The sequence below is a fragment of the Brachymonas denitrificans genome, assembly GCF_907163135.1.
In the GTDB taxonomy this organism is placed as follows: domain Bacteria; phylum Pseudomonadota; class Gammaproteobacteria; order Burkholderiales; family Burkholderiaceae_C; genus Brachymonas; species Brachymonas denitrificans_A.
In genome coordinates, this window is sequence record NZ_CAJQUA010000001.1 from 2,656,753 (window position 1) to 2,705,000 (window position 48,248).

At 59.8% G+C, this 48,248-nt stretch carries 46 protein-coding genes and 1 tRNA gene (2 of these 47 only partly in view); 25 read left to right on the forward strand and 22 right to left on the reverse strand.

Features of this window, described 5'->3' with window-relative positions:
* Nucleotides 1–155 carry the start of a helix-turn-helix domain-containing protein gene (locus KKQ75_RS12465; RefSeq protein WP_213362535.1) on the reverse strand. 910 nt of this gene lie to the left of the window's left edge, so the window shows 155 of its 1,065 coding nt (coding positions 1–155); the start codon lies at nucleotides 153–155; its stop codon lies off the left edge, out of view.
* A gap of 134 nt (nucleotides 156–289) precedes the next feature.
* Nucleotides 290–1,246 carry a Gfo/Idh/MocA family protein gene (locus tag KKQ75_RS12470; protein ID WP_213362536.1) on the reverse strand — a complete coding sequence of 319 codons (957 nt, stop codon included), beginning with the start codon at nucleotides 1,244–1,246 and terminating at the stop codon, nucleotides 290–292.
* 137 nt (nucleotides 1,247–1,383) lie between these two features.
* On the opposite strand from KKQ75_RS12470, the gene argB reads away from it, so the two are divergent.
* From argB to rfbC, 5 genes are read left to right on the forward strand one after another with little or no spacing between them, the layout of a single operon-like run.
* Nucleotides 1,384–2,274 carry an acetylglutamate kinase gene (argB, locus tag KKQ75_RS12475; RefSeq protein ID WP_213362537.1) on the forward strand — a complete coding sequence of 297 codons (891 nt, stop codon included), beginning with the start codon at nucleotides 1,384–1,386 and terminating at the stop codon, nucleotides 2,272–2,274.
* Nucleotides 2,275–2,319: 45 nt separating this feature from the next.
* On the forward strand, nucleotides 2,320–3,396 hold the full coding sequence (gene rfbB / locus KKQ75_RS12480; protein ID WP_213362538.1) for a dTDP-glucose 4,6-dehydratase: 1,077 nt from the start codon (nucleotides 2,320–2,322) through the stop codon (nucleotides 3,394–3,396).
* Nucleotides 3,393–4,319 (forward strand): dTDP-4-dehydrorhamnose reductase, encoded by a 927-nt coding sequence (rfbD, locus tag KKQ75_RS12485; RefSeq protein ID WP_213362540.1) that lies wholly within the window; start codon nucleotides 3,393–3,395, stop codon nucleotides 4,317–4,319. The genes rfbB and rfbD overlap by 4 nt, the downstream gene beginning before the upstream one ends.
* 11 nt (nucleotides 4,320–4,330) lie before the next feature.
* A complete protein-coding gene (rfbA, locus tag KKQ75_RS12490) occupies nucleotides 4,331–5,218 on the forward strand; it encodes a glucose-1-phosphate thymidylyltransferase RfbA (protein WP_213362542.1) in 888 nt (295 codons plus the stop codon).
* A complete protein-coding gene (gene rfbC, locus KKQ75_RS12495; protein WP_213362544.1) occupies nucleotides 5,215–5,760 on the forward strand; it encodes a dTDP-4-dehydrorhamnose 3,5-epimerase in 546 nt (181 codons plus the stop codon). Before rfbA ends, rfbC begins: the two co-directional genes overlap by 4 nt.
* Here rfbC and KKQ75_RS12500 read toward each other — a convergent pair.
* The gene (locus KKQ75_RS12500) at nucleotides 5,757–7,088 is read right to left on the reverse strand and encodes a nucleotide sugar dehydrogenase (RefSeq protein ID WP_213362545.1); all 1,332 of its coding nucleotides are present in this window, start codon (nucleotides 7,086–7,088) and stop codon (nucleotides 5,757–5,759) included. The genes rfbC and KKQ75_RS12500 overlap by 4 nt on opposite strands.
* Nucleotides 7,089–7,275: 187 nt before the next feature.
* On the opposite strand from KKQ75_RS12500, the gene galU reads away from it, so the two are divergent.
* The 9 genes from galU to KKQ75_RS12545 all read left to right on the forward strand — a co-directional run bounded on the left by galU (nucleotide 7,276) and on the right by KKQ75_RS12545 (nucleotide 17,989).
* Nucleotides 7,276–8,184: a UTP--glucose-1-phosphate uridylyltransferase GalU gene (galU, locus tag KKQ75_RS12505; protein WP_213362546.1), complete on the forward strand. Its 909-nt coding sequence runs from the start codon at nucleotides 7,276–7,278 to the stop codon at nucleotides 8,182–8,184.
* Nucleotides 8,181–9,182 carry a UDP-glucose 4-epimerase GalE gene (gene galE / locus KKQ75_RS12510; RefSeq protein ID WP_213362547.1) on the forward strand — a complete coding sequence of 334 codons (1,002 nt, stop codon included), beginning with the start codon at nucleotides 8,181–8,183 and terminating at the stop codon, nucleotides 9,180–9,182. Before galU ends, galE begins: the two co-directional genes overlap by 4 nt.
* Before the next feature lie 12 nt (nucleotides 9,183–9,194).
* A complete protein-coding gene (locus KKQ75_RS12515) occupies nucleotides 9,195–10,418 on the forward strand; it encodes a sugar transferase (protein WP_213362548.1) in 1,224 nt (407 codons plus the stop codon).
* An 880-nt stretch (nucleotides 10,419–11,298) separates the two neighbouring features.
* Nucleotides 11,299–12,528 (forward strand): oligosaccharide flippase family protein, encoded by a 1,230-nt coding sequence (locus KKQ75_RS12520; protein WP_213362549.1) that lies wholly within the window; start codon nucleotides 11,299–11,301, stop codon nucleotides 12,526–12,528.
* Between the two features lie 148 nt (nucleotides 12,529–12,676).
* Nucleotides 12,677–13,831 (forward strand): glycosyltransferase family 4 protein, encoded by a 1,155-nt coding sequence (locus tag KKQ75_RS12525; protein ID WP_213362550.1) that lies wholly within the window; start codon nucleotides 12,677–12,679, stop codon nucleotides 13,829–13,831.
* A gap of 129 nt (nucleotides 13,832–13,960) precedes the next feature.
* The gene (locus KKQ75_RS12530) at nucleotides 13,961–14,932 is read left to right on the forward strand and encodes an IS5 family transposase (RefSeq protein ID WP_213362552.1); all 972 of its coding nucleotides are present in this window, start codon (nucleotides 13,961–13,963) and stop codon (nucleotides 14,930–14,932) included.
* A gap of 180 nt (nucleotides 14,933–15,112) precedes the next feature.
* Nucleotides 15,113–15,886 carry a glycosyltransferase gene (locus KKQ75_RS12535; protein WP_213362553.1) on the forward strand — a complete coding sequence of 258 codons (774 nt, stop codon included), beginning with the start codon at nucleotides 15,113–15,115 and terminating at the stop codon, nucleotides 15,884–15,886.
* A gap of 3 nt (nucleotides 15,887–15,889) precedes the next feature.
* On the forward strand, nucleotides 15,890–16,927 hold the full coding sequence (locus KKQ75_RS12540) for an EpsG family protein (RefSeq protein ID WP_213362554.1): 1,038 nt from the start codon (nucleotides 15,890–15,892) through the stop codon (nucleotides 16,925–16,927).
* Nucleotides 16,928–17,017: 90 nt separating this feature from the next.
* Nucleotides 17,018–17,989 (forward strand): IS5 family transposase, encoded by a 972-nt coding sequence (locus KKQ75_RS12545; protein WP_213362552.1) that lies wholly within the window; start codon nucleotides 17,018–17,020, stop codon nucleotides 17,987–17,989.
* A gap of 406 nt (nucleotides 17,990–18,395) precedes the next feature.
* Here the strand turns inward: KKQ75_RS12545 and KKQ75_RS12550 are convergent, their stop codons facing one another.
* The 3 genes from KKQ75_RS12550 to KKQ75_RS12560 all read right to left on the reverse strand — a co-directional run bounded on the left by KKQ75_RS12550 (nucleotide 18,396) and on the right by KKQ75_RS12560 (nucleotide 21,262).
* Complete coding sequence (locus tag KKQ75_RS12550; protein WP_213362555.1) at nucleotides 18,396–19,535, reverse strand: O-antigen ligase family protein; 1,140 nt, start codon at nucleotides 19,533–19,535, stop codon at nucleotides 18,396–18,398.
* A gap of 85 nt (nucleotides 19,536–19,620) precedes the next feature.
* Nucleotides 19,621–20,292: a Wzz/FepE/Etk N-terminal domain-containing protein gene (locus KKQ75_RS12555; protein ID WP_213362556.1), complete on the reverse strand. Its 672-nt coding sequence runs from the start codon at nucleotides 20,290–20,292 to the stop codon at nucleotides 19,621–19,623.
* 103 nt (nucleotides 20,293–20,395) lie between these two features.
* Nucleotides 20,396–21,262 carry a Wzz/FepE/Etk N-terminal domain-containing protein gene (locus KKQ75_RS12560; RefSeq protein WP_213362557.1) on the reverse strand — a complete coding sequence of 289 codons (867 nt, stop codon included), beginning with the start codon at nucleotides 21,260–21,262 and terminating at the stop codon, nucleotides 20,396–20,398.
* A 242-nt stretch (nucleotides 21,263–21,504) separates the two neighbouring features.
* Between KKQ75_RS12560 and KKQ75_RS12565 the strand changes: the two genes are divergently transcribed.
* Both KKQ75_RS12565 and KKQ75_RS12570 read left to right on the forward strand, forming a co-directional pair.
* Nucleotides 21,505–22,179 (forward strand): response regulator, encoded by a 675-nt coding sequence (locus KKQ75_RS12565; protein WP_091818361.1) that lies wholly within the window; start codon nucleotides 21,505–21,507, stop codon nucleotides 22,177–22,179.
* Nucleotides 22,180–22,271: 92 nt separating this feature from the next.
* Nucleotides 22,272–23,975, forward strand: coding sequence for a sensor histidine kinase (locus KKQ75_RS12570; protein WP_213362559.1), 1,704 nt, complete (start codon nucleotides 22,272–22,274; stop codon nucleotides 23,973–23,975).
* A 93-nt stretch (nucleotides 23,976–24,068) separates the two neighbouring features.
* Here the strand turns inward: KKQ75_RS12570 and KKQ75_RS12575 are convergent, their stop codons facing one another.
* From KKQ75_RS12575 to KKQ75_RS12610, 8 genes are read right to left on the reverse strand one after another with little or no spacing between them, the layout of a single operon-like run.
* Complete coding sequence (locus KKQ75_RS12575; protein WP_213362560.1) at nucleotides 24,069–24,641, reverse strand: TrbM/KikA/MpfK family conjugal transfer protein; 573 nt, start codon at nucleotides 24,639–24,641, stop codon at nucleotides 24,069–24,071.
* A gap of 59 nt (nucleotides 24,642–24,700) precedes the next feature.
* Nucleotides 24,701–26,407: a type IV secretory system conjugative DNA transfer family protein gene (locus tag KKQ75_RS12580; protein WP_213362561.1), complete on the reverse strand. Its 1,707-nt coding sequence runs from the start codon at nucleotides 26,405–26,407 to the stop codon at nucleotides 24,701–24,703.
* Nucleotides 26,404–26,982: a hypothetical protein gene (locus KKQ75_RS12585; protein WP_213362562.1), complete on the reverse strand. Its 579-nt coding sequence runs from the start codon at nucleotides 26,980–26,982 to the stop codon at nucleotides 26,404–26,406. Before KKQ75_RS12585 ends, KKQ75_RS12580 begins: the two co-directional genes overlap by 4 nt.
* A 17-nt stretch (nucleotides 26,983–26,999) precedes the next feature.
* Nucleotides 27,000–28,067, reverse strand: a complete 1,068-nt coding sequence (gene virB11, locus KKQ75_RS12590) for a P-type DNA transfer ATPase VirB11 (protein ID WP_213362563.1) — start codon at nucleotides 28,065–28,067, stop codon at nucleotides 27,000–27,002.
* Entirely contained in the window at nucleotides 28,064–29,200 is a 1,137-nt protein-coding gene (locus KKQ75_RS12595; protein WP_213362564.1) for a TrbI/VirB10 family protein, read from the reverse strand. Before KKQ75_RS12595 ends, virB11 begins: the two co-directional genes overlap by 4 nt.
* Nucleotides 29,197–29,967 (reverse strand): TrbG/VirB9 family P-type conjugative transfer protein, encoded by a 771-nt coding sequence (locus KKQ75_RS12600; RefSeq protein ID WP_213362566.1) that lies wholly within the window; start codon nucleotides 29,965–29,967, stop codon nucleotides 29,197–29,199. The genes KKQ75_RS12595 and KKQ75_RS12600 overlap by 4 nt, the downstream gene beginning before the upstream one ends.
* A complete protein-coding gene (locus KKQ75_RS12605) occupies nucleotides 29,951–30,829 on the reverse strand; it encodes a virB8 family protein (RefSeq protein WP_213362568.1) in 879 nt (292 codons plus the stop codon). The genes KKQ75_RS12600 and KKQ75_RS12605 overlap by 17 nt, the downstream gene beginning before the upstream one ends.
* A gap of 5 nt (nucleotides 30,830–30,834) precedes the next feature.
* Nucleotides 30,835–31,092 carry a hypothetical protein gene (locus tag KKQ75_RS12610; RefSeq protein ID WP_213362569.1) on the reverse strand — a complete coding sequence of 86 codons (258 nt, stop codon included), beginning with the start codon at nucleotides 31,090–31,092 and terminating at the stop codon, nucleotides 30,835–30,837.
* Between the two features lie 120 nt (nucleotides 31,093–31,212).
* Between KKQ75_RS12610 and KKQ75_RS12615 the strand changes: the two genes are divergently transcribed.
* The 8 genes from KKQ75_RS12615 to KKQ75_RS12650 are packed head-to-tail and all read left to right on the forward strand — an operon-like array spanning nucleotide 31,213 to nucleotide 39,466.
* A complete protein-coding gene (locus KKQ75_RS12615; protein WP_250131092.1) occupies nucleotides 31,213–31,884 on the forward strand; it encodes a lytic transglycosylase domain-containing protein in 672 nt (223 codons plus the stop codon).
* A 32-nt stretch (nucleotides 31,885–31,916) separates the two neighbouring features.
* Nucleotides 31,917–32,264, forward strand: a complete 348-nt coding sequence (locus KKQ75_RS12620; RefSeq protein WP_250131093.1) for a TrbC/VirB2 family protein — start codon at nucleotides 31,917–31,919, stop codon at nucleotides 32,262–32,264.
* A gap of 9 nt (nucleotides 32,265–32,273) precedes the next feature.
* Entirely contained in the window at nucleotides 32,274–32,570 is a 297-nt protein-coding gene (locus KKQ75_RS12625) for a type IV secretion system protein VirB3 (RefSeq protein ID WP_213362571.1), read from the forward strand.
* A gap of 16 nt (nucleotides 32,571–32,586) precedes the next feature.
* On the forward strand, nucleotides 32,587–35,046 hold the full coding sequence (locus KKQ75_RS12630; protein ID WP_213362572.1) for a VirB4 family type IV secretion/conjugal transfer ATPase: 2,460 nt from the start codon (nucleotides 32,587–32,589) through the stop codon (nucleotides 35,044–35,046).
* A 47-nt stretch (nucleotides 35,047–35,093) separates the two neighbouring features.
* Nucleotides 35,094–36,824, forward strand: a complete 1,731-nt coding sequence (locus KKQ75_RS12635; protein WP_213362573.1) for an NlpC/P60 family protein — start codon at nucleotides 35,094–35,096, stop codon at nucleotides 36,822–36,824.
* Nucleotides 36,825–36,844: 20 nt separating this feature from the next.
* Complete coding sequence (locus KKQ75_RS12640) at nucleotides 36,845–37,840, forward strand: hypothetical protein (RefSeq protein ID WP_213362575.1); 996 nt, start codon at nucleotides 36,845–36,847, stop codon at nucleotides 37,838–37,840.
* Between the two features lie 27 nt (nucleotides 37,841–37,867).
* Nucleotides 37,868–38,899 carry a type IV secretion system protein gene (locus KKQ75_RS12645; RefSeq protein ID WP_213362576.1) on the forward strand — a complete coding sequence of 344 codons (1,032 nt, stop codon included), beginning with the start codon at nucleotides 37,868–37,870 and terminating at the stop codon, nucleotides 38,897–38,899.
* 18 nt (nucleotides 38,900–38,917) lie between these two features.
* Nucleotides 38,918–39,466: a DUF4189 domain-containing protein gene (locus tag KKQ75_RS12650; protein WP_213362577.1), complete on the forward strand. Its 549-nt coding sequence runs from the start codon at nucleotides 38,918–38,920 to the stop codon at nucleotides 39,464–39,466.
* A gap of 11 nt (nucleotides 39,467–39,477) precedes the next feature.
* Here KKQ75_RS12650 and KKQ75_RS12655 read toward each other — a convergent pair whose 3' ends face one another.
* The 4 genes from KKQ75_RS12655 to KKQ75_RS12670 are packed head-to-tail and all read right to left on the reverse strand — an operon-like array spanning nucleotide 39,478 to nucleotide 43,322.
* Nucleotides 39,478–39,816: a TfoX/Sxy family protein gene (locus tag KKQ75_RS12655; RefSeq protein ID WP_213362578.1), complete on the reverse strand. Its 339-nt coding sequence runs from the start codon at nucleotides 39,814–39,816 to the stop codon at nucleotides 39,478–39,480.
* A 22-nt stretch (nucleotides 39,817–39,838) separates the two neighbouring features.
* Nucleotides 39,839–40,540 (reverse strand): hypothetical protein, encoded by a 702-nt coding sequence (locus KKQ75_RS12660; protein ID WP_213362579.1) that lies wholly within the window; start codon nucleotides 40,538–40,540, stop codon nucleotides 39,839–39,841.
* A gap of 22 nt (nucleotides 40,541–40,562) precedes the next feature.
* Nucleotides 40,563–41,006 carry a CoA-binding protein gene (locus KKQ75_RS12665; protein ID WP_213362580.1) on the reverse strand — a complete coding sequence of 148 codons (444 nt, stop codon included), beginning with the start codon at nucleotides 41,004–41,006 and terminating at the stop codon, nucleotides 40,563–40,565.
* A 30-nt stretch (nucleotides 41,007–41,036) separates the two neighbouring features.
* Nucleotides 41,037–43,322 carry a protein-disulfide reductase DsbD family protein gene (locus KKQ75_RS12670; protein WP_250131094.1) on the reverse strand — a complete coding sequence of 762 codons (2,286 nt, stop codon included), beginning with the start codon at nucleotides 43,320–43,322 and terminating at the stop codon, nucleotides 41,037–41,039.
* Between the two features lie 118 nt (nucleotides 43,323–43,440).
* On the opposite strand from KKQ75_RS12670, the gene KKQ75_RS12675 reads away from it, so the two are divergent.
* Nucleotides 43,441–44,274: a creatininase family protein gene (locus tag KKQ75_RS12675; protein WP_213362581.1), complete on the forward strand. Its 834-nt coding sequence runs from the start codon at nucleotides 43,441–43,443 to the stop codon at nucleotides 44,272–44,274.
* A 23-nt stretch (nucleotides 44,275–44,297) separates the two neighbouring features.
* Here the strand turns inward: KKQ75_RS12675 and KKQ75_RS12680 are convergent, their stop codons facing one another.
* The 4 genes from KKQ75_RS12680 to KKQ75_RS12695 form a co-directional block, all read right to left on the reverse strand.
* On the reverse strand, nucleotides 44,298–45,476 hold the full coding sequence (locus tag KKQ75_RS12680) for a PLP-dependent aminotransferase family protein (protein WP_213362583.1): 1,179 nt from the start codon (nucleotides 45,474–45,476) through the stop codon (nucleotides 44,298–44,300).
* A 230-nt stretch (nucleotides 45,477–45,706) separates the two neighbouring features.
* Nucleotides 45,707–45,782, reverse strand: a tRNA-Thr gene (locus tag KKQ75_RS12685).
* Between the two features lie 87 nt (nucleotides 45,783–45,869).
* Nucleotides 45,870–47,471: a phospholipase D family protein gene (locus KKQ75_RS12690; RefSeq protein ID WP_250131095.1), complete on the reverse strand. Its 1,602-nt coding sequence runs from the start codon at nucleotides 47,469–47,471 to the stop codon at nucleotides 45,870–45,872.
* Nucleotides 47,472–47,764: 293 nt separating this feature from the next.
* A protein-coding gene (locus KKQ75_RS12695; RefSeq protein ID WP_213362586.1) for an ABC-F family ATP-binding cassette domain-containing protein crosses the window boundary here: on the reverse strand, nucleotides 47,765–48,248 show its final stretch. Its footprint extends 1,523 nt past the window's final position; 484 of the gene's 2,007 nt are visible here — the last part of the coding sequence; its start codon lies beyond the right edge, outside the window — the gene reads right to left on this strand; it ends in the stop codon at nucleotides 47,765–47,767.

A 48,248-nucleotide genomic window follows, 5' to 3' on the forward strand; every position in this document is an offset into this window, starting at 1 on the left:
GCGCGAGCCAGACGCAGCAGCGTTGCCGAATCCGGCACATTGTTGCCATCCTCGTATTTCTGGATGGCAGTGTGCGACAAGCCGATGCGCTCGCCCAAAGCGCGCAAGGAAAGTCCGGCGGCCTTGCGTGCGCGCTGGAGTCGTGTACCAAGCATGCCAAGCCTCCCGAAGTTTACAAAAAATCAATATAGTCCAAAGATTGTAAACGCTTGAGCAGTGGAGTGCAACGCTGGAGGGTAATGGGCGGCGGCGTTACCAACACCGTGGGCATCTGCCGCGCGGGCCCGTCTTACTTGTGCGACAGCCGCCCCAGCACCGGATGCCCCTGCCCATCCCTCGGCGCCACCACCCGCGCCGAGCGGATCACATTCACCGTCTCGATGCAGTGCCGCGCATCGTCCAGCCCGTAGCCACGTCCGGCCAGAATCTCTTCGTAGCTCACCTTGTGCAGCTCGGTAAACCCTTCGGAAAACTCCAGCTCCTCGCCGCTGATGTCGATGCTGCGATACGTCGTCTTCTTGCCCTTGACCTCATCCGGCAGATCGTTGGCGTCAATCGACAGAAACCAGCGCACGCGCGCACGCTCGTATTCCAGATAGCCGGCCGCCTTCTGCTCGCCGCTGTAGTGCACCACGTTGTCCTGCAGCTTGCCGAACACGAAGTGCAGCATGTCGTAAAAGTGCACGCCGATATTCGTCGCCACGCCAAAGGACTTGCGCGGATCGCCTTTCCAGCTCTCCATGTACCACTTGCCGCGGCTGGTGATGTAGGTCAGCTCCACATCGAACTTGGTATCCCGCGGGGCAGCGGCGACCTTCTCGCGCAGCGCCAGAATGGCATCGTGATGCCGCAGCTGCAGGATGTTGAACACGCGCTTGCCGGTTTCGCGCTCCACCAGCGCCAGATCGTCCAGCAGTTCGGGCGTGGGCACCAGCGGCTTTTCGCAGATCACGTCGCAGCCCAGGCGCAGGCCTGCGGTGATCTGCGGATGGTGCAGGTAGTTGGGCGTGCAGATGCTCACATAGTCCAGCGCGGTGGCCGGATCACGCTTGAGGCGGTGCGCGTAATCGTAGAAGCGCTCGAACTCGGTAAAGAACTCGCTCTGCGGCGAGATGCTGTCGATGATGCCGACCGAGTCGTTGATGTCATAGCCCACGGCCAGGTTGTGGCCGAGGTCCTTGATGGCGCGCATGTGGCGCGGGGCGATGTAGCCGGCGGCGCCGATGAGGGCGAAGTTCTTCGTCATGGTGTGAATCGGGATGATGGCAAAACGTGCAAACCGCTATTGTGCGCCTTCCCGGCCCGCGCCGTCGCGGTATAGTTGACGATGACTTCCGCCGCTGCCTTTGCGGTAGCGCTCACTACCTTCTTTCATCCGTCGCCATGACAGACCTCACCCAGCTCGACCCCCGCGCCAAGGCCGAAATCCTCTCCCAGGCCATGCCCTACATCCGCCAGTTCCACGGCAAGACCATGGTCATCAAGTACGGCGGCAATGCCATGACCGACCCGGCGCTGCAAAAGGCCTTTGCCGAAGACATCGTGCTGCTCAAGCTGGTCGGCATCAACCCGGTGGTGGTGCACGGCGGCGGCCCGCAGATCGAGTCGGCGCTCAAGCGCCTGGGCAAGCAGGGCCACTTCATCCAGGGCATGCGCGTGACCGACGACGAAACCATGGAAGTGGTGGAATGGGTGCTGGCCGGCGAAGTGCAGCAGGACATCGTCGGCCTGATCAACCAGGCCGGCGGCAAGGCCGTGGGCCTCACCGGCCGCGACGGCGCCATGATCCGCGCACACAAGCTGCGCCTGAAAGACCAGGACGACCCGAGCAAGGAACACGACGTCGGCCAGGTGGGCGACATCGAGGTGATCGACCCCAGCGTGGTCAAGGCCCTGCAGGATGACCAGTTCATCCCCGTGGTCAGCCCGATCGGCTTTGGCGCGCAGAACGAGAGCTACAACATCAACGCCGACGTGGTCGCTGCCGCGCTGGCCACCAACCTGCAGGCTGAAAAACTGCTGATGCTGACCAACATCGCCGGCGTGCTGGACAAGCAGGGCCAGTTGCTGACCGAGCTGTCTGCCGCGCAGATCGACGCGCTATGCGCCGACGGCACCATCTCCGGCGGCATGATTCCCAAGATCGCCGGCGCGCTGGATGCAGCCAAGCGCGGCGTGAAGGCTGTGCACATCATCGACGGGCGTGTGCCGCACAGCATGCTGCTGGAAGTGCTGACGGATCAGGCGTTCGGGACGATGATTCGGGCGGAGTGAGCTATTGGCCGGTTGCGGATGCCGTTCCGCAACCAGAATTGACGCATGATCCTCATCACAGGCGGAGCCGGCTTCATCGGCGGCAATTTCGTTCTCGACTGGCTGGCGCAGTGCGACGAGCCGGTCATCAACCTCGACAAGCTTACCTACGCCGGCAATCTCGAAACGCTTGCGCCCCTGCAGGGCGATCCACGCCACACCTTCGTCCAGGGCGACATCGGTGACCGCGCCCTGGTCGAACAGCTGCTGCACACCTGCCGCCCCCGTGCCGTGCTGCACTTCGCCGCAGAAAGCCATGTAGACCAGTCCATCCAGGGCCCGGATGCATTCGTCCAGACCAATATAGTCGGCACCTTCCACCTGCTCGAAGCCGCTCGCAGCTATTGCAACAGCCTGCCCCAGGCAGAGCGCGCCGCCTTCCGCTTCCTGCACATCTCCACCGACGAGGTCTACGGCAGCCTCCCACCCGACGCACCGGCCTTCGCCGAAACGCACAGCTACGCCCCCAATAGCCCCTACAGCGCCAGCAAGGCAGCCAGTGATCATCTGGCGCGTGCGTGGCATCGCACCTACGGCTTGCCGGTAATCACCACCCACTGCAGCAACAACTACGGCCCCTGGCAGTTTCCCGAAAAACTCATCCCGCTGATGATCGTCAACGCGCTGGTCGGCAAGCCGCTGCCGATCTATGGCGACGGCATGCACATCCGCGACTGGCTGTATGTGCAGGACCACTGCCGCGCCCTGCGCCGCGTGCTGGAGGCCGGCCAGCCGGGCGAAAGCTACAACATCGGCGGCTGGAACGAAAAGCCCAACCTCGAAATCGTGCAAACCCTGTGCCACCAGCTCGATAGGCTGCACCCCCGCGCAGATGGCAAGAGCTACGACACGCAGATCACCTTCGTGCCGGACCGCCCCGGCCACGACCGCCGCTATGCCATCGATGCCCGCAAGATCGAGCGCGAACTCGGCTGGCAGCCGGCCGAAACCTTCGCAACCGGCATCGCCAGGACCGTGCAATGGTATCTGCAGCATCCTGACTGGGTGGCCAATATCCAGAGCGGGGCGTACCGAGCGCAGGCGGGCGCAACCGCCAACACCGCTGCGAAGGCAGTGCCATGAAAATCCTGCTCTTTGGCAAGAATGGCCAGCTCGGCTGGGAACTGCAGCGCAGCCTTGCCCCGCTAGGCGAGCTGGTGGCCCTGGGCCGGCAGCCAGAAAGCAATCCGATCTGTGAGGGTGCGCCCCTGCAAGGCAACTTCCTGCACCCCGCCGCTTTGGCAGAAACCATCCGGCAGCTGCGCCCGGATGTGATCGTCAATGCCGCAGCCTTTACCGCAGTCGACCAGGCGGAAAGCGACACTGCCGCAGCCCGCACCGTTAACGCCACGGCCGTGGCAGTCCTGGCACAGGAAGCCGCGCGCCTTGGCGCCGCGCTGGTGCATTACTCCACCGATTACGTCTTCGACGGCAGCGGCAAGCGCCCCTGGCGCGAAACCGACGCCCCAGCGCCACTCAACGTCTATGGCCAGACCAAGCTGGAAGGCGAGCAGGCAATCCGGCAACATGGCCCCAGGCATCTGATTTTCCGCACCAGCTGGGTCTACGGCGCGCGCGGCAGCAACTTTGCCAAAACCATGCTGCAACTCGGCAAGGAGCGCTCGGAACTGAACGTCATCGACGACCAGCACGGCGCCCCCACAGGTGCCGATCTGATTGCCGACGTCACGGCGCACGCCATCCGCCAACTGCTGCGCGATCCGGCCTGTGCAGGCCTTTACCATCTGGCCGCAGCGGGCGAAACCACTTGGCACGGCTACGCCTGCCATGTACTCGATGCGGCCCGCGCAGCAGGCGCTGCCATCAAAGTGGCGCCACAATCCGTGCACCCCGTCCCGGCTTCAGCGTACCCCTCCAAAGCAGCACGCCCCGCCAATTCGCGCCTGGACACCACCCGGCTGCAGCACACCTTCGGCATCCACCTGCCCGACTGGCGCATCGGACTGGAGCGCATGCTGTCGGAAGTCCTCACCAGCCAGGCCTGACAATACAGCCCATGACCACCCAACGCAAAGGCATCATCCTGGCCGGCGGCGCCGGCACGCGCCTGCATCCGGCCACACTGGCCATCAGCAAGCAACTGCTGCCCGTGTACGACAAGCCGATGATCTACTACCCGCTCACCACGCTGATGCTGGCGGGCCTGCGGGACATTCTTGTCATCACCACGACGGAAGACGCGCCGCGCTTTCGGCAACTGCTGGGCGATGGCGCGCAGTGGGGCATCCGCCTGCACTATGCCGAACAGGCGCAGCCCGAAGGCATTGCCCAGGCCTTGCTGATTGCCGAGCCCTTTCTGGACGGAGCACCGTGTGCCCTGATCCTTGGCGACAACCTCTTCTATGGCCATGATCTGGCCCCCATGCTGCAAGACGCCGGCAAACAGGAGCAGGGCGCCACCGTCTTCGCCTACCACGTCAGCGATCCGGAGCGTTACGGCGTCATCAGCTTCAACCCCCAGGGCCAGGCCGTGCGCATCGAAGAAAAGCCGACGCAGCCTGCTTCAAGCTACGCCATCACCGGCCTCTACTTTTACGACTCCAGCGCCAGCGCCATTGCCAAGAGCCTGCGGCCCAGCGCACGCGGCGAACTGGAGATCAGCGACGTCAACCGGCACTATCTGGAGCAAGGCGCGCTCACTGTGCGCATCATGCAACGCGGCTACGCCTGGCTGGACACGGGCACGCACGAAAGCCTGCTCGATGCCAGCGGCTTTATCGCCACGCTGGAGCAGCGCCAGGGCCTGAAGATTGCCTGCCCCGAAGAAGTAGCCTGGCGCAACGGCTGGATCGACGCCGCGCAACTGCAAGCGCTGGCCGAGCCCCTCTGCAAGAGCGGCTACGGCCGCTATCTCATGCGCCTGCTTCAGGAAGGGCGCATATGAAAGCCGTGCATCTGCCTATCCCCGGCCTCATGCTGCTGGAGCCGACGGTGCATCATGACGAGCGTGGTTTTCTTTACGAAAGCTTCAACCAGCGCACCTTCAACGAGGCCACCGGCACCCACTACCAGTTTGTGCAGGACAACCATACGCACTCGGCCAAGGGCGTGCTGCGCGGCATGCACTACCAGACGCAACAACCCCAGGGCAAGCTGGTGCGTGTCGTGCGGGGGGCTGTGTATGACGTGGTGGTCGACATCCGGCGCGATTCACCGGCTTTCGGGCAGTGGTACGGCCTGACGCTGAGCGAATCAAGTTGCACCCAGCTCTGGATCCCGCCGGGGCTGGCGCATGGTTTCCTGACGCTGAGTGATGGCGCGGAGCTCTTGTACAAGATGACCGACTACTATGCCCCCCAGCACGAAGCCTGCCTCGCCTGGAACGACCCCGCTGTAGGCATTGTGTGGCCGCTGCAGCAGCATGGCATTGCTCAGCCCATGCTGTCGGCCAAGGACCAGGTGGGCAAGGCCTTGCACGAGGTTTAAAGCCGAAAAACCGCAAACCCCTGTGCCGCCGCATCATGGCGGTCATACAGGCTTTTCACATCAGCCAGAATGGGCTTGTCTCCCCGGCACAGGGGGCGCAATTCGGCAGGCGTCATGGCGCGGTAGGCGCTGTGCCCCACAGCCACCACCAGCACATCCACCGGGTGCGCTGCATCGATGGTCTGCAGTTCGATGCCATACTCGTGCAGCACTTCATCCGCATCCGCCACCGGATCGCTCACCACCACCTGCATGCCCCAGCCCTGGAACTCGCGCACCATGTCCACCACCTTGCTGTTGCGGATGTCGGGGCAGTTTTCCTTGAAGGTGATGCCGAGAATGCCGACCTTGCAGCGCGGCGCATCCATGCCCTGCTGCAGCATCAGCTTGATGGTGTTGCGCGCCACATAGCGCGCCATGTTGTCGTTGATGCGGCGGCCGGCCAGAATGACCTGCGGGTTGTAGCCCACGGCCTGGGCCTTGTGGGTGAGATAGTACGGATCCACGCCGATGCAGTGTCCGCCTACCAGGCCGGGGCGGAAGGGCAGGAAGTTCCACTTGCTGCCGGCCGCTTCCAGCACTTCGACGGTGTCGATGCCGAGGCGGGCGAACAGCACGGAGAGTTCGTTGACGAAGGCAATGTTCAGATCGCGCTGGGTATTTTCGATCACCTTGGCGGCCTCGGCCACCTTGATGCTGCTGGCTGGGTAGGTGCCGGCGGTGATGATGCTGGCGTAGAGTTCATCCACTACCTTGGCGATGGCGGGCGTGCTGCCGCTGGTGATCTTCTTGATCTTGGTGAGGGTGTTGACCTTGTCGCCGGGGTTGATGCGCTCGGGGCTGTAGCCGCAGTAAAAGCCCTGTTCGGGTGGTGCCTCGCCTTCGTTGCCGCTGTGGATATAGCGCAGCCCGGAAGCGCGCTCCAGTTCTGGCACGCAGACCTCTTCGGTAGCGCCGGGATACACGGTGGATTCGTAGATCACCAGATCACCCGGCTTGAGCACGCGACCGATGCTGGCGCTGGCCTTGATCAGCGGCGTCAGGTCGGGCTGCATGGCATCGTCCACCGGAGTGGGAACGGTCACGATAAAGATGCGGCAGGCAGCCAGATCGGCCGCATCGCTGCTGTAGCGCAACTGGCCGGCTGCAGCCAGTTGCTCGGCTGTGGTCTCGAGTGTGCTATCGTGCCCGCCTTGCAGTTCGACGATGCGATGGGCGTTGATGTCAAAACCGAGCACCGGACGGTGGCGGCCAAATTCCACGGCCAGGGGCAGGCCGACGTAGCCCAGGCCGACAACGGCCAGGGGCAGGGTGCTAGAAGTTTCCATAGGGAAAAGATAAGTTGATCTGCCGCAACGACATGCGCATCTCGCAACGCGGAGTCACGACATTGTCACGTTTTAGTAATAAAACCGAGACACTGGGGCGCCACAGATAGAGTGGTCCAATTATAAAGAGCGTGTGGCGGCCGGCTCATGCCCCTGCAGCACGCATACGCAAGGAACAAGAAAACCCATGGTTCAGAGCATTCGCAAAGCCGTTTTCCCGATCGCCGGCCTCGGCACCCGCTTTCTGCCGGCCACCAAGGCCAGCCCCAAGGAGATGCTGACGGTGGTAGACAAGCCGCTGATTCAGTATGCGGTAGAAGAGGCCTACGCGGCAGGCATCCGTCAGATGATCTTCGTGACGGGCCGCACCAAGCGTTCGATTGAAGACCATTTCGACACGGCTTACGAGCTGGAGTCGGAGCTGGAGGCCGCGGGCAAGCATGAACTGCTGCAGGTGGTGCGCAGCATCAAACCGGATGACATGCAGGTGGTGTATGTGCGCCAGCACCGGGCTTTGGGGCTGGGCCACGCGGTGCTGTGCGCACGTGAACTGGTGGGCAACGAAGCATTTGCGGTGCTGCTGGCAGACGATTTGATGGTGGGCGAGCCATCCATCACCTCGCAAATGGTGCGCCAGTACGAAGAGTGGCGGGCAAGTATCTTGGCTGTGCAGGATGTGCCGCGGGAGGAAACTCGCCGCTACGGCATTGTGTCTGGCACTGCCCTGAACGACAGGCTGGTGGACGTGAGCGGCATTGTGGAAAAGCCCAGCCCCGAAGATGCCCCCAGCACGCTGGCTGTGGCAGGGCGCTATATCCTTACCCCTGGCATTTTTGATGAGCTGGCCAACCAGCAGCAGGGCGTGGGAGGGGAAATCCAGCTGACCGACGCCATAGCCTCCATGCTGCGCCGAGAAAAGATTTTTGCGTTTCGATATGAAGGAAAGCGCTACGACTGTGGTAGCAAGCTGGGCTTCCTGCAGGCAACTGTCGATCTGGCCAAGACACATTCGGGTGTGGGTCAGGATTTCACGCAGTGGCTGGCCATGCGCGAAGAAGCAACTCCTGCGTTTGATGCTCAGGGAGTGGAAAATTGAACGTACTGCTGACAGGAGGCGCAGGTTTTATCGGCAGTCACGCGGCTGCGATGTTGGCTGAGGCTGGCCACTATGTGGTCATCGTCGACAATTTGTCGAACAGCGATGCTTCGGTGCTACGGCGGCTGGAGCGTGTGTGCGGCCACCCGCTTCCCTTCGTGGAAGGCGATATTCGCGACTCCGCGCTGATGCGCAGCACCATGAAGCAGCACGGCGTGCAAAGCGTGATGCACTTTGCCGGCCTGAAAGCCGTGGGCGAGTCCAATGAAAAGCCTCTCGATTACTACTCCAACAACGTGCAAGGCACTATCAGCCTGTTGCAGGCCATGGACCAGTGCGACGTGCGCCAATTGGTTTTCAGCAGCAGTGCGACCGTTTATGGGCAGCCGCAGTACCTGCCGCTGGATGAAGCTCATCCGACGTCGGCTACCAACCCCTATGGACGGACCAAGTTACACATAGAGGAAATGCTGCGCGATGTGGCAGCCTCCTCTGCTCAATGGCGTTTCGTGTGCCTGCGCTACTTCAACCCCGTGGGTGCGCACTCATCGGGCCTGTTGGGTGAAGCGCCGCGCGGGACTCCCAACAATCTGATGCCGTATGTGGCGCAGGTAGCAGTCGGAACTCGTGCGCACCTGAACGTGTGGGGCGACGATTATGACACGCCGGACGGAACCGGTGTGCGCGACTACATCCACGTAATGGACTTGGTGGAGGGCCATCTCGCAGCCTTGAACTTTCTGCAGGACAACGCGGGCTGGAGTGCCATCAATCTGGGTACTGGGACGGGGTACAGTGTGCTGGATATGGTCAAGGCCTTTGAGCAGGCCAGCCAGCGCGCAGTGCCGTACAGTATCAAGCCAAGACGGCAGGGGGACGTGGCTAGTTGCTACGCGAATCCGCAACTGGCCTTAAACAAGCTGGGCTGGCGCGCCACACGCAGCCTGCAGGACATGTGCGACAGCGCCTGGGCCTGGCAATCGAACGTTGGCAAATAGAATACAACAATCATGACACAGGTTCTTCGACTAGCCCTGCTGGTGCTGGTGTCCACCGTGGTGCTGGCTTTTTGCTTCCAGTTCGGGACGAGTATTATCGATGACATCCCGCTGCGCAACAGCATAGTGATTGCATTCCTTGTCGCGTTTAGCGCGTACATCTCGGTGCGCAACCTGGCTCGTTTTCCAGGCGAGCGCAGTTGGTTTTCGCTGCAGCCCGTGGTGGTGTTGTGGTTCGGCCTCGCGGTGCTGGTGGTGATGCTGTTCCGCATCCCGCACTCAGTAGCCTATCTGTTGGCCAGCTTCATGCTGACTGCGCTGTATATTCAGTTCGATGACTGGTATTTTGACAAGCGCAAGAAGCTGGTATTGGCTTATGCGCCGTTCGGCCGCGCGCAGGGAGCGCATCGCATTCCGCATGCGGAGTGGATTCGCATGGACACGCTGTGTTTGCCTGCGGAAAGCATTGACGGGGTAGTGACAGATTTGCACGCAAGGGACATGACCACGGAATGGCAAAAGTTTCTCGCTGAATGCACGCTCCAGCACATTCCAGTATACAACATTCGGCAAGTCGAAGAATCCCTTACGGGGCGCGTGCGTATCATGCACATGCACGAGAACGAACTTGGCTCGCTACTGCCTTCAGAAACGTACTCCTTTATCAAGCGCATTTTGGAATCAGCACTGGTTTTGGCAGTGATGCCTGTCGTCCTGCCGATCATGGCCATTACTACGATTGCGATCATGCTGGAAAGCCCAGGTGGTGCCATGTTTCTGCAACGCCGCGTGGGGCAATTCGGCAAGGAATTTACCATCTATAAATTTCGCAGCATGTGCAAGGATTCGGAAAAGGACGGCGCCAAATTTGCTTCGGCTGGTGATATGCGCGTGACACGTATCGGAAAATTCATTCGGAAGACCCGCATTGACGAGCTACCCCAGTTTTTCAATGTTCTGAAGGGCGATATGGCCCTGATCGGCCCGAGGCCGGAGCAGAAGGCGTTCGTTGACAAATTTGAAGATGTTATCCCCTTCTACAGCTATCGGCATGTGGTCAAGCCTGGCATCACAGGGTGGGCGCAGGTGATACACGGATATGCTGCAGATGTTGACGAGACGCAGGTTAAGATTGAGCACGACTTCTATTACATTAAGAACTTTTCGTTTGGACTGGATGTGCTGATTGTTATGAAAACTATTTATACGATGGTTACAGGTTTTGGGGCGCGCTAGCTGAATGCTGGCATGGATTTGAGTCGGATAATATAGATTTTATGAATAGAGCTTATGAGGAATGCATGGCCTTTGTGTGCTTTCGTTGTGCGGTTCACAATTCGCGAGAGCCTTGATTCTCGTGAGATTTTAAATGCAAGACGTATAGAAGCCTCATGATCAGATGCCAGGTGAGCTGAGGAATAAATTTGTATTGACCCGAATGAATCTGCGGAAGTCGAGCTGAAAAATTAAGTGACAGTATTTGCGCATGAATTTATTTTTAAATTTTGTTTTCATTTCTGGCGTGGGATGGCTGCTCGATATGGCGGCTTACGCCGTACTGACCCAAGTATCCGCATTTCGGTTCCGGGCCTAAGGTTGGCCTCGATCGTCGTACTTGTACGAGTTCCAGTAGTATTTCTGGCTGCGCCAGCTTCTCAGTTTAAGTATTACCTATCTTTAGAGGTGAGCGGCGCGTTCTTTTTAATGCTGTTGATTGCAGCCGGCAATCGGCGGTTTTCGAAAAAGAATTCTCGCCGTACTGTAGAGTCGAGTAGAACAGCTTAGCTATTCGAAAGGCTCGCAGCACGAGTTCAACACGCCTTATAGCCCGGCGTAAAATAACATCCTCGAACGCGTGATCCGCACGCTGAACGATTGATGCGTGCACCGCCTCCGGTTCTAGGCGCTTCAGCACGCCAGTCGTCCTATGGCAGACTGGAACGGCTCTTACAACCACCGGCGCCCCAAACAGGCGCTTACAAAGAAGGCCTAGCTTAGTCTTATGCTTAATCGCTTTAACTTGTGTAGATTGGGTTGGCCAAAACATCTCACCAATCGACATGGCGTCGGAATACTGCGACATGGGAGATGTGTGAAGCTCCGAAACTTTGACGAAATGAACGAAAAGAAAAGAATTGCAGATAATTTCCTCTGGCTACTGACCGAATATGCATCCAGATTAATTGGAGGTATAGTCATCAGTGCTCTTGTGGCACGACAATTAGGCGTAGAGAAATATGGAGTATTTCAATACGCCATCAGCTTAGCGCTCATCTTTACCGCATTTAGTTTTATCTTCAGCGCCGAGATTTTGGTGCCCCGTTTGATGCATGCTGATGCAAAGGAGAGAAAACGATTGATGGGAAATGCATTTGCTCTTCGTCTAATATTCTCTATATTCGCCTATATAGCGTTAGTGCTATTTGCCAGCTTGACAGAAAATAGAGCAAATTCAATCCTAATAGCAATATTTGGAATCTCAATATTATTGACGGAAGGGTTTTCCGTTGTAACAGCTTGGCTGCAATCTCAAGCAAACAATAGGCCGAAAAGCATATTGATAAACATCGTCACAGCAGTAAAAATCGTATTAGTATATTGTTTATTTAAGCTTGGGGTTAGAGATTCCGAGTCGTATGCGGCCCTTTGGGTTGGGGAGTCCGTACTCATCGCAATTGGCTTGTCATACATATATTTTAAATACAATAGGGAATTTTTTGTAAATCACAGTAAAGCCGAAATACTCATTCTGTTAAAAGAGGGGTTGCCATTTTTTGCAGGGTTGCTTGCTGCCTATATATTTGTAAGGATGGATGTATTTTTCATGAGACATATTGGTACGCAGCATGAGCTCGGATTATACACATCGGCACTTCAATTGGCCCAAGCAATGTCCGCTTTCTCTGGAATATTGGTTATGGCAATGGCGCCAATAATGGTTTACAAGCATACTGAAATAAAAATCATCAAAAGAAATGTATTGGTGCTATGCGGAGTAATGCTAGTATTTTCCATCTCATCTGCAGCAATCGCATCTTATAGTGCGCCATGGCTTATACCACTGCTTTTTGGTGAAAAATACGCTGAAGCCATCCCTATCCTTGAGCGACTTTTGTGGGGCTCAATCTTTCTTTTTTTGGATGCCGCATTAAATGTATATTTAATTAAAATGCGACGCGGTAAATGGATAGCATTCAAATGGATTTTTGTCATTGTGATTTCAGCTCTAGCTTATTGGAGACTGATTTCAGAATACTCGGCGTTTGGAGCAGTCGCGGGATATACTATCGGCTATGGCGCCGCAACAATCTTGGGACTCTGCCTCCTTGTGTGTGACAAGAAATAAATCAGCAGTAGTTTTTATTTGCGCATCGGAATATATATTGAAAGCCTAGCAAGATAACGTTTTCACCATAATAAATGATATTAAAATTTACAATATTGGATATTGGTCGAATATCGCATAATCCTCTAGTTTAACACTTTCGTCCACAATGAATGCAAATATAGTGAAGACCATATGTCTGGTGGGAAACTTTTCTTCGACAATGATAAATTTTCGCAAAGAATTGATAATTGAACTGGTTGCAAATGGCCACAGGGTCTACTGTTTGGTCGCAGATTTTGACCAGCAAGGTATAGCTAAAATTGAGAGTTGGGGCGCTAAGCCAATCCGTCACGCACTAGACGCTAAGGGCCTAAATCCGATTAAAGACTTGAAAGCCACCTTTGATTTGGCGAAAATCTTTCGTCAAATCAACCCAGATGTAGTCATGTCATTTTTTGTTAAGCCTGTTATTTTTGGCTCGGTTGCGGCAAAACTAGCTGGGATTTCAAGAATAGTTGGAATGATTGAGGGTTTGGGTAATTCGTTCGCAAATTTGCCTAATGGGATTTCGCGAAAAGCCATCGTAATTCAGAAAATTCAAATTTGGCTATATCGACTTTCTTTGCCTCTGCTCGATGCCATCGTTTTTCTCAATCCAGACGACAAAAGAGAGTTGCTTGAAAAACAGAAAATTAAAGTAAAATTTTCTTGTGTAATTGGTGGCATTGGTGTTGATCTCAATACGTTTAAGCACACGCCTGTAACCAATAGCGATAAACAAGTTTTCTTGTTTGTTGGGCGACTACTTAGAGAAAAAGGGATATTTGAATTTTTAGAGGCTGCAAAAATTGTTAAACAGAGTCATGCGAATGCGGAGTTTATTGTTGTAGGTGGATTCGATGATAAAAATCCTTTTGCGCCTAAGAGTGATGATCTGAAAGAATATTTTAAAAGCGATATAGTAAGATACGTAGGAGAAGTGATAAATATTACTGATTGGTTGAAAGGCTGCTCAGTTTTTGTCCTGCCCTCATATCGTGAGGGTGTGCCGCGGAGCACTCAAGAGGCAATGGCAATAGGGCGAGCCGTTATTACAACAGACGTACCGGGATGTCGTGAGACTGTTCAAGATGGCGTCAACGGATTTTTGGTGCCGCCCTTTTCTGCCGAAGCATTGGCTGAGAAGATGATTTTCCTTATTAAAAATCCAAATCTAGTACGGTCAATGGGTGAGATTAGTCGGCGAATGGCAGAGCAAAAATTTGATATAGACATAGTTAATGAAAAACTGTGTACGTTGATGTTCAATGAAGAAAAGTAGCGGCATGAAATAATTGTCAATATTCAACTTTATTGCAGTTCAATAATGTTTAATATACTCAATTAAGGAAGGTCTGCAAAACCTCGACGTCACCCCGATAAGCGAGTTCTTATGAGCGATCATAGCGGTATGAACCAAACGACTCTGGGCTTTGAGCCACTGCACAAGAAGACGCGCAAGGAAGTGTTTCTCCAAGAGATGGAACGCGTCGTTCCCTGGGCAGAACTGGTTGCGCTGATTCAGCCGCATGCCCGCGGCGCACACCAGGCTCTGGGAGGTCGCCCGCCATTTGCCGTGCAGACCATGCTGCGCATCCATTGCCTGCAACTGTGGTGGAACCTGAGCGATCCGGCGATGGAAGAAGAACTGCACGAGCGCCCGCTGTACCGCCGCTTCGTCGGACTGGAAGGGGCAGCCCGCATGCCCGATGAGAGCACCATCCTGCGCTTTCGCCACCTGCTGGAGAAGCATCAACTGGCCCAGCGTATCTTCGAAGTGGTCAATGCCGAACTGGCGCGTCAGGGCCTGATGCTCAGGACCGGCACGATCGTGGACGCCAGCATCATTGCGGCGCCGAGCTCGACCAAGAACAGCAAGGGCGAACGAGATCCGGAGATGCATCAGACCAAGAAGGGCAATCAGTGGCACTTCGGGATGAAGGCGCACATTGGCGTGGATGCGGACTCGGGCCTGGTGCATACGGTCATTGGCACAGCGGCAAACGTCAGCGATGTGACACAGGCCTGTGGCCTGCTGCACGGTCAGGAACAGCATGCATGGGGTGACGCGGGCTACCAGGGCGTGGACAAGCGCGAAGAACATCTAGGCCGGCAAGTGCGCTGGAGCGTAGCGATGCGGCCGGGCAAGCGCAGGCTGCTTGACAGGAGTGATCCAGTGCAGCAGCTGCAGGAGCAGGTGCAAAGGCTCAATGCCGGCATCCGTGCGAAGGTCGAGCACCCGTTCCGGATCATCAAGCAGCAGTTTGGTTATGCCAAGGTGCGATACAGGGGCCTGACCAAGAACACAGCGCGGTTGACGATGCTGTTTGCGCTTGGAAACCTGTGGATGGCAAGGAGGGAGTTGCAGCAGGCACGAGGATGAGTGCGCCTGCGTGTGGCAAATCTTCCGCGCCGAAGGGCAAATGCCCGTTGAAAGGGCTTTGATTCGGGCAAACTGCCGTCCAAAAGCAGCACGACATGCTGCGAGACCAGTCAACCGCCGCTACGGGCACGCAAGAGTTGGGTTTTGCAGACCTTCCTTAACTTATCGGGTTTCACATTTATGACGACTGATATTAATAATGATCTGGTTTCCATAATTTGCGCCACAAATAGATTGGATGATTATGCATGCATTGCCATTGACAGCCTGCTTGGCCAAACATACCGTGATATCGAAATCATTTTGATTGCCAACGGTGAAAATTGTTTGGAGATTGCGTCCGGTCTTAAAGAAAAATATGGTAATGATTCGCGGGTTAGGGTTATATGCACAAATATACCTCAACTCGCTTTTGCCTTGAATTTAGGGGTTTCTCTTTCAGGTGGCGCTTATATTGCTCGAATGGATGCGGACGATGTTTGTGATCCTTTGAGGATCGAGAGGCAAATCGCTTATATGAGATCTAATGAGTTGGATATGGTGGGCTGCTCGGTGCGGCTAATTGATGAATGCGGCAACACCATCGGCTCTAGAAATGTCCCGCAAGGTGGGGAAATAGATACGTCGTTATTGTTTGGCAATCCTTTCGTGCATCCTACCGTGATATATAAAAGAGATCTTTTTTTTAAATGTCGGGGATATAATGCTGGATTTAACTCAGAGGATTATGATCTATGGCTAAGAATGCGGAGACTAAACGTCAAGTGGGATAATATGTCGGAGTTTTTGCTGAATTATCGCATGCACGGTGCGTCAACTCAGAGAAGAATTCTTGGCTACGCAGAGGTGGCTGGCCTTGCTTTGAGAGAGTTCATCTTGGATAAGACTTTCGCAAATTTTCTTGCAGTAATTGCTGCAGTCGGAAAAGCGTTGATGCGTCCGTTGCGGAGCTAGCAAATGTTGTTTTATACAGTTCTTTGCTTCTTTCTGCTTCTTCCTTTTTTTCTGGGTTTTTCTAAAGCAAAGGTTAGTTTTGAATTATTGGCATTCGGGGTATCATTCATTTTCCCTGCCTTACTCTTTAAAGGCGTAGTGGGCACGGATACTTTTGCTTATCTAGAAATTATCCAAAGAATCCGAGAAGCCGAAACGGTTGCTAGTTCACTTGGGGTGTCACCCGTTGAGCCGGGGTTCACGCTTCTAGTCAAAGTCATGACCATCGTAGTCGAAGACAATTTATTGATATTAAATGCTTTGGCCAGCATAGTTGTCTTGATTTTTTTTATTGGCGTAATGAGATTTCACGGGCGGGCAAGATATCTTCTTGCTGCAGTATTATTTTCACATTATTTTGTGCCGTACTCCTTCAACGTAGTTCGCGTAGGATTGGCGCTTGGTGTTGCTTTCCTTGGAGTAACTTACTATTTGCAGTCAAAACGCATTGCTGCTGTTCTCTTGTTCGTCTTGGCGGTTAGTGTGCATGTTTCAGTTGCACTTTTTCCGGTGATTTTATATTTATTCATGAATAGGTTAAGTTTCAAGAAGTTTGCCTTTGCTTTGTTGGTTTTCATCTCTATTATTTTTATTTTCTACGGTCATATTTCAGAAAAGGTCTATCTTTACCTTAACTCTGGTGATTTTGCGGATGCCTCGGGTGCATCTTTGATAATATTGCATTTTTGTATATTGGCTTATTGCATTTTTTTGCGACAAGACATTTGGAAAAATGGGCAGGCTTTTCTGTTTGTCACTTCAATTTTCCTATTTTTTGGTGTTCAATATTTTTACGCCCTCATTCGGTTCATTGATATTATCTTGCTGTCATCGACGCTTATCGCTGTGATTGATGTTAAAACCAAAAGAGATGGTCAGCTGCTTGTGGCGGATCTAATGATTTTGATTTTTGTTGTTGTCTCGACTTTCTTTGTGTTAAGAAGCATTTACTATGAGGCTGGTTTATCCGGAAGTAGCTATATTCCATACACTTCCTTTTGATGGCTAGGTGAATTTATGGGAGTTTAGGGAAGGTCTGCAAAACCTCGACGTCACCCCGATAAGCGAGTTCTTATGAGCGATCATAGCGGTATGAACCAAACGACTCTGGGCTTTGAGCCACTGCACAAGAAGACGCGCAAGGAAGTGTTTCTCCAAGAGATGGAACGCGTCGTTCCCTGGGCAGAACTGGTTGCGCTGATTCAGCCGCATGCCCGCGGCGCACACCAGGCTCTGGGAGGTCGCCCGCCATTTGCCGTGCAGACCATGCTGCGCATCCATTGCCTGCAACTGTGGTGGAACCTGAGCGATCCGGCGATGGAAGAAGAACTGCACGAGCGCCCGCTGTACCGCCGCTTCGTCGGACTGGAAGGGGCAGCCCGCATGCCCGATGAGAGCACCATCCTGCGCTTTCGCCACCTGCTGGAGAAGCATCAACTGGCCCAGCGTATCTTCGAAGTGGTCAATGCCGAACTGGCGCGTCAGGGCCTGATGCTCAGGACCGGCACGATCGTGGACGCCAGCATCATTGCGGCGCCGAGCTCGACCAAGAACAGCAAGGGCGAACGAGATCCGGAGATGCATCAGACCAAGAAGGGCAATCAGTGGCACTTCGGGATGAAGGCGCACATTGGCGTGGATGCGGACTCGGGCCTGGTGCATACGGTCATTGGCACAGCGGCAAACGTCAGCGATGTGACACAGGCCTGTGGCCTGCTGCACGGTCAGGAACAGCATGCATGGGGTGACGCGGGCTACCAGGGCGTGGACAAGCGCGAAGAACATCTAGGCCGGCAAGTGCGCTGGAGCGTAGCGATGCGGCCGGGCAAGCGCAGGCTGCTTGACAGGAGTGATCCAGTGCAGCAGCTGCAGGAGCAGGTGCAAAGGCTCAATGCCGGCATCCGTGCGAAGGTCGAGCACCCGTTCCGGATCATCAAGCAGCAGTTTGGTTATGCCAAGGTGCGATACAGGGGCCTGACCAAGAACACAGCGCGGTTGACGATGCTGTTTGCGCTTGGAAACCTGTGGATGGCAAGGAGGGAGTTGCAGCAGGCACGAGGATGAGTGCGCCTGCGTGTGGCAAATCTTCCGCGCCGAAGGGCAAATGCCCGTTGAAAGGGCTTTGATTCGGGCAAACTGCCGTCCAAAAGCAGCACGACATGCTGCGAGACCAGTCAACCGCCGCTACGGGCACGCAAGAGTTGGGTTTTGCAGACCTTCCTTAGGGAGATTTGTCGCCGTTGAGTGCAACGCCTAATGGTCATTAGAGTGTCTTGAGAATCTTCCCGCCTATGGGCGTGTCTACCGTTTTTTCCGGCTTATGGGTATAGAATTTATTGTAAAATACGCTTCGTAGATTTTATTTCTTGCTTATTTCTGCATTGATGTAGTGAATTGCTGGCCCTGCTGCGTCATTCAAACAGGGGCGAGAACCTCCTTGCTGCATGAAAAGCGAATTGTTCAGGGCGGACTACGTATCTTGGCTCTTCAAATTTGATGCGCTCCACAGGAAAACAAGTGCGTAAACGTACATTGTTGTTCCGCTATTGTGGGGAAGAAATGATTGGGTTAAGCCAAACGCTGCATACGCTATGGGTATCGACATGCCTGCAACACAGATCGCTCGTACTCTCATATCTGTACTGCTATTGAATCTGTATGCGAATGCAATAAAAGGTGCCGCATAAGCCAGCAACAAGATGGCTAGGCCAACTGTGCCCCGCTTTGATGCAGCATCTAGAAGTTCATTATGCGGATGGTTGAACTCTGCCTGCATCGGATCAAGGCGTTTAGCGTCAATTTCCTTTTTTTTCTCCATCATGTATCCCAGTTGCGTCCATCCAAATAGCGGTTTTTCGCGATACAGGTTCCAACCAAATTGCCACATCTGAAAGCGTGCCCCTACTGAGGTGTTTGCAATGTTCGCGCTCGAGTAGCCTGCCACCTCTTGCTTGGCAAGCAATACTCGTTCTTTGATATGCAATTGAGGAATTTGAAGCACTGCAACGCTGCCTGCGATACTTACAATGGCAACAACCAGTACACTGCGCCAATAGCCTGCAAACGCAAGGTAGGCCAGAAACAGGCCTGCTAACAGGATGAGCGCCAGCCACCCACCACGGGAGCCTGACAAAAAGCTCGCAAATAGCCCACTGAGGAACCCAACAAGCAGCCATCCACGCCATAGAGTTTTTTGACGGGAAGGCACCAGCCATCCGCATAACGCCATCATCCCCAGCAGAAGCGCCAGGTTTCCAAACTGGATGGCGTTAGTGAAGCCCTGGGCCCGAAACCAGCCGGCCCGAAAAGCCTCGAGGGAGTTGAATGCCTGATAGACAGCTACCGATGCCGCTCCGATGGCGCCCACAACCAGCCCATGCCAGAGCCAGCGCGCTTGCGGCGGTCGTTTGGCCAAATAGAACAGACAGGGAAGCGTCAGCAGAATCTTGAGCGGTTTTTCGAGTGCCGATCCCCGCTCCCCACTCAGCCAGCCATCAACAAGCCAGCTAAGGGCCAGCAGCGCAAAGCTGCCATACATCCACCAGACTTCCTTGGGCAGCGATACCTTGCCCCACCACAAGCGGATGTTGACCAAGCTGACAATGATCAAGAGCGCTGGCGCATAGCTATACCCGCTCGGAAGCACCAAGGATAATGCCGGCAGCAGAAAAAGAGCCGCGCTGCTCCAGAAATGGTCAGGCAACCGTGCCGGCATTATTCACCTTTAGAGCTGTCCTATCTCTGTACGTCCGCCAAGCAGGTAGCACAAAGCCAAGCAACGCACCCAGCGTAGCTCCCAGTGCGATCCCGCCAGTCAAGAGAAGCGGTTTGTTGGGCGATACCGGACCACCAAGGGCCGCGGGCTCGATAAGGCCCGTGGCGTTCTGGCTCACAGCCTGCCTGTGCCCCTCTTTCGTTACACGTTCCACGGCTTTCTCGATCAGGGGCTTGTGGCGCTCGGATAACAGATCGGCCGTCGTGTTCACTGTGTCGAAAACGCCGGGGTGAGTTTTCTGCAGTTGCCTGGCTACGTCCTGTTGGAAACCCTTGCTCTGCATGCGCGCGATAGCTTCGGGGACTGTTTCGGCCAATATCGTCACGCCGACAGGGGTGCCCGGCATTGCGGAAGTCGTGCCCGGCTTGAGGCCCACGGTAACATCAACAGGCGCAAGTCGCATAATGCCGCTTGCCTCATACTGGGGAGTAATCAGTTGGCACAACGCCAGTCCTATACCACCTCCCAATACAGCGCCTACAGTCCACCAGCGCCAGCGGCGCAGGAATTGGTCCAGCAAGTGCATTAGATCGATCTCGTCGCTGAAGCCAGGAGCTTGTGGGGGCTGGAAGTTGTTGGGCACTTGTGTCATGGAAAATTTGGCTATCGATGTAGCCCGGTATTTTGCCACTGTATTCGGCCGGGCAATACCGCGTTCAAGAGCGTCACAAGTGCAGGCCTTTTCCGTAGGCAAGTCAGTCTGCGGTTGCTGCCATTTCCTTGCGCTCATGCAGAAAACTCCGCCATGCCGGCAGTCCGAACCCAAGCAAGGTGCCGATGGCGCCACCCAGTACCAAGCCCGCCAACACCAGCAACTGCTTCTTGGGAGAGACAGGGCGTTCCGAAACTCCCACAGGCTCCACCAGTTTGGTGCTCCGCGTGGTGGGAGAGAGTCTGGAGTTTTCCAAATCCAGCAGTTTCTGGCGCAAGTCTGCAAGCGTTCCTGCTTCGCTCATGCGCGCAAGTTCCAGATAGGCTCCGTCTTTGGAGGATTGCGGCTTCAGGCTGTTTTGTACCGAGCCCTGTTGGGCTTCCAGGGCCGCCAGGTTCTTTCGGGCAAGGTCAATTCTGCGAGAGACTTGGGCCAGGCGCTCCTGCATGAGGGGTTGCTGCCGCTCCTTCAGCACTTCGAGCACGGTGGTAATCACGGCGTGGCCCAGCGCAGGGCTGCCGGCCTGAATGGAGATGGCAAGATAGTTGCCAGCATCCTTCAGTGGTTTCAAAACGGATTTGGCGGCCAACGCCTTGACCCAGGTCTCTTTCTGTGTTGGCGCCAGTTGACCCCGCTGGACAAGACGGTTTGCCACTTCTTCGCGGAACGCCAGGGTTTGCATGCGCACAATGGTTTCGGGTACCGTTTCAACCGGGCTGGTTACCTGAGCTACTTGTACAACCCCATTGGCTTCGAATTTTGGCGGAATGACAAATGCTGCCGCGGTGCCCAGAACGCCCCCCGCCAATGCGCCGCCCAGCCACCAACGCCACTGCAGCAAGAATTGGTGGATCAGTTCAAGGAGATTGATTTCATCGTCTGGTGATGGAGTGGACGGGCGCTGGTTCATGGGTGTCAATGTGTGCATCACCGCGCAGTATGACCCCGAAATCTGGGGGGAGTGTGACGCCCATGCAAGTTTTTGATACCCTCTGTGAACCTTGCCTCATTTTGTAAAAATACATGAAAATCAAAGGTTTGGAAGAAAGTTTGGTCGGTGCTCGTTTCCGCGTATAAAGGTGTTATGGCGCTGCGTTGATCCATCGGCTGCTTCATAATGGCATGCATGATTGAATTGCAAGGAGGGCACCTATGCGACTGTTGCTGGTAGAAGATGACCAGATGCTGGCCGATGGCATCAAGCAGGGCCTGTCGTCCGCCGGCGGCTATGTGGTGGATGCCGTGGGCAGTGCCGAGTCGGCGCTCGATGCCATGACGTCCGACACCTTCGACGCAGCCATCATCGACGTGGGCCTGCCCGGCATGAACGGCATGGAGCTGACCGAGCGCATGCGCGAACGCGGCCAGACCATGCCGGTGCTGATGCTCACCGCGCGCGATGCCCTGCAGGACCGCGTGCAGGGCCTGGATGCCGGCGCCGATGACTACATGGTCAAGCCCTTCGAGCTGCCCGAGTTGCTGGCGCGCCTGCGCGCTCTGCTGCGCCGTTCGCAGGCCGCCACCACCTCGGTGCTCACGCTCGGCCCGATCGCGCTCGATACCGCCGCCCACCAGGTCACCGCCGATGGCCAGCCGCTCGACGTGGGCCCGCGCGAATGGACGGTGCTGCAATACCTGATGCTGCATGCGCCCAAGCCCGTCAGCAAGGAAAAGCTGCTGCAGGCCCTCACCGGCTGGGACAAGGAAATTACCCTCAACGCGGTCGAGGTCTACATCTCGCGCCTGCGCGCCAAGCTCGAGCCGCACGGCATTGCATTGCGCTCGATTCGTGGGTTTGGTTACCGGATTGAACAGAAGGCGGTTTGATGCGTCAGGACGGGGATGCAAGCGCGCATGCGGCGCCGGCCGCAGGGCAGGGTGCGTTCCCGGCGCAGGGGGAGAAAGAGCCTGCCGTTTCCATGAGCGGTGCGTCCGGCTCGGCCTCTACCCTGGTCGACCGCGTCAACCCCGTCCGCATCCAGCGCCGCCTGCTGCTGATGCTGATCGTGCCGCTGGTGTTGCTGGCCCTGCTCAACGGCTATATGGACTACCGTTCCGCCGACAATTCGGCCAGCGAGCAGGACCAGCAGCTGCTGCGCCTGGTGCCGCTGCTGGCCGATTCCATCATCGCGGTGGGCGCACATTCCGGCGATCCGCCGGTGTTGCTGCTGGCGCCGCCGGTGGAAGAATTCCTCAAGGAGCGCGAAGGACTGGTGTCGTACAAGGTGTATACGCCCAAGCGCAAGCTGCTGCATGGCGATGACAAGCTGCCCTCGGTGGTGCCGCTCACGCAGGAGCCGGAATTTTTCAGCCAGGAGGTCAGGGGCGTCAACTACCGCATGGTGGTGCAGCGCGTGCCCAGCGTGGCGGGCGACGTGATCGTGGAGGTGGCCGATGCCTCCGATCCGCGCAAGCGCTGGCTGCAGCAGGTGCTGGTGAAGGTGCTGCTGCCCAACCTGTTCCTGATTGCCGTGGTGGCATTGGGCATCAGCTGGGCCGTGCAGCGCGCCATGCGGCCCTTGCGCGACCTGATCCTGGCGGTGGAGCGGCGCTCTCCGCGCGATTTGAACAGCATCGACGAGCGCAGTTCGCCCGAGGAAATCCGCCCGCTGGTGACGTCGCTGAACCGGCTGTTCGGCATGGTGAACGCGCAGGCCGAGAGCCAGCGCCGCTTTGTGGCCGATGCTGCGCACCAGTTGCGCACGCCGCTGGCGGGCCTGCAGGCGCAGATCGAGGCCTGGAGCGAGTCGGTGAAGCGGCAGCAGGAGCTTGCGCGGGCGGAGCGGCCGGGCGTTGGGTCCCGCAGTGAGCAGGCAGCCGCCGCACCAGGAGCAGGGCAGGCCACGGCGCCATCGGCCGCTTCGGGTGTGGGCGCTGCGCTGGGCAACGATGCGCGTCTGGTGTGGAGCGAGGCCTTGCAGAAGGACGTGGTGCAGGTGCCGCTGGAAGAGCTCAACCGCCTGCGCGCCGCCACGCGACGCACGTCGCAGCTGGTGCACCAGCTGCTGTCGCTGTCGCGGGCCGATGCCGATGTACTGGAAGTGCAGCACATGCAGGCGGTCGACCTGAAAGACCTGTGCGAAACCCTGCTGGAGCAGCATCTGGATGCGGCTGCGCTCAAGAACATCGATCTGGGCCTGGACGTGACGTCGGTCCGCGTGATGGCGCATGCGCTGTGGCTGCGCGAGCTGCTGAGCAACCTGATCGTCAATGCGCTGCATTACACGCCCGAAGGGGGCGTGGTGACGCTGCGCTGCGGCGTGCAGTCCACGGTGGCGCGTCAGCAGCGCTGGAGCATGACGCCCGACAGGCCGCAGCGCCGCCCCTTTGTCGAGGTGGAGGACAACGGCCCGGGCATTCCGCGCGAGGAGCGCGAGCATGTGTTCGAGCGTTTCTACCGCATGCCGGGCACCAAGGGCGAGGGCACCGGCCTCGGCCTGGCCATTGCGCGCGAAATCGCGCACCGGCACCAGAGCGATCTGGTGCTGAGCGATGGCATGCCGCATGAAGGCGGTGGCGGGCACGGCCTGCGCGTGACGCTGCTGTTCAATGCCTCGCTGTTGCGTGAGGGCAAGGCAGAGGGCGGCGGCGTGACGGGAAAGCAGGAACTGACGAGCCTGTGACGGCGTGAGTTCCGCTTCTGCGGCAATGGGGTTTGCCGCAATGGGTGTGGCGCGAGCCGCATGCTGCCATGGCCAGCTGGCGCGTCTGCAGGCTTAATCCATCCAGCGGCCGCCTTTTTCTGGCACGCCCACGTAACGGGGCGGCCGCAGATCGCCCGGTTCGATATAAGCATGCCGGAAGTAGGCTTTGCAGTATTGCGGCAGGGTGTTGCGGATTACCGAGATGGTCTGTGTGGTGCAGCTGAGCTCCTGATCGTCCCGGCGCAGGGAACCCGGCAGGCGGGTGTTGGTCTGCGGTTCGCATACGGTGACTTCCTTCCTTTCGCGCAGACGGGCATTGAGCGGTCCTGCCTGGCAGGACTCTGCGGCATTGGCCATGGCAGCGACCAGAGAGCGCATGCGTTCGTCCTGGTTGGCGGAGGGACACAGGCGCAGAAAATCATGCCGCGCCTGGATGGTCTCCCAAGGCTTCTTGTGGCGGATGCTGAAAAAGCGCTGCAGCGAAGGCGTGCATTCGCTCGGGCGCGATCCGCTGGACAGGCACAGGATGGCCTCGCAGGCCAGCTTGGTGTCGCCTTCGAACAGGGTGGAGGCAGGGGCAGGCTGGGAGAACACCAGCGTGGCACTTGCGACAGCGAGGGTGTGGCGGAGAAGGGGTGGCGGCATGGAAACTCCAGGGTGAGGGACAGGAAAAATCGGACGGGGCAGGGCAGGGAAGCTGGCGCTTATGCCGGGCCGGGCGACCGCGGGTGCGCACTGGATGCGCAGGGTGGCTGCACAGGCGGCAACAGGCGCCGCCTGAATCTGCGTTCGCGGTAGTAGCGGATCTTGCGCGCCAGCACCGGTTGCTCCATGCCTTCGATCAGCAGGATCTGGCGCTCCGGACCCAGGGCCTTGATCTCCTGGGGCAGCAGCAGGGCGCGGCGCTCTTCCACTTCGGTAAAGCTGGTTTCACGCCCGCTGCTGCGCTGGCGGCGACGCAGCGTGGTGGTGCCGAGCATGTCGGCGTAGTCGTTGGCATCCTGCTGCTCGCGCGGGGCGAACAGGATTTGCGTGGCGTGGTTGGTGGCCAGCGTGCGCGCCTGCTCGCGCCCATAGGTCGCGTCGAGCTGGGCCATGCTCTGCACGATGGTGAGCAGGCGCAGGTTGTAGCCGGCCATGTAGCCTACGGCGCGGGCGATGATGTCAATCTTGCCGATGCTGGTGAATTCGTCCAGCATCAGCAGGCACTGGTGCCTTAGCGTGGGGTCCTGCTGTGGCAGCGTGCGCGTGTTCAGGCTGATCAGCTGGGAGAAGAAAAGGTTGAAAATCAGGCCGGCCTGGGCCAGCCGGTCGGGTGACACGCACAGGTAGATGGACATGCGCTTGCGGCGCACGTCGGTGAGCAGGAAATCGTCGGCACTGGTGGCCGCATCGAGCAGCGGATCGGACCAGGGCAGCAGCGGGGCGTGGAAGGTGCCCAGGATGCTCGACAGCGTTTCTTCCGCCTGGCCGGCAAAGCCGGAAAAGGCGTGGTGGCTGGCATCTGACAGGAAGTCCTCCTCGGCCATCGACCGGAAATGTTCCCGGGGCGAGATGCCCGGTGAGCCGGATGCAAGGCGATGCAATCCGCCGAGCGTGGGGTAGGGCGTGGCCAAACCCAGCCGCATGGCGCGGTCGTGCTGTTCGAACAGGTACAGCGCCAGTGCCAGAAACACGTTGCGCGCATGGTCGATGAAAAACTGCTGGTTGCCGCTGCCGTCGCCATCCGGATAGAGCATATGTGCGATCTGGCGCAATTCGCCCACGCGCAGGGAAGGCTCGGCCGGGATGTAGCGCAGCGGATTCCAGCGATGCGTGCGGCCGTCCGTGGCAAAGGGGTTGAAGACGAAGACTTCCTGGCCGATCTGCCGGCGGTAGCCGCTGGTGAGCGCGTGGTTTTCGTGCTTGATGTCGAGCACCACCACGCTGCCGGGGTAATCGAGCAGCACTGGAACCACAATGCCCACGCCCTTGCCCGAGCGAGTTGGTGCAGCCAGCAGGATGGCGCGTTGTCCGTGGTCGCGCAGGTAGCGTCGGCCATGACGTCCGATCAGCACGCCGGTGTCGGAGCGACGGAAGACGCCGGCGCGTGCCAGATGCGAGCCACTGGCAAAACGGGCATCGCCGTGGGTGCTGCGGGCAGGTGTGCGCCACAATGCGGCAAGCAGGCCCAGCCAGAGCAGGGAGGCCAGGCCCAGCCCGCTGGCGCCGGACAGTCGGATGGCCTTGGCATGGGGCTGGTAGCTGGGGTGTTCCAGCAGCCAGGCATAGGCCCACCAGGTGCCCCAGCCTGCCTGCCGGTGCTGGAAGTCGAACCACCAGTACAGCATCTGGCCCGCCGCCCAGCTGCCTGCGGCAAACAGCAGGGGCAGGCTGAGCAGTGCGAGGGAGAGGCGGGCGGCCGGCTTCATGTGCGTGCGGGTGAGGGTGAGGCAATGCGCCGACAGGCGACGCGGACCGTGGAGCGGCGTTTTTGCAGCAGCGGCTCGAGCAGGTAGGCATCCGGTCCCTGCACGTGCAGGCGGTAACGTCGTTGCGGCAACTCCTTCTGCACCAGCAGCAGCCAGGCATTGAAGTTGCGTTGCATCTGGCGGGCAAAGGCGGTGCCCTGGTCAAACGGGGGCAGCAGTGCAAATGACTGCACCTGTTCCGTCATCTGGCCTTTCCGAATAGAGTGCCGACCGCTGGCGTGCGTGCGCAGGCGGTAACTGCCTGCGCCTCGCGCGTAGGACTGTGCCTGGAAGACGAGCGAGGCATTGCTGGTCCAACGGCCCTGGTCGTCGGCGCTATAGGCAATGCGCTGGGTAAGCGTGCCATCCGGCAGGCCGGGCAGGTTGCGCAGCGGCACCGGGCTGCTGGCGCACATCCAGTGGCCGGCCAGCGGGGCTTGCGCCGACCTGTGTGCGGACTGGGGCGCGGCCGCTGATGCTTCGGCAAGGGGGATGATCAGGCAGGCCAGACAGAGCGCTTGGGCTCTTCCGAGCATCGTGTGTCGAATCATGCTCATGGCGCCGGCTCCCCCGCTTTTGCACTGCCTTCAGGCTCGAAGCTGATCCCCGTAATGCGCCGCTGTCCCGCATGGGCCTGCATATGCACCACGATGTCGATGGTTTGGCGCAGCAGCCGCTGGATGACGTCAAACTCCAGCCCGGCACCTTCGGGCGAGGCCTTGACCATCAGCGCCAGCTGGTCCCAGGTCTGGGCCACGCTGCCGGCATGGCAGCTGGTGATGGAGCCGGGGTGGCCGGACGCGCAGTTGCGGATGAAGTAGAAGGACTCATCCCCACGCAGCTCGGCCAGCAGGATGCGGTCCGGTTTCATGCGCAGGCAGGCTTCCAGGCACATCTTTGCGGTGAGATTGCCAATGCCCTGGCCGCCCTTGGAGTAGAGCAGGTGCACCACGTTGGGCTGCCGGATGAAGAGTTCACGCGCATCCTCGATGGTGATCAGCCGCTCTTCGGGCGGAATGTGATGCACCAGTGATTTCATGAAGGTCGTCTTGCCACTGCCGGTGGCGCCGGACACCACGATGTTCTTGCGGTACAACACGGCCTGGCGAAAAAAGGAGGCGTAATCGCCGGAGTCGCGCAGTTGCAGCAGCTCTGCATCGTGTGCGCTCAGGGCGTGCTGGCCGGCGGCAATGCCGCCGAAGAAGCCCTCGCACGCATATTGCTCAAGACTGCGCGTGTCGCGCGATGGCAGGCGGATGGTGATGGACACCGTGCCGGCCTCGACCGCGGGCGGCACCACGAACTGCGCGCGTTGCCCGGATGGAAAGGTCAGCGATACCATCGGCTCGGCCGCCGTGATGCGCTGCCCGGTATTGCTTTCGTTCACTACCGTGGTGCAGAAGTGCCGTGCACGCTCGTAGCTCAGGCCGTCCACGGGCAGCCACTGCCAGCCGCCGCGTGTTTCCAGATACACCCCGCCGGGGCGGTTGATGCAGATTTCCGTCACGTCAGGCCGGGACAGCAGCTCGGCAATCCCCAGCACCTGATACTGGTGCTGCAGAAAACTGTCCGAAAGTCCGTCTGGGCCTATCCCCGGTGCGCCGTCGAAAGGCGGGCTCATGGCTGCAGGACTCCGGCAAAGTCGATGTCGCGCGAGGCGTAGATCGTGACCAGTTCGCCCTGGTTGATGGTGACCGTGGCGGGACGGTTGGCTGCGCCCTGCAGAGCATGGCGCGCCGCGCTCTGCAGGGTGTCGGCCGTGCGCGACTGGTACGGGTTGATCTGGCGTGTGATGACACCGGTTTCGGGTGACAGGGCGGTCGTGCTGTTGCTTGCCGCTGCAGGCGCATGCACGGCGCTGGCAATCTGCACGGCATCGCCGAGCAGGCTCACCAGCAGGGCAGAACCGATCCGGCTGCCCCAGTGGCGGTCGATATGGCCGGGATGTCCGGCAGCGCCCAGTCCGTCCACGCCCGGGCTGCTCAATTGCACGTCCATGCCGTCGGGCGTGAGCACGCGTTCCCACAGAACGGCAATGCGGGCGACATCATTGCTTTCGTACTTGTACTGCCCGGTGATCTTGGCGCCACGGTCGATCAGCAAGGTGCGTCCATTGAGCGAATAGACCGGCTCGGTCACCACGCAGGAGGTGAAGCCGGGCAGGTCGCTGATGATGCGTGTTTCGAGCACGCAGCGGATATAGGTGCCCCGCGGCATCAGCGTGTCGGGCGATGCGTTGCGGCTCACACTGCCTTGCGCGACGACGCTGGCGGGTGCGGGGTCTCCGCCCCCCTGCAGCACCGGACCGCCATTGCTGCGCTGGTCGGTCAGGCTCTCGCGGGGAGAGGGGGAGGCCGTGGATGCGGATGTGGCACGGGAAAACTCGGCAGGAGTCGGTGTACTCAGCGGCACAGGCATGGCTGTGGGGGCTGGCGGCAGCGGCGGCAGTTCGGGGAGCGGTTGCGGTGCGGCGGCAACCGGCATCAGCGTGTTGGCGCTGGCCATCAGGGTGTCTGCCGGCAATTCCACTACCTCCGAGCGGGGGCGCGCTGGCTTGCCCGGCCCGAACAGCGAGAGGCTGTTCATGCCCCAGGCCAGCGTCACGGCGCCGACACCGCCAATGGCCGCAAGAAACAGCAAGCCCTTGCGGTTGAGCTTGCGCCGGGGGGCGCTGTGCAGCACGGGGTCGTCCTGCAGTGCGGGGTCCTCTGGCAGGGACGCAGGAGCATGGGTCATGGGAAAAGTCGGATTCATGGCTCGCTCCTGCGCAGGGCCAGTACGCTGTCGCCGTGGCGCAGGACCAGATAGCGGTACACACCATGCACGGTGATCTGTTGTTTGCGGTAGCTGCTGTTGACGATGAAATCCTCGCCATCGGCCGTCTTGCGCCCGAATACGGCGGGAACGCCGCCGTGGATCTGCAGGCCTGGCGGCAACTGGATATAGGTCAGGCGGCCATCGTCATGCACCCGTGCGGGGCGTAGCCATTCGGAACCGGCGCTGGCTGCATAGTCGTAGCGGGATGACGGTTCCGGTGCTTGTGTTGCTCCCGCATCGGCATGCGCGTTATCGGCCGACACGTTTGCAGCCGTGCTTGCGCCGGGGTAGCTGAAACGTACGCGGTAATGCACGCCCGCAGCGCGCGCTTCCTGCAACGTGCGCCAGCGCTTGCCGATCACTTTCAGATCGAACAGGTAGGAGCGCTGGCTGGTGCGGATGTACATATTCGTGTCCGCCTGCGGGCTCTTGGGCTTGATGTAGAAAACGTTGTCGCGCCGCACCAGATCCCAGTTGGAGCTGAAGCCGGTGCCGAAATCCTTGACCTGCTCGGACGGGCTGATCTCGATCTGGGTAGCCAGACCGGGGGCCGTATGCACGGAGTAGATGGTGTCCGGTGCGTAGGCGTAGCTTTTGACGGCCTGTGCCTGCGCGGCGCACGCTGGAAGTGCCAGGGCAATAGTTGCCAGCCAGCGAAGAGTGGCGGGCCTGGAAGCAGCGCGGCGCTTACATGGTGCCAGCATGTGCACCTCCTGTTGTACTGGGAAAGGATTGTCCGGCAGTGGGCCAGGGGGTTGCCGGCTCTGGGGTCGTGGTGGCAGGCGCCGGTGTCGCCAGTGCGGGAGAGGGGGCGGTGACGGGCATCGTTCCGATTGCTTCCGGATCGACGCGATAGCTGTGCACGCGGAAGCCCAGCGGGTTCTCGATGCGGCCTTCCTCGTTCATCTGCAGATGCGGGTCGTAGCTCACCTTCATGGTGGCCAGACGAGTATCGAGCAGGCGTGCCTGGCCGCTGGATTTGTCGAAAACCCAGCGTTCGAAACGCACGCTGGCAGCAATCGGAGTGCGGATGTTCCCGCCGTCCTTGGCCGCATCGCCCCAGGTCAGCACGGTGCTGAGGATCTTCACGCGCAAGGAGGCGTTCTTGCCGTAGAGCGTGTCGGGGTTGTCGGGGTGGCTGGGCGTGTATAGCGCCTGGTATTCCTTCAGGGCGCTGCCGGTGGCCATGGCGTGCACCACCTTGCGATCACGCCGGTTCAGCAGCTCCCAGTCATACGATTCGCGCGCGATGACGAAGTGGGCCACATTGCTCTTGTTGATGGCCTCGCTGGCGCTCAGTGGTGTGTCGCCCGCCTCCAGCCGTGCGACGCTGCTGGTGCCGCGATAGGGGTCGGCCAGCACCAGATAGGGTACTTGCTCCTTCAGCGGCATCACCAGTGCATAACCGCCCGCAAGCAGGATGGACATGGCGCCCGCTCCCATGGCCACGCGCCAGGCACGCCGCTCGCTGCGGCGCACCTGTTCGATCAGGCTGGTTTCGAAGTCGCGCGCTGCGGTCAGCAAGGGCTGGACAGCGTCGCCCGTCGGTTTCTTTTTGCGCAGCATGGCATTTACTCCCGCTCCGTCACGGTATCTGACTGCGGCACGAGGGATGCCTGCGCGGCGCTCTGCGCGTGCGAACGGGTGGCTGTCAGCGCAACGGGAGCGCGCGCCGTACCCGTTTCCATCCCCGCATCTTGCGCGGGAAGCGGTTTCCAGTTGCCGCCGAACTCGGGCGGTGCGTGCCCGGTGCCGCACCCCGCCACGGCCATGCACACCAGCGCCGCGATCGCATGGCGCCCGGGGAAAACGAAATCAATCGTGGACAAGTGTTGTCTCCAGATGCAAAAAGTAATTAATAGGTGTTATTATTGCATCTTAAGTTCTCGTTATCGAGTGGTCGTCATAAATTTTTCTGTCGCAAGCCCATGATGCTGGATTGCCCTGATATGGCCCTGCCCATGCACGTGATGCAGCACGTGATGCGCGTGGAGTCGAGCTTCAACCCTTATGCCATCGGCGTGGTCGGCGGCCGCCTCGAGCGCCAGCCGCGCAACCTGCCCGAGGCGGTGGCCACGGCCAGGATGCTGGAAAAAAACGGCTTCAACTTCTCGCTGGGGCTGGCTCAGGTCAACCGCTACAACCTGGCGCGCCATGGCCTGAACAGCTACGAAAAGGCGTTTTCCGCCTGCGACAACGTGCGCGCCGGCAGCCGCATCCTGCAGGAGTGCTACCAGCGCGCCAATGATTGGGGCAAGGCGTTGAGCTGCTATTACTCCGGCAATTTCGTCACCGGCTTCCGCCATGGCTACGTGCAGAAGGTGATGGCCAGCATGGCCAGAGCGCTGCCGCCCGCCGCGGGGGTGCCCGCGGGAGTGCAGCCGATTCCGGTTTTCCGTCGGGGTACACGGACCCCGCCCGCTGCGGGAGTGGCGGCTCCTGTGCGTACATCGCCACCACGCGCGGCAGTGCCCATGCCCATGCTCTCCGGAACAGCCTCGCCCGGAGCGCCGATGCCGGTGAGTGTTGTCCAGCCAGTAGAGCCTGTCGTTCTCCCGGCGGCAGCTTTGCAGGCAACTCCAGTTGCCCACGAGCCGCGCGACGGCAGCTTTGTTTTCTGATTTTTTCCCAACCTGTTTGAAAGGACTTTTCCGTGACTTCCACCTCTCTCGCCACCCCCTCGCCGTTCGCCTCTGGAGCACGTGCCGGCCGCATGCTGCCCCGGCTGCTGTGCCTGGCGGTCTGTGCCGTGTTTCTGCTATTGCCTGAGATGGCCCATGCTGCTGAAGACCTGTCCGATGGCGGCAAGGTGGGTGAATTTCTGGGCAAGGTGAAGGCGGCTCTGGTGCCCATTTCCGTAACGGTGGTGACCATCGCCTTCATCTTTGCCGGCTACCAGATCGCCTTCAACCACAAGCGCATCACCGATGTGGCGCCGGTACTGGTCGGGGCCATCGTGATCGGTGCCGCTGCCCAGCTGGCCGGCTGGTTCATCAGCTGACGCCCCGGCATGCAACGGCATACCCTGTTTCGCGGCTGCACGCGCCCGGCCATGTTCCTGGGCGTGCCCTACGTACCCTTCTTTCTGGGGGCGGGCGTCTGCGTGCTGATGGCCGCCTGGTTCAACCTGTTCTGGTTGTTCGCATTGCCGCCCGTGATTGGCGCCATGCGCCTGCTGGCCAAGCAGGACGAAATGATCTTCCGCCTGCTTGGCATTCGCCTGCAGTTCTGGCTCAAGGCACGCAACCGTCGCGTGCATGCCGGCATGTGGGTGTTCACCCCTAACCAGCACCGTCGCCTCCCCTGACTTTTCCTGCCATTCCATGTTCACGCCCGATACCGCCATCAGCAGCTTCATTCCCCTGTCCAGCCATGTGGCTCCCGAGGTGCTCAAGACCACCGCGGGTGACTACCTGATCTGCTGGCGCCTGGAAGGCCTGCCCTTCGTCGGGCGGGAGGAATGGGAGCTGGGCCATCGCCACGCCACCTTCAACCGCCTGTTGCAAAGCCTGCGTGCGCCCGACTACGTCAACGTCGCGTTCTGGACGCACGACGTCCGCCGCCGCAGCGCAGTGCAAAACGCCGACCAGTTCGACGAAGCCTTCAACCAGCAGCTGTCGGATGCCTACTATGCTGCCCTGTCGGAGCAGAAGGTGCTGCAGAACATGCTGTATTTCACCTTGCTGTACCGGCCGGTGGTGGAAGGACGCCATCTGGTGGAAAAGTCCACCAGCATCACGCAGTTGCAGGCCGAGCAGGATCAGGCCATCGCCAAGGTGATCGAACTGGCCGGGCATGTGGAGGCGGTGCTGCACGACTATGCACCCGTCCGTCTCGGTATGTACGAAGCCGACAACGGCACCGTTTTTTCGGAAGCGCTGGAGTTCTTCAGCTACCTGCTGAACCGCAGTGAGGAACCGGTTCCGGTGCTTGCGGCACCGGTGTACGAGTATCTGCCCTTGTCTCGCCATCTGTTCAGTGCGCGCGGCGGCGATTTCGTCGTACGCACGCCGGAGGGGCGCAGCCACTATGGGGCTGTGCTCAATATCAAGGAATATCCGGAAACCACCTTCCCGGGCGTGCTCAACGGCCTGAAGTACCTCGATTTCGAGTACGTCATCACCCAGTCCTTCACCCCGCATTCGCGCCACGCCGGACTGCGCGCGCTGGAACGTACCAAGGGCATGATGGTGTCCTCCGGCGACCGGGGCGTGACTCAGATCATCGAGCTCGACGACGCCATGGACCAGCTCGCCAGCGGCAACTTCGTGCTGGGCGAGTACCACTTCACCATGGCCCTCTATGGCGATAGCCAGGAAAGCCTGCAACGCCAGATCGCCGAAACACGTGCCGAACTGGCGCATGCCGGCTTCGTCTCGGTGAAGGAGGATCTCGCGATTGCCGGCGGCTTTTATGCGCAGCTGCCGGGCAACTGGCGTTACCGGCCACGTTTGGCCAATGTGTCATCGCTCAACTTCCTGGGCCTGAGCCCACTGCACAACTTCGCCAGCGGCAAGCGCAGCCAGAACCCCTGGGGCGATTGCGTGACCGTGCTGCAGACCACCAACCGCCAGCCGTACTACTTCAACTTCCACGCCACCCATCCAGGCGAAGACAGCTTCGGAGAAAAAGCCATCGGCAACACGCTGGTGATCGGCAAATCGGGCACCGGCAAGACAGCGCTGATCAACTTCCTGCTGTCGCAGGCGCAGAAGTTCAACCCCAAGCCCACCATCTTCTTCTTCGACAAGGACCGTGGCGCCGAGATCTTTGTGCGTGCCTGCGGCGGCAACTATCTGGCGCTGGAAAACGGTCAACCCACCGGCTTCAACCCCCTGCAATGCGAGGCGACCGAAGCCAACACGCAGTACTTGGTCGACTTGCTGCGCCTGCTGGCCGGCAAACCCCACTACAGCGCCGGCGAAGAAGAAGACATGCTGCAGGCCGTGCGCGCCATGCTGGACACCCCGTTGCATCTGCGCAGCATTTCCAACCTGCAGAAATCGCTGCCCAACCACGGTGACGACTCCATCTACGCCCGATTGCGCAAGTGGACGCGCGCCGGCGCGCTGGGCTGGGTGTTCGACAACCCGCAGGACACCGTCGATCTTTCGGCTGCAAACATCATTGGCTTTGACTACACCGACATCATCGACAACCCCGAAGTCCGCACCCCGGTCATCCATTACCTGCTGCATCGCCTGGAGAGCCTGATCGACGGCCGACCGCTGATGTACGTGATGGACGAGTTCTGGAAAATCCTGGACGGGGAGGGTGGACTGAAGGAGTTCGCCCGCAACAAGCAAAAGACCATCCGCAAGCAGAACGGCCTTGGCATCTTCGCCACCCAGTCACCCGAAGACGCACTGCGCAGCGATATCGCCGCCGCCCTGATCGAGCAGACCGCCACGCTCGTGCTGCTGCCCAACCCGAATGCCGACCGCAAGGACTACATCGACGGTCTCAAGCTCACGGAAAGCGAATTCAAGGTCGTCACTGCGCTGGACGAACGCAGCCGCTGCTTCCTCGTCAAGCAGGGACACGCCAGTGCCGTGTGCCAACTGGATTTGCGCGGCATGCACGACGAACTGGCCGTGATTTCTGCCTCCACCGACAACATCGCCGTGCTGCATGACGCACTGCAGCAGGTGCAGCGCGACCTTGCGCAAGACCAGACGATGCGGCCCGAGCACTGGCTGCCCCGTTTCCAGGCACAGCGCAAGGGTGCGCGCAATTCCGCACCGTCTTCCGATACGCGTGCTTCGGAACAGCAGGCGGCATGACCCGACTCCCCCGATTTCCTTGATTTCTCACATTGGAGCATCAGCCCATGGCAAACCGAAACTACCAGGACTATCTGGCCGCCCTGGCCAAGCGCGAAAGCGGCGGACAGGCAGACCCCTACCAGGCCGTCAACAAGCACGGCTATCTGGGCAAATACCAGATGGGCAAGCTGGCGCTGATCGATGCTGGCTTCTACCGGAAGGATGGCAGCAGCAACAATGACTTCCACGACCACAAGTGGACCGGCAAGCATGGCGTGCACAGCCGGGAGGATTTTCTCAACAGTCCTGAAGCGCAGGAGGCAGCGGTGCATGCCTATAACCGCGCGCAGTGGCGCACGATCCGCAAGGAAAAACTCGACCAGTTCATCGGGCAGAAATTCGGCGATGGCCCGGTCCTCACAGCAAGCGGCCTGCTCGCCGGAGCGCATCTGGTCGGGGTCGGCAACCTGGAAAAGTACCTGGAATCCGGCGGAAAAGTCGTACCGCGCGATGGCAACAAGGTGCCGATTACACGCTATATGCAGGAGATGGCGGATTACGACGTCCCCATGGCGCGAGCACGACAGACGAGAACTCAGTCATCCCAAATCGGCGAGATCGATCCGGTAGTGCGACGTGACGGTCATGAGGCGCAGCCCAACGCGGACATGCGGTACAAGGCGCCTGAAGCCAGTCGGGCCCATATGGTGCTTGACTACGCGCTCGAACGCTTCCGCACAGGCTACGAGTACGGCAGGGGAGACGGCAACTGGGCTACGCAGCGCCGCAATAACAGCAGCCCGGATGGACGCACCGATACCAGTCGCAATGGGCAGGATCTGGATGGCGATGGCCGTCGGGGTATCGACTGTTCGTCGCTCGTATATCAGGCCCTGAAAGGGGCGGGATTCAAGTGGCGGTACAGCTATATGACGACGAGTCAGTTGTTCGACAAGAATGGTACGACTGCAGACGCAGAAAAGTATTTTCAAGTGCTATCAGCGGACAAGGGGCGCAACAAGGGCTATGAGCCGGGCGACATTCTGATGTTCAGGGGGAACGGGAAGAAGGCGGGTCAGCACGTTGGCATATTCCAGGGCTACGATGAGCAAGGGCGCATGCAGTTTTTCGGCTCTCAGGTCAGCACCGGTCCTGCTACGGCAACCATTCGACCAGGCGGCACCTGGGATGGCAAGAGCATGCATTTGCTGGGAGCCCTGCGCCCAAGAGCAGAGTTTTTCAAAACCCAGACGCAGGAGGGCGCCGCGCTTTCAACGGGGAAGACGGTTGCCGAGCCTGCACTGACAACGTCTGCCGGCAAGCGGAGCAAGGCGATCGATGTGACCCCTGAAAGTCAGTCAGGCACCATCATTGAATCGTCTGTGCATTCGACGCCGGCAAAAGCTGCACCTAAGGGCAAGCAACCCGATGCCATTGAACTGCTCTGGAACCTGCGCTACAAGCACATGGGAGCCGATGCAGTACCCGATGCCATTCAAAGCCTGAGCAGAAAAGTGCAGCAGGCGTGCTCCGCATTCGACGCACTTCAAACCGCTCGCGTGACCCACTATCTCGCCGATCGTGCCGAAAAAGCGCAGCTGCCGCTGCAGGCAATCGGCGAGGTGCTGCGCGAAGCCCACGGAGGGCGCGACCTGCTGCACGCGATCCACCAGAACCGCAGTCATGTTGCCAGCGCTGACATCAACAAGGCGCTGCAGTCCGCCCTGGAACCCGCACTCTCCCTCAATCCGACGATCCAGCCCACCCAGCAGGTTGCGACACGTTCTTCCCATTGACCCACTTCTGCCGGCAAACCATGGACTCCCGAAAACCCTGTATTGCAGCACTCCGCAATACCGAAAACACGCACCGCGATAGTGAACCCGTGGCGAGCCGCCCCGGCTTGCGCGCTGATTCATGCATGGGCAAAACGCTTCGATTCCTGGCATCCGCCCCGCTGGTACTGGCGGCAACGTTGCTGCTGGCCCCCGTGTCGGGTTCAGCCCAAATCCCCGTCACTGACGGCGCTCAGATCGCCAACGACAACCTGCTGCAGAACGCCATGCAGAAGTTTTCGGAAGAAGTGATGGGCAAGCAGTACATGCAGAAAATGCTGAGCGAGGAAACGATCAAGAAATACCTGGCAGACGAGGTGATCAAGAAGCAGATCGGCGAAAAATTGCTTCAGCCCATGGTGAATCAACTCTCGGTCATTCCGGGCGCCAAGGCCTTTCAGGGCATGGTGGAAAAGGTGGTCCCCGGGCAGATGACGGCGACCGACCGCAACTTTGGCGAACTGAAAACCACGACCGAGGCCGTGCTGGATGGAAAGCACAAGATGGAAGATGCCGTCACGGCGTTCTTCAAGGGGGAGACGCCCCCCGCCTGTCCGAAGGTTTCGGGCGAGTTGACCGACAACTGCGTCAAGGCGCGTAGTGCCCTGGCCGCGCAGCTGCAGGAAATCCGGACTCTCTCCGATTCGCTGGAATCCCGCAACAACGCTTTGCGCGACATGCTCGTCGACAAGAACTACAGCTCCCTGGCAGAGCTTCAGCAAAAGCAGTATGTCATGCTGACCCTGCAGACCATCATTGCCAACGACAACATGCGCATGCAAACGGCCATGGCCGCCTACCAGAACATGCGCGCACTCTACCAGGAGAAATACAACGAAGCCGTTCAGGCGCGTACCAATGGCGGGTCCGGGACGCTGCTCGAATCGGTCAGTCGTGGGGCGATTGCTGCTGCAGGCGTTACGGCAGGAAGGGCGGCTGCGCAGCAAGTTGGCTCCAACCGAATCTTCGGTCGCTGATCTCGCACGATTTCGGAGCACGCAAGCATGCTTGACGGATACATATCTGCTGCGCTATTTGAAGAAATCCGCAGCTACATCGTCGACCTGATCGGACAGTTCGGCTATGCCGGCCTCGGTCGCATGATGGCGTTTGCAGGCGCAGTAGGCACCGTGTGGCTGACCATCTGGTTCATGGTGCAGGGCTATCGAATCGCGACCGGGCAAAGTCGCGAAAGCCTGCACGTCTTCATCGTGCGTGCGATCACCGTGACGGCGATTGTGGCGGTGGCGCAGGGGCTGGCCATTTTCGGTCAAGACCTAGCCAGCCTTGTTCTGGACTTGCGCAACAGCATTGCCCTGGCCATCACCGGAGGGGAATACGAAGACCCCTCCAAAATGGTCGGCAAGGTGCTGACAGGCATGCTCACCTTGCAAGTAGCCATGGACCTGGCGCCGGTGTTGGGCCCATCGTCGGGCAACAACCTCAATATGGCGAACACTTTGTCGTTCATCACGGGAGCCGGCCAGGCGTTACCGGCCTTGATCGCCGGGGGCCTCATGCTCCTGAACGAAATCGCCATGCACCTGTGCCTGGTGATGGCACCGCTATGCCTGCTCGCCTATGTCTTCGAGCAAACCCGCTTCATGTTCGTCACCTGGGCCAAGTTCACCGTCAACACCCTGTTCAGCATGGTTGTCATCACGGTCGTCACCGTGATCGCGCTCAAGGCCACCATCATGCTGGGAACCGCGCTGCTGGCCATGGATGGGGTTTCCTCAGGACTGGCCTTTGCGAGCGTCACCACAGGCACGCTCTACCTGCGCGACATCGCAACCATCTCGGGCGGACTGGGGATGCTCCTGACCACGCTGATCCTGGGGACCCCGCCGCTGATGACTAACTTCTTCAGTGGTCAGGTTGGTGCAATCTTTAGTGGGTATAACCAGGTGGGTAGTGTTGCTGCTGGCAACAAGCCGGCGGCCGGGTCACAGGATTTTTTGAGATCTAGAAACTCCCATGAGAATGAAGAGAGTGCTGTTCATAAGCATAAAGCGATGCCGGAGTTGAAAAGGTAATATTCGTACAATGTGATTATGAAAAAAATTTATACATTTTTATTTATTATTCTTCTTGCTTGTTTTGTTGAGGCTCAGCCTATTAATCCGTGGTTGGCTGACGGGATAAATAGGGGAATTCAAGAGGGTCGACAGGTTAACGGATATCCAAGGTATGAAACGAGAGATTGGGAAACGCAGAAGATAAAAAAACTGCGTGATACGAAATTTTATGGAGCGATAGCAATGACTCCTGACAATCCATCTGCACTGACTTGGGGGGGTGGGGAGCTGAGTGAGTCTGCAACACGTGAAAAAGCATTGGGTGCTTGTCCTAAATCAAATTGCCGCATTGTGGCTTCGTTTTCTAATACATGTGCAATGGTGGCATTGCCGGATGGCAGTAAAGGAATCGACGATATTTTTGTCGGAATGGACCAGAATCCGGAAATTGCAATTGATAAGGCGTATGGGAGTTGTGAGAAGAAGTTCGGAAAGGGGCGGTGTCATTATTTAGGGCGCGAGAAAAATGCAAAGCACACCGCCTTCTGCGTCGGTTACGACTACGGCATCTATTCCACCAAATAATTCAAATAAAACTATCCACCCAAGCGCCCCCGCATCTTCCTGCGGGGTGCTGGCATAGCCTCCGCCGTCACCCTCACCAACTCCCCCAACCACTCCCGCCTCTCCCACAAATCCGCCTCAACCAGCAAATACATCTTCGCCCCCGGATAAGGCGCTCCTTCCACCACGGGATCCTGCATGGCGCGCCCCGCCACGGTCGGCTTTACAAACAGCTGGTCATCACACACAAACGCCACCGGCTTGCCATCCCAGTACACGCAATATTCCCCGAACATCTTGCGTGTGGTAATGGGGAGAGAGCGGTCCAGCTGGTCCAGCAGAAAATCCATGGTTTGCGGCGACGTTCCCATGTGCTGCTCCTCGGTCGGTCATTCAATCGGTATACACCACCCGGATATGCGGCACGCTGCGCACCCCGGGTTGCTGACGGAGAAATTCACGCAAGAACTCCACCAGCTTTTTTTCGCACAAGGCGATCACGGCCGGATCAGAGGCCAGTAGCCGGCCCTTGCTGGCGGATTCATCCGCGGCCTTGGCATACAGCTGAATCACGGCAGCCTTTTCATCCGTCAGCACTCCGCCGGACAAGACTTTGTAGCGCAAATTGCGCACGGCGGGGCTGGCGACCATGCGCGGCTTCTTCAGCCGTATCTCCAGCCCGTCTGCCGTCGTCCGCAAATCAAACTGCCCCGGCCCCAGGTCATAGCCAAACGGGTATTCCGCCGTGTACCAGACTGCCACAGTGCCGCTGGAAGAAAATCCGAGCAGAAAGCGCTCGATGACTTCCGTCACGCCTTCGTCACGCACCACCGTCGCAGTCAGCAACTTGGTGTGCTCGGCCAGCGCCTGCTTGCCCAATGTCAGATAGCTGGTATAGCGCGAATAGCCCAGCAATTCTTCCTGCGTCCGGGTAACGGCCTGCTGCAGCGTGTGCGCCTGTTGTTCAGCCACCTGCAGCCGCCCGCCCATGACCCACCACGTCAGCCCCGCGCTGGCAGCGGCCGCCAGCAATGCAGTCGCAACCGGCAGCAGCCAGGCACCACGGGCCACTGCAGTTTCAGCGGTGCCGGGCATCGCCGTTCAGCCCCGCCAATCGTTACACGTCACGCACAATGCCGCGGCGCGCATGCTCGATCTTGGTGCACTTGTTCGACACCACGTTCAGGCCCGCAGCCGCCGCCTTTTGTTCGGCTTCCGGATGGTGGATGGAGAGTTGCAGCCACAGCGTTTTCGCGCCGATCGCAATCGCCTGATCGGCCACCGGCGGCACATCCTCGCTCTTGCGGAATACGTCCACCATGTCGATCGGATGCTCGCCCGCATCCTTCAGCGCTTTGGCCGCCGCTTCCAGATCGGCATAGGGCGTTTCACCCAGCACCTTCTCGCCTTTCTGGGCCAGCACCGGGTTGACCGGAATGATGCGATAGCCGCCGGCCTGCAGGTAGTGGGCCACTTCGTGGCTGGCACGCTCCGGGTTGTCGGACATGCCGACAATCGCCACCGTGCGGGTCGTTTCGAGGATGTGGGTGATATCGTCCATGGAACAAGTCTCCTGGCAGTGAAAAAACCGTTATTTCAGGGTAGATAGCGCCTCTTGCACGGCGTTCAAGGTCAGCACTTCGGTCAGCACCTGGGGCTGGCCGGGCTTTCCGGGGTCGTGCAGCGCATACACCGGCACGCCGTTGCGGCCCAAGGCATTCAGCGAGGCGGTAATGGCCGGATCGCTGCGCGTCCAGTCGGCGCGCAGCAGCAGCACCTTGTGTTCGCGCATCGCGGCCAGAAACGCCTCGGTCGACATGACTGTCTTCTTATTGAACTGGCAGGTCACGCACCAGGCGGCGGTGTAGTCCACAAACACCGGCTGTCCGGCCGTGAGGGCCTGCTGCACGCGCTGTTCGCTCCAGGGCTGCCACAGCGCTCCGGCCTGAGAGCCATCAGCAGTAGAGTTGGCAGAAGCAGGCGCAGCAGCAATTAGCCCCCCATACCCCGCGCCCAGCCACAGCAGCATCGCGGCAAACACCCCCCCCAGCACCACACGCAGCTTGCCGCTTCGCCCCAGCGCCCACAGCAGCGCACTGCCCGTCAGCAGCAGCGCCAGCAGCGCAATCGCACCGTCGATGCCGCTCTGGTGCCCCAGCACCCACAGCAGCCACACCACCGTGGCAAACATCGGGAACGCCATCAGCTGCTTGAAGGTGTCCATCCACGCCCCCGGCCGCGGCAGCCAGCGCAGCACGCGCGGGAAGAAGCTGCCCAGCAAAATCGGCAAGGCCAGACCCACCCCCATCGCCATGAACAGCAGCAGGGCCTGCAGCGCCGGCAACTGGATCGCATAGCCCAGCGATGCCCCCATGAACGGCGCCGTGCATGGCGAAGCCACCAGCACCGCCAGCACCCCGGAAAGCAGGGCGTCACTCACCGGATGCCGCGCCGTGGCCTGCGCCAGCGCGCCGGGCAGCACCTGCCCCACATGAAACACTCCCGCGAGATTCAGTCCCAGCACGGTAAACAGCCCGGCCAGCGCCGCCACCAGCCAGGGATTCTGCAACTGGAAGCCCCAGCCCAGCTGTTCTCCAGCAGCCCGCAGCACCAGCAGCAATCCGGCCAGCGCCGCAAAGCTCAGAACCACGCCCGCCGTATAGGCCAGGCCACTCACACGCTGCTCCCGCGGGCTATGGGCATGGCGCGCAAAACTCATAACCTTGATGGCAAGCACCGGAAACACGCAAGGCATCAGGTTCAGCAGCAAACCCCCAAGCAGCGCGCCGCCCAGGGCCAGCCAGAACGTAATGCCGGCCGCGGAGCCGGAAACAGGCTTGGCAGGGGCCGCCTGCGCATTGGCTCGCAAGGCCGCCGCCAGCTCGGGCGACATCTCAGCCGGGCTCTGTGCCGCCGGCCAAGTGCCTGCCACCGCCACCTCGGAGCGATAAGCCGGCCCCGCGGCATTGCGCACCACGCCATCGGCATCGACCACGCCCCGCACCGCCAGCACCACCGGCAGACGCTCCGGACTCTCCAGCCGCATCTCATGCAAAGGCAGCTCCATCTGCCAGCGCTTGCCTTCCCAGCGCTGCTCACCCGCGGCAGCAGGCGTGATGATTTCCGGTGTTTCCGGATACAGATTCAGCACCTTCCCCTGCCAGGCCTCAGGAAGCGCCTCGCTGCTGAACACAATGCTCTTGCGCTGCGCATCGACCTGCGCATGCACAACGCCATCCCCACCCGGCAGCGCCTGCGGCACCGCGCTCTGCGCCGCCTCGAACGCTGCCGCATCAGCCACCAGCGGCTGTCCCGTCGGCAAGTCCAGCACAAACTTGCCCTGCTGCGGGATGCATTCCTGTTTGCAGACCAGCCAGTTGGCCTCCAGCGCCACCTTGATCGTGCCGCCGGCATCCGCCGTTGCAGGCACCGTCACCGCTACAGGCAGCAGCACACTGCCGTCATAGCCATAGTTGGCGAGGGGGCCCACGGGCAGCTTCGACGGCACCGGCCAGGCAATCTCGCCCGCCTGCATGCCGGCAGGCAGTGTCCAGCGCAGGCTGGTGGCCTGTCCGCTGTCTCCGGGATTCTTCCAGTAGGTATGCCAATGCGGCGCGTGCATCAGCTGCAGGCCCAGCCACAGCGGCTTGCCGGCCTGCACCCCCTGTGGCGCATGGGCCAGCAGGCGGGCTTGCACCTGTTCCGTACGGACTTCATGCGCCGCCGCAGTCAGCGCCGAAAAACTGGATCCGCCCTGTGCCAGTGCATGGCCGCCAGCCAGGCTGGCCACCAGGGCCAGTGCGATAGCGCTACTGCGGCGCAGCAAGGGCGCTTGGCGCAAAGCGAAGGTCGTTCCGGAAAGTCGTAGGGTCATCATGCAATCATCAAACGCCCCACGGAACTTCGGCAGGGGGCAGCAGTTTTTTCAGCGAACCATTATCCCCCTTGCGCCAAGACCCCACAGCAAGGTGCCAGTCAGTATGATGGAGGGCACCATGCCAAGCACGCCTATCCCCCCGTCGCGCTATTGGGCCGACCTGACCAGTCCGGACTTCGCCACGCTGGACCGCGATCGCGCCATCGCCATCCTGCCAGTTGCCGCCATCGAGCAGCACGGGCCGCACTTGCCGCTGCAGGTCGATACCGCACTGGCCGATGCCATGGTGCAGGCCTGCCTGCCGCATCTGCCGGCAGACTTGCCCGCCTTGTTCCTGCCCACGCAGGCCGTGGGATACAGCCCGGAACACACGGCTTTCCAGGGCACGCTCACGCTGCGCGCAGAAACCGTGATCCGCCTGTGGACCGAAATGGCGGAGTGCGTGGCAGCAAGCGGCGTGCGCAAGCTGGTGCTGTTCAACACCCACGGTGGCAACGTGGGCCTGCTGGACGTGGTTGCGCGCGACCTGCGCGCGCGCCTCGACATGCTGGTCTACACCACCAGCTGGTTCAACCTGCCACTGGGCCAAGCCGCCGAAGCCTTCGATGCCCACGAGCACCGTTTCGGCATCCACGCCGGCGTCATCGAAACCAGCCTGATGCTGGCCATCCGTCCGGACCTGGTACGCATGGACAAGGCAGGAAATTTCTCCAGCACCTCCGAACAGCGCGCCGCCCAATTCCCCACACTGGGCAATGGCCGCAGCGCCAAGCTGGCCTGGCAGATGCAGGATTACCACCCCTGCGGCGCAGTCGGCAACGCCGCCGCGGCCGATGCCGAACGCGGTGCAGCCCTGCTGCAGGCCAGCGGCCAGGCCCTGGCTACATTGCTGCGGGAAATCGACGCGCTTCCTGCCGACACTTTGCGCAACGGAGCAAGCGCCGTCCGGTAACCGCGCCTCCGCCGAGGCCTCTCTCAGGCCGCCAGCTGCTGCTCGATCGTCTGCGCCAGCAGCGCAATGCCGCGATCGATCTCCTCCGGCGTCGCCGTCACGAAGCTCAGGCGCATCGTGCTCATGTCGGGCTGCGTGTCATAGAAAGCAGCCCCCGGCACATAGGCCACCCCCTGCTGCACTGCCAGCGGCAGCATGGCGGCACTATCCAGCCCGTCCGGCAGGCGCAGCCACAGGAACATGCCGCCCTTGGGCGTATTCCAGCTCACGCCATCCGGCATGTGGCGCTGCAGCGCGGCCAGCATCGCCTGGCATTGCCCCTTGTACAGCGCACGGATGCGCTCCAGATGCCCATCAAGGAAACCCGGCTGCGTCAGCACCTCATACGCCAGACGCTGGTTCAGGCTCGGGCTGTGCAAATCCGCCGCCTGCTTGGCCTGCAGCATCTTGGGATACACCTCGGCCGGCACCACGGCAAAACCCAGGCGCATGCCCGGTGCCAGCACCTTCGAGAACGAGCCCAGATAAATCGACTGCTCCGGATAGAAGCTCGACACGGGCGGCGGCGGCGGCGCATCGAACCACAGCTCGCCATAGGGGTTGTCCTCCACGATCGGCAGACCCAGCGCATGGCAGGTCTTCGCAATCTCCTGGCGGCGGTGCGCCGACAGCGTCAGCCCGGTCGGGTTCTGGAAATTGCTCAGCAGATACAGAAAGCGTGCGCGGTAGCGCAACTGCTCGCGCTCCAGCGACTCGAGCTGCAAGCCCTGGTCGTCATTCGGAACACTGAAAATCTCCGGCTCATAGGCAGAAAACGCCTGCAGCGCACCCAGATACGACGGCGTCTGCACCACCACACGGCTGCCCTCGTCGATCAGCACCTTGCCGACAAGGTCCAGGCCCTGCTGCGAACCGGTCGTGATCAGCACCTGGTCCGGCGAAACCTCCCACGGCAGCGACTGCGCCACCCACTCACGCAGCGGGGCATAGCCCTCGCTCGCCGCATACTGCAGCGCGGAGCGCGGATGCTCGCGCATCACCTTCTCGTAGGCCTGGCTGAACGCCTCGATCGGAAACGAATCCGGCGACGGCAGGCCACCGGCAAAACTGATGATGTCAGGCTGCTCCGTCACCTTCAGGATCTCGCGGATGATCGACGGACTCATGGCTGCTGCCCGGTTGGCAAACTGCCAGCTTTTCATGGTGGACTCCTTGTACGACAGCAGGCGCCAGTGCACGAAAAAGCGGCCTGCCGTTTCCAGCTATGCGGGGGTTGTTCTAGTGTGCGTCCATTGTGGACCAAGTTGCCCGCGCGATACGCTTCAGCCTGCAACAAATGGAGGGCTTGACGCATGAAAAGATTTTGGCTGCGCAGCACGTCAGCCAAAGAAAAACCCCTGCGTGCATGAAGCAGGCAGGGGTTTCGGGCAGATGGTGCCGGCGACCGGAATCGAACTGGTGACCTACGCGTTACGAGTGCGTTGCTCTACCAACTGAGCTACGCCGGCATTCGCTTGTGCGATAAACCAAAATTATAGTGCGATGTTCCCCCAGAATGCCAGCCCTCGTGTGGCATACCGCACGTTTTTTCTGATTCACAGCATCTCATCCGGCGTAAAAGGAGCGGCCAGCTTCAGCAGAAACTGCAGGGTCGCGCTCGCATCGGGCTCGCCATGCTGCACGGCCGGCTCCACGCCCGCAGGCGCGTGCCATTGCAGGCGCCCGTCGGGTGCCAGTTCCAGCCGCCACGCCCCTTCGCGCACGATCGGCGTCACCCGTTCCCGGATCAGCCGGCCCAGCAGGCGGCTTCGTATCAGCACCGCCACCTCGCTGTTCTGCAACTGCGAACGCAAATCCAGATTCATCGAACCAATGCCCAGCCAAGTGTCATCCATCAGCACCAGTTTGGCATGCAGGCTCGCATGCCTGGCCTTCCCGGAAGAACCAAGCGCACTGCGCACCGATTGCGGCTGCAAGGCCCGCATCTCATGCACCTCCACGCCCAGCTTCAGCAACTCCCTGCGGTAACGCTCATAGCCGATATGCGCCAGCGGTGCATCCGACGACGCCAGCGAATTGGTCAGCACCACCACCGCGATGCCACGCCGGCGCAAGCCGGCAAACACCTGCATCATCTGCGCGCCGGGCACGAAATAGGGCGTCACGATCAGCACGGATCGGCGTGAAAGCCGCATCAGCCCCAACAGGCCGCTCACCACCTGATCGCCGCCATCCACATCGCGCTCCTCGGACGACAACTTGGCCGGCGCATCGGCCAGCAGGGCGCTTGGCGCCCAGGTCCATGCCACTTCCTCCAGTGCCATCGCACCTGGCAGATCCGCCGGAGCAGAAGCGGCCACTGATTCGCCCTCTGCTTCGTCGCCCCCACCCGCCCGCGCCGACGGATTGCTTCGTCGCATCGCCACCATGGCCTTCAAATCCCGGCGGCTCATCAGCTGCTCCACGGGATACGCCAGCGGATGATTCCAGTACCGGTCGAAGCTGCGCGACATCGCAGGCACCAGCGCTCCGATCGCCAGCACATCCAGATCGATGTAATTGCTGTCATCGGCCTGGCCGAAATACGCATCGCCCAGATTGCGTCCGCCCACAATCCCCGCGACGTTATCTGCCAGAAACAGCTTGTTGTGCATGCGATGCTGCAGCCGCGAAAAATCCTGCAGCGCCGACAGCGCACGCAACTTGCCCATGCTGCGCCCCGCCGGCAGCGGATTGAACAGCCGCATCTCCACATTCGGCACAAACGCCAGTTGCAACACCTCCGCATCCTCGCCCTTGGTATGCAGATCATCCAGCAGGATGCGCACCCGCACCCCGCGCGCCGCCGCCTCGCGAATTGCCGCCAGCAGTACGCCGGTCCCCGGATCGTTGTGAATGGCGTAATACTGCAGATCCAGCGTGCGCGTCGCCTGCCGGGTCAGGGCGAGCCGGCTCGAAAAAGCACTGTCAGCAGAATCCAGCAGCAGAAACCCCGTATCGTGCCGGGATCGGGACTGCTTGCGCAAGGCACCAGCCAGCTTGCTCAGCGGAGTCACGGTTCCTGCCGGGAGAGCCTGTGATTCGGTGCGCGGCCCCGGCGGGGGCAGGGTGCCGCATCCAGCCAATACCAGCGCTGCCAGCAGCACCCAGACCCACAGCAGCACGCGCCACAACGGAAGAGGGCGGGTAGCAGTCAATACAGGAGCAGCAGGCGGCATGGCAGAAACAATCAGGCGATGCCGGATATTAGCGCGAGTGTGATGCTTCTTGGGGCAGGCATTCCCGCAGCAGGCAAGGTCCAGCTTGGACAAGGTGCCGGCTGCATCCTGTGTTGCCGATGCTTGCTTCCCTGTATAGCCAAGGCACCAAGCATCATCGCCTAGCATCCGGCATCCGGCATCCGGCATCCGGCATCCGGCATCCGGCATCCGGCAGCAGACTGCCGCCACCTACCGGCAAAAATGCCGGCTGACCTCAACCTCCGGAAGGCTCAGCCATGCGCCGTCCCCAACTGCTCCCATCGCTCCAGCGCCACCATCAGCGCCTCTTCGATCTCGCCATCCCGCTGCTGCAGGGCAATTGCCCGCTGCAGGTTCGAGGCATATAGCGAACCATCGGCCAGCTCCGCGCGAATTCCCGCCTGCTCCGCCTCCAGCGCCTCGATCTGCCCGGGAAGCGCATCCAGTTCCCGCTGCTCCTTGTAGCTCAGCTTGCGTTTGCCTCCGCGACCCTGCGCATCAGCGCCCGAACCCGACCCGGGTGGGCCCGCAGTCCCGGAACCGGCTACGCCCGATCCTGCTGCACCGGCCTTATCAGTCCCAGTTGCGCCCGCAGTCCCAGTTGCGCCCGCGCTGCCTCCAGCCGTAGTAGCGGCTCCGGCCTTCGGCGCAGCGCCAGCCCGGCCAGCCGCCGCCTTCTCCATCGCTGTCGCCCGCTGCGACTGCGTCAGCCAATCCTCCACGCTTCCTTCATAC

Excerpts from the sequence above, each read along its gene's own strand:
- KKQ75_RS12470 (WP_213362536.1), bottom strand. The coding sequence starts at position 1,246 with ATGACGAAGAACTTCGCCCTCATCGGCGCCGCCGGCTACATCGCCCCG.
- argB (WP_213362537.1), top strand. The coding sequence starts at position 1,384 with ATGACAGACCTCACCCAGCTCGACCCCCGCGCCAAGGCCGAAATCCTC.
- rfbB (WP_213362538.1), top strand. The coding sequence starts at position 2,320 with ATGATCCTCATCACAGGCGGAGCCGGCTTCATCGGCGGCAATTTCGTT.
- rfbD (WP_213362540.1), top strand. The coding sequence starts at position 3,393 with ATGAAAATCCTGCTCTTTGGCAAGAATGGCCAGCTCGGCTGGGAACTG.
- rfbA (WP_213362542.1), top strand. The coding sequence starts at position 4,331 with ATGACCACCCAACGCAAAGGCATCATCCTGGCCGGCGGCGCCGGCACG.
- rfbC (WP_213362544.1), top strand. The coding sequence starts at position 5,215 with ATGAAAGCCGTGCATCTGCCTATCCCCGGCCTCATGCTGCTGGAGCCG.
- KKQ75_RS12500 (WP_213362545.1), bottom strand. The coding sequence starts at position 7,088 with ATGGAAACTTCTAGCACCCTGCCCCTGGCCGTTGTCGGCCTGGGCTAC.
- galU (WP_213362546.1), top strand. The coding sequence starts at position 7,276 with ATGGTTCAGAGCATTCGCAAAGCCGTTTTCCCGATCGCCGGCCTCGGC.
- KKQ75_RS12515 (WP_213362548.1), top strand. The coding sequence starts at position 9,195 with ATGACACAGGTTCTTCGACTAGCCCTGCTGGTGCTGGTGTCCACCGTG.
- KKQ75_RS12520 (WP_213362549.1), top strand. The coding sequence starts at position 11,299 with ATGAACGAAAAGAAAAGAATTGCAGATAATTTCCTCTGGCTACTGACC.
- KKQ75_RS12525 (WP_213362550.1), top strand. The coding sequence starts at position 12,677 with ATGAATGCAAATATAGTGAAGACCATATGTCTGGTGGGAAACTTTTCT.
- KKQ75_RS12530 (WP_213362552.1), top strand. The coding sequence starts at position 13,961 with ATGAACCAAACGACTCTGGGCTTTGAGCCACTGCACAAGAAGACGCGC.
- KKQ75_RS12535 (WP_213362553.1), top strand. The coding sequence starts at position 15,113 with ATGACGACTGATATTAATAATGATCTGGTTTCCATAATTTGCGCCACA.
- KKQ75_RS12540 (WP_213362554.1), top strand. The coding sequence starts at position 15,890 with ATGTTGTTTTATACAGTTCTTTGCTTCTTTCTGCTTCTTCCTTTTTTT.
- KKQ75_RS12545 (WP_213362552.1), top strand. The coding sequence starts at position 17,018 with ATGAACCAAACGACTCTGGGCTTTGAGCCACTGCACAAGAAGACGCGC.
- KKQ75_RS12555 (WP_213362556.1), bottom strand. The coding sequence starts at position 20,292 with ATGACACAAGTGCCCAACAACTTCCAGCCCCCACAAGCTCCTGGCTTC.
- KKQ75_RS12560 (WP_213362557.1), bottom strand. The coding sequence starts at position 21,262 with ATGAACCAGCGCCCGTCCACTCCATCACCAGACGATGAAATCAATCTC.
- KKQ75_RS12565 (WP_091818361.1), top strand. The coding sequence starts at position 21,505 with ATGCGACTGTTGCTGGTAGAAGATGACCAGATGCTGGCCGATGGCATC.
- KKQ75_RS12570 (WP_213362559.1), top strand. The coding sequence starts at position 22,272 with ATGAGCGGTGCGTCCGGCTCGGCCTCTACCCTGGTCGACCGCGTCAAC.
- KKQ75_RS12575 (WP_213362560.1), bottom strand. The coding sequence starts at position 24,641 with ATGCCGCCACCCCTTCTCCGCCACACCCTCGCTGTCGCAAGTGCCACG.
- KKQ75_RS12580 (WP_213362561.1), bottom strand. The coding sequence starts at position 26,407 with ATGAAGCCGGCCGCCCGCCTCTCCCTCGCACTGCTCAGCCTGCCCCTG.
- KKQ75_RS12585 (WP_213362562.1), bottom strand. The coding sequence starts at position 26,982 with ATGCTCGGAAGAGCCCAAGCGCTCTGTCTGGCCTGCCTGATCATCCCC.
- virB11 (WP_213362563.1), bottom strand. The coding sequence starts at position 28,067 with ATGAGCCCGCCTTTCGACGGCGCACCGGGGATAGGCCCAGACGGACTT.
- KKQ75_RS12595 (WP_213362564.1), bottom strand. The coding sequence starts at position 29,200 with ATGAATCCGACTTTTCCCATGACCCATGCTCCTGCGTCCCTGCCAGAG.
- KKQ75_RS12600 (WP_213362566.1), bottom strand. The coding sequence starts at position 29,967 with ATGCTGGCACCATGTAAGCGCCGCGCTGCTTCCAGGCCCGCCACTCTT.
- KKQ75_RS12605 (WP_213362568.1), bottom strand. The coding sequence starts at position 30,829 with ATGCTGCGCAAAAAGAAACCGACGGGCGACGCTGTCCAGCCCTTGCTG.
- KKQ75_RS12615 (WP_250131092.1), top strand. The coding sequence starts at position 31,213 with ATGGCCCTGCCCATGCACGTGATGCAGCACGTGATGCGCGTGGAGTCG.
- KKQ75_RS12625 (WP_213362571.1), top strand. The coding sequence starts at position 32,274 with ATGCAACGGCATACCCTGTTTCGCGGCTGCACGCGCCCGGCCATGTTC.
- KKQ75_RS12630 (WP_213362572.1), top strand. The coding sequence starts at position 32,587 with ATGTTCACGCCCGATACCGCCATCAGCAGCTTCATTCCCCTGTCCAGC.
- KKQ75_RS12635 (WP_213362573.1), top strand. The coding sequence starts at position 35,094 with ATGGCAAACCGAAACTACCAGGACTATCTGGCCGCCCTGGCCAAGCGC.
- KKQ75_RS12640 (WP_213362575.1), top strand. The coding sequence starts at position 36,845 with ATGGACTCCCGAAAACCCTGTATTGCAGCACTCCGCAATACCGAAAAC.
- KKQ75_RS12645 (WP_213362576.1), top strand. The coding sequence starts at position 37,868 with ATGCTTGACGGATACATATCTGCTGCGCTATTTGAAGAAATCCGCAGC.
- KKQ75_RS12650 (WP_213362577.1), top strand. The coding sequence starts at position 38,918 with ATGAAAAAAATTTATACATTTTTATTTATTATTCTTCTTGCTTGTTTT.
- KKQ75_RS12655 (WP_213362578.1), bottom strand. The coding sequence starts at position 39,816 with ATGGGAACGTCGCCGCAAACCATGGATTTTCTGCTGGACCAGCTGGAC.
- KKQ75_RS12660 (WP_213362579.1), bottom strand. The coding sequence starts at position 40,540 with ATGCCCGGCACCGCTGAAACTGCAGTGGCCCGTGGTGCCTGGCTGCTG.
- KKQ75_RS12665 (WP_213362580.1), bottom strand. The coding sequence starts at position 41,006 with ATGGACGATATCACCCACATCCTCGAAACGACCCGCACGGTGGCGATT.
- KKQ75_RS12670 (WP_250131094.1), bottom strand. The coding sequence starts at position 43,322 with ATGATGACCCTACGACTTTCCGGAACGACCTTCGCTTTGCGCCAAGCG.
- KKQ75_RS12675 (WP_213362581.1), top strand. The coding sequence starts at position 43,441 with ATGCCAAGCACGCCTATCCCCCCGTCGCGCTATTGGGCCGACCTGACC.
- KKQ75_RS12680 (WP_213362583.1), bottom strand. The coding sequence starts at position 45,476 with ATGAAAAGCTGGCAGTTTGCCAACCGGGCAGCAGCCATGAGTCCGTCG.